Origin of the sequence: Edaphobacter modestus (genome assembly GCF_004217555.1) — a bacterium.
Taxonomy (GTDB): domain Bacteria; phylum Acidobacteriota; class Terriglobia; order Terriglobales; family Acidobacteriaceae; genus Edaphobacter; species Edaphobacter modestus.
On record NZ_SHKW01000003.1, the window covers coordinates 173,015 to 228,186 of the forward strand.

General features: G+C 55.7%; 51 protein-coding genes and 1 tRNA gene (1 of these 52 cut by a window edge). 44 read left to right on the forward strand and 8 right to left on the reverse strand.

Going from position 1 to position 55,172, the window contains the following annotated elements; translation table 11 throughout:
* The 6 genes from poxB to fumC all read left to right on the forward strand — a co-directional run.
* Window positions 1-712, forward strand: partial view of a ubiquinone-dependent pyruvate dehydrogenase gene (gene poxB, locus BDD14_RS28630; RefSeq protein ID WP_130424584.1) — the end only. 1,013 nt of this gene lie to the left of the window's left edge; the window shows 712 of its 1,725 coding nt (coding positions 1,014-1,725); the start codon falls outside the window, past its left edge; the stop codon is at window positions 710-712.
* A 35-nt stretch (window positions 713-747) separates the two neighbouring features.
* Window positions 748-2,442: an NAD-dependent malic enzyme gene (locus tag BDD14_RS28635; protein ID WP_242618357.1), complete on the forward strand. Its 1,695-nt coding sequence runs from the start codon at window positions 748-750 to the stop codon at window positions 2,440-2,442.
* 13 nt (window positions 2,443-2,455) lie between these two features.
* Window positions 2,456-2,593 carry a hypothetical protein gene (locus BDD14_RS32150; RefSeq protein ID WP_165420372.1) on the forward strand — a complete coding sequence of 46 codons (138 nt, stop codon included), beginning with the start codon at window positions 2,456-2,458 and terminating at the stop codon, window positions 2,591-2,593.
* A 262-nt stretch (window positions 2,594-2,855) separates the two neighbouring features.
* A complete protein-coding gene (locus tag BDD14_RS28640; RefSeq protein WP_165420373.1) occupies window positions 2,856-4,184 on the forward strand; it encodes an alginate export family protein in 1,329 nt (442 codons plus the stop codon).
* A gap of 38 nt (window positions 4,185-4,222) precedes the next feature.
* Window positions 4,223-5,782, forward strand: a complete 1,560-nt coding sequence (locus BDD14_RS28645; protein WP_130424588.1) for an anion permease — start codon at window positions 4,223-4,225, stop codon at window positions 5,780-5,782.
* A gap of 21 nt (window positions 5,783-5,803) precedes the next feature.
* Complete coding sequence (gene fumC, locus BDD14_RS28650) at window positions 5,804-7,228, forward strand: class II fumarate hydratase (protein WP_130424590.1); 1,425 nt, start codon at window positions 5,804-5,806, stop codon at window positions 7,226-7,228.
* A 774-nt stretch (window positions 7,229-8,002) separates the two neighbouring features.
* Here fumC and BDD14_RS28655 read toward each other — a convergent pair.
* From BDD14_RS28655 to BDD14_RS28670, 4 genes are all read right to left on the reverse strand, one after another.
* The gene (locus BDD14_RS28655) at window positions 8,003-8,245 is read right to left on the reverse strand and encodes a non-oxidative hydroxyarylic acid decarboxylases subunit D (RefSeq protein WP_130424592.1); all 243 of its coding nucleotides are present in this window, start codon (window positions 8,243-8,245) and stop codon (window positions 8,003-8,005) included.
* A 27-nt stretch (window positions 8,246-8,272) separates the two neighbouring features.
* On the reverse strand, window positions 8,273-9,685 hold the full coding sequence (locus BDD14_RS28660) for a non-oxidative hydroxyarylic acid decarboxylases subunit C (RefSeq protein ID WP_130424594.1): 1,413 nt from the start codon (window positions 9,683-9,685) through the stop codon (window positions 8,273-8,275).
* Between the two features lie 54 nt (window positions 9,686-9,739).
* Window positions 9,740-10,147, reverse strand: a complete 408-nt coding sequence (locus tag BDD14_RS28665; RefSeq protein WP_130424596.1) for an SRPBCC family protein — start codon at window positions 10,145-10,147, stop codon at window positions 9,740-9,742.
* Between the two features lie 775 nt (window positions 10,148-10,922).
* Window positions 10,923-11,552, reverse strand: coding sequence for a TetR/AcrR family transcriptional regulator (locus BDD14_RS28670; RefSeq protein WP_242618358.1), 630 nt, complete (start codon window positions 11,550-11,552; stop codon window positions 10,923-10,925).
* Between the two features lie 66 nt (window positions 11,553-11,618).
* On the opposite strand from BDD14_RS28670, the gene BDD14_RS28680 reads away from it, so the two are divergent.
* The 14 genes from BDD14_RS28680 to BDD14_RS28750 all read left to right on the forward strand — a co-directional run bounded on the left by BDD14_RS28680 (window position 11,619) and on the right by BDD14_RS28750 (window position 31,160).
* Complete coding sequence (locus BDD14_RS28680; RefSeq protein ID WP_165420374.1) at window positions 11,619-13,154, forward strand: PAS domain-containing sensor histidine kinase; 1,536 nt, start codon at window positions 11,619-11,621, stop codon at window positions 13,152-13,154.
* Between the two features lie 143 nt (window positions 13,155-13,297).
* Window positions 13,298-13,867, forward strand: coding sequence for a hydrolase (locus BDD14_RS28685; RefSeq protein WP_035352679.1), 570 nt, complete (start codon window positions 13,298-13,300; stop codon window positions 13,865-13,867).
* A gap of 75 nt (window positions 13,868-13,942) precedes the next feature.
* Window positions 13,943-15,355 (forward strand): MFS transporter, encoded by a 1,413-nt coding sequence (locus tag BDD14_RS28690; protein ID WP_130424604.1) that lies wholly within the window; start codon window positions 13,943-13,945, stop codon window positions 15,353-15,355.
* A gap of 192 nt (window positions 15,356-15,547) precedes the next feature.
* Window positions 15,548-18,931 (forward strand): sensor histidine kinase, encoded by a 3,384-nt coding sequence (locus tag BDD14_RS28695; RefSeq protein WP_165420375.1) that lies wholly within the window; start codon window positions 15,548-15,550, stop codon window positions 18,929-18,931.
* 1,431 nt (window positions 18,932-20,362) lie between these two features.
* Window positions 20,363-23,098 carry a sigma 54-interacting transcriptional regulator gene (locus BDD14_RS28705; RefSeq protein ID WP_165420376.1) on the forward strand — a complete coding sequence of 912 codons (2,736 nt, stop codon included), beginning with the start codon at window positions 20,363-20,365 and terminating at the stop codon, window positions 23,096-23,098.
* A 204-nt stretch (window positions 23,099-23,302) separates the two neighbouring features.
* Window positions 23,303-23,920: an isochorismatase family protein gene (locus BDD14_RS28710; protein ID WP_130424610.1), complete on the forward strand. Its 618-nt coding sequence runs from the start codon at window positions 23,303-23,305 to the stop codon at window positions 23,918-23,920.
* 280 nt (window positions 23,921-24,200) lie between these two features.
* Window positions 24,201-25,049 (forward strand): tryptophan 2,3-dioxygenase, encoded by an 849-nt coding sequence (locus BDD14_RS28715; RefSeq protein WP_130424612.1) that lies wholly within the window; start codon window positions 24,201-24,203, stop codon window positions 25,047-25,049.
* Window positions 25,050-25,157: 108 nt separating this feature from the next.
* Window positions 25,158-26,768, forward strand: coding sequence for a pyrroloquinoline quinone-dependent dehydrogenase (locus tag BDD14_RS28720; protein WP_130424614.1), 1,611 nt, complete (start codon window positions 25,158-25,160; stop codon window positions 26,766-26,768).
* Between the two features lie 182 nt (window positions 26,769-26,950).
* On the forward strand, window positions 26,951-27,214 hold the full coding sequence (locus BDD14_RS28730) for an alpha/beta hydrolase (RefSeq protein WP_165420377.1): 264 nt from the start codon (window positions 26,951-26,953) through the stop codon (window positions 27,212-27,214).
* Between the two features lie 22 nt (window positions 27,215-27,236).
* Window positions 27,237-27,626 carry an alpha/beta hydrolase family protein gene (locus tag BDD14_RS28735; RefSeq protein ID WP_130424618.1) on the forward strand — a complete coding sequence of 130 codons (390 nt, stop codon included), beginning with the start codon at window positions 27,237-27,239 and terminating at the stop codon, window positions 27,624-27,626.
* A gap of 218 nt (window positions 27,627-27,844) precedes the next feature.
* Window positions 27,845-29,191, forward strand: coding sequence for an alginate export family protein (locus BDD14_RS28740; RefSeq protein ID WP_165420378.1), 1,347 nt, complete (start codon window positions 27,845-27,847; stop codon window positions 29,189-29,191).
* Between the two features lie 97 nt (window positions 29,192-29,288).
* The gene (locus BDD14_RS35085) at window positions 29,289-29,543 is read left to right on the forward strand and encodes an AAA-type ATPase lid domain-containing protein (protein WP_479724028.1); all 255 of its coding nucleotides are present in this window, start codon (window positions 29,289-29,291) and stop codon (window positions 29,541-29,543) included.
* Between the two features lie 241 nt (window positions 29,544-29,784).
* A complete protein-coding gene (locus tag BDD14_RS28745) occupies window positions 29,785-30,198 on the forward strand; it encodes an alpha/beta hydrolase family protein (RefSeq protein ID WP_130424622.1) in 414 nt (137 codons plus the stop codon).
* Between the two features lie 203 nt (window positions 30,199-30,401).
* Window positions 30,402-31,160 (forward strand): sensor histidine kinase, encoded by a 759-nt coding sequence (locus BDD14_RS28750; RefSeq protein WP_130424624.1) that lies wholly within the window; start codon window positions 30,402-30,404, stop codon window positions 31,158-31,160.
* 427 nt (window positions 31,161-31,587) lie between these two features.
* Here the strand turns inward: BDD14_RS28750 and BDD14_RS28755 are convergent, their stop codons facing one another.
* On the reverse strand, window positions 31,588-32,382 hold the full coding sequence (locus BDD14_RS28755; protein ID WP_242618364.1) for a transposase: 795 nt from the start codon (window positions 32,380-32,382) through the stop codon (window positions 31,588-31,590).
* Complete coding sequence (locus BDD14_RS32655; RefSeq protein ID WP_207231927.1) at window positions 32,382-32,684, reverse strand: hypothetical protein; 303 nt, start codon at window positions 32,682-32,684, stop codon at window positions 32,382-32,384. Before BDD14_RS32655 ends, BDD14_RS28755 begins: the two co-directional genes overlap by 1 nt.
* A gap of 306 nt (window positions 32,685-32,990) precedes the next feature.
* On the opposite strand from BDD14_RS32655, the gene BDD14_RS28760 reads away from it, so the two are divergent.
* The 12 genes from BDD14_RS28760 (at window position 32,991) to BDD14_RS28815 (ending at window position 44,082) form a co-directional block, all read left to right on the forward strand.
* Window positions 32,991-33,203, forward strand: coding sequence for a hypothetical protein (locus tag BDD14_RS28760; RefSeq protein WP_130424626.1), 213 nt, complete (start codon window positions 32,991-32,993; stop codon window positions 33,201-33,203).
* A 188-nt stretch (window positions 33,204-33,391) separates the two neighbouring features.
* Complete coding sequence (locus BDD14_RS28765) at window positions 33,392-33,694, forward strand: hypothetical protein (protein WP_130424628.1); 303 nt, start codon at window positions 33,392-33,394, stop codon at window positions 33,692-33,694.
* Between the two features lie 241 nt (window positions 33,695-33,935).
* Window positions 33,936-35,297 (forward strand): NAD-dependent succinate-semialdehyde dehydrogenase, encoded by a 1,362-nt coding sequence (locus BDD14_RS28770; protein ID WP_130424630.1) that lies wholly within the window; start codon window positions 33,936-33,938, stop codon window positions 35,295-35,297.
* Between the two features lie 119 nt (window positions 35,298-35,416).
* Window positions 35,417-36,340, forward strand: a complete 924-nt coding sequence (locus tag BDD14_RS28775; protein WP_130424632.1) for an SDR family NAD(P)-dependent oxidoreductase — start codon at window positions 35,417-35,419, stop codon at window positions 36,338-36,340.
* A 233-nt stretch (window positions 36,341-36,573) separates the two neighbouring features.
* The gene (locus BDD14_RS28780) at window positions 36,574-37,698 is read left to right on the forward strand and encodes an NAD(P)-dependent alcohol dehydrogenase (protein ID WP_130424635.1); all 1,125 of its coding nucleotides are present in this window, start codon (window positions 36,574-36,576) and stop codon (window positions 37,696-37,698) included.
* 108 nt (window positions 37,699-37,806) lie between these two features.
* Window positions 37,807-38,274, forward strand: a complete 468-nt coding sequence (locus tag BDD14_RS28785) for a carboxymuconolactone decarboxylase family protein (protein ID WP_130424637.1) — start codon at window positions 37,807-37,809, stop codon at window positions 38,272-38,274.
* 1 nt (window position 38,275) lies between these two features.
* Window positions 38,276-38,665, forward strand: a complete 390-nt coding sequence (locus tag BDD14_RS28790) for a cupin domain-containing protein (protein WP_242618365.1) — start codon at window positions 38,276-38,278, stop codon at window positions 38,663-38,665.
* 129 nt (window positions 38,666-38,794) lie between these two features.
* Window positions 38,795-39,271, forward strand: coding sequence for a MauE/DoxX family redox-associated membrane protein (locus tag BDD14_RS28795; protein WP_242618360.1), 477 nt, complete (start codon window positions 38,795-38,797; stop codon window positions 39,269-39,271).
* Window positions 39,268-39,708 (forward strand): DoxX family protein, encoded by a 441-nt coding sequence (locus BDD14_RS28800; protein WP_130424642.1) that lies wholly within the window; start codon window positions 39,268-39,270, stop codon window positions 39,706-39,708. The genes BDD14_RS28795 and BDD14_RS28800 overlap by 4 nt, the downstream gene beginning before the upstream one ends.
* Before the next feature lie 91 nt (window positions 39,709-39,799).
* A complete protein-coding gene (locus BDD14_RS28805; protein ID WP_165420379.1) occupies window positions 39,800-41,116 on the forward strand; it encodes a TolC family protein in 1,317 nt (438 codons plus the stop codon).
* 64 nt (window positions 41,117-41,180) lie between these two features.
* Complete coding sequence (locus BDD14_RS28810) at window positions 41,181-42,386, forward strand: HlyD family secretion protein (RefSeq protein ID WP_165420380.1); 1,206 nt, start codon at window positions 41,181-41,183, stop codon at window positions 42,384-42,386.
* On the forward strand, window positions 42,376-44,082 hold the full coding sequence (locus BDD14_RS28815; protein ID WP_165420381.1) for an MFS transporter: 1,707 nt from the start codon (window positions 42,376-42,378) through the stop codon (window positions 44,080-44,082). Before BDD14_RS28810 ends, BDD14_RS28815 begins: the two co-directional genes overlap by 11 nt.
* A gap of 168 nt (window positions 44,083-44,250) precedes the next feature.
* Here BDD14_RS28815 and BDD14_RS32155 read toward each other — a convergent pair.
* Window positions 44,251-44,369 (reverse strand) — tRNA-Ser (locus tag BDD14_RS32155).
* Window positions 44,370-44,821: 452 nt separating this feature from the next.
* Here BDD14_RS32155 and BDD14_RS28820 point away from each other — a divergent pair.
* The 6 genes from BDD14_RS28820 to BDD14_RS28845 all read left to right on the forward strand — a co-directional run bounded on the left by BDD14_RS28820 (window position 44,822) and on the right by BDD14_RS28845 (window position 48,675).
* On the forward strand, window positions 44,822-45,931 hold the full coding sequence (locus BDD14_RS28820; protein WP_165420382.1) for a tyrosine-type recombinase/integrase: 1,110 nt from the start codon (window positions 44,822-44,824) through the stop codon (window positions 45,929-45,931).
* A gap of 92 nt (window positions 45,932-46,023) precedes the next feature.
* Window positions 46,024-46,257: a helix-turn-helix transcriptional regulator gene (locus tag BDD14_RS32660; protein WP_207231822.1), complete on the forward strand. Its 234-nt coding sequence runs from the start codon at window positions 46,024-46,026 to the stop codon at window positions 46,255-46,257.
* A gap of 190 nt (window positions 46,258-46,447) precedes the next feature.
* Window positions 46,448-46,729 (forward strand): hypothetical protein, encoded by a 282-nt coding sequence (locus BDD14_RS28830; RefSeq protein ID WP_130422210.1) that lies wholly within the window; start codon window positions 46,448-46,450, stop codon window positions 46,727-46,729.
* Window positions 46,722-47,642, forward strand: a complete 921-nt coding sequence (locus BDD14_RS28835; protein ID WP_130422212.1) for an AAA family ATPase — start codon at window positions 46,722-46,724, stop codon at window positions 47,640-47,642. The genes BDD14_RS28830 and BDD14_RS28835 overlap by 8 nt, the downstream gene beginning before the upstream one ends.
* Window positions 47,639-48,124 (forward strand): lytic transglycosylase domain-containing protein, encoded by a 486-nt coding sequence (locus BDD14_RS28840; protein ID WP_130424652.1) that lies wholly within the window; start codon window positions 47,639-47,641, stop codon window positions 48,122-48,124. The genes BDD14_RS28835 and BDD14_RS28840 overlap by 4 nt, the downstream gene beginning before the upstream one ends.
* Complete coding sequence (locus tag BDD14_RS28845) at window positions 48,121-48,675, forward strand: hypothetical protein (RefSeq protein WP_130422216.1); 555 nt, start codon at window positions 48,121-48,123, stop codon at window positions 48,673-48,675. Before BDD14_RS28840 ends, BDD14_RS28845 begins: the two co-directional genes overlap by 4 nt.
* Window positions 48,676-49,004: 329 nt before the next feature.
* On the opposite strand, the gene BDD14_RS32160 is transcribed toward BDD14_RS28845, so the two are convergent.
* A complete protein-coding gene (locus BDD14_RS32160; protein WP_165420231.1) occupies window positions 49,005-49,172 on the reverse strand; it encodes a hypothetical protein in 168 nt (55 codons plus the stop codon).
* Window positions 49,173-50,208: 1,036 nt separating this feature from the next.
* Between BDD14_RS32160 and BDD14_RS28850 the strand changes: the two genes are divergently transcribed.
* Genes BDD14_RS28850 through BDD14_RS28875 form a run of 6 tightly spaced genes read left to right on the forward strand, consistent with a single transcriptional unit; the run spans window position 50,209 to window position 55,065 of the window.
* Window positions 50,209-50,607, forward strand: a complete 399-nt coding sequence (locus BDD14_RS28850; protein ID WP_130424654.1) for a hypothetical protein — start codon at window positions 50,209-50,211, stop codon at window positions 50,605-50,607.
* Between the two features lie 9 nt (window positions 50,608-50,616).
* Window positions 50,617-51,066, forward strand: a complete 450-nt coding sequence (locus BDD14_RS28855; RefSeq protein ID WP_130424656.1) for a hypothetical protein — start codon at window positions 50,617-50,619, stop codon at window positions 51,064-51,066.
* 10 nt (window positions 51,067-51,076) lie between these two features.
* Window positions 51,077-51,418 carry a hypothetical protein gene (locus BDD14_RS28860; protein WP_130424658.1) on the forward strand — a complete coding sequence of 114 codons (342 nt, stop codon included), beginning with the start codon at window positions 51,077-51,079 and terminating at the stop codon, window positions 51,416-51,418.
* A gap of 4 nt (window positions 51,419-51,422) precedes the next feature.
* A complete protein-coding gene (locus BDD14_RS28865) occupies window positions 51,423-51,626 on the forward strand; it encodes a hypothetical protein (protein ID WP_130424660.1) in 204 nt (67 codons plus the stop codon).
* On the forward strand, window positions 51,617-54,268 hold the full coding sequence (locus tag BDD14_RS28870; protein ID WP_130424662.1) for a TraG/VirB4 family ATPase: 2,652 nt from the start codon (window positions 51,617-51,619) through the stop codon (window positions 54,266-54,268). The genes BDD14_RS28865 and BDD14_RS28870 overlap by 10 nt, the downstream gene beginning before the upstream one ends.
* On the forward strand, window positions 54,265-55,065 hold the full coding sequence (locus BDD14_RS28875) for a hypothetical protein (protein WP_130424664.1): 801 nt from the start codon (window positions 54,265-54,267) through the stop codon (window positions 55,063-55,065). The genes BDD14_RS28870 and BDD14_RS28875 overlap by 4 nt, the downstream gene beginning before the upstream one ends.
* The last annotated feature ends 107 nt before the right edge of the window (window positions 55,066-55,172 follow it).

The window sequence follows — 55,172 nt, forward strand, 5'->3', positions numbered from 1 at the left end:
CTATCGCAAAGTGCGAACGGACCTGGACGACCTGGCCACACCCAATTCCGGCAAGAAGCCAATCCATCCTCAATATGTAGCCCGCGTACTTAATCAACTCTCGACCGACGACGCGATCTTCACTTGCGATGTGGGAACACCAACGGTCTGGGCTGCACGTTATCTCAGGATGAATGGCAAACGGAGACTCCTGGGTTCGTTTACACACGGATCCATGGCTAACGCATTACCGCAAGCCATCGGCGCACAGATGAGCCATCCCGGGCGGCAGGTGATCTCCATGTCGGGTGATGGCGGTTTCGCAATGCTCATGGGAGATCTGCTCACACTTAAACAGCACAACTTGCCTGTGAAGTTGATTATATTCAGGAACGATTCGCTGGCTTTTGTCGAACTGGAGATGAAGGCTGCGGGCATCCTGGACTACGGAACAGATTTATATAATCCGGACTTCGCAAAGATTGCAGAGGGCGCAGGTCTTCTCGGTCTGCGAGCGGAAACTCCCGACCAGGTAGAACCTATGATCGCGCAAGCGCTCAAGCACGACGGCCCGGCGCTGGTCGAGGTCCTGGTTTCGCGGCAGGAACTCTCCATGCCTCCAACCATCACCTACGAACAAGCGAAAGGCTTCAGCCTCTTCATGATGAAAGCAGTTCTCAGCGGACGCGGTGACGAAATCGTCGACCTCGCGCGAGTCAATCTATTTCGCTAACAACAACTAATTGAAAGGAAGCGAAGGATACGTATATGGCTACCACCCTACCCAGCACATCAGCGAGTCGGTCAGATATTCCGACAGGAATGGATCTCCTTAATCGGCAAGGTCTGAACAAAGGCACCGCATTCACCGAGGAGGAGCGCATAAAACTTGGCCTGCTAGGGCTTCTTCCGCCACAGGTAGAAACACTTGATGAGCAGGTCGTTCGTTCTTACGAGGCTTTCCAGAAAAAGGATAATGATCTCGAGCGGCATATTTATTTGCGCGCTCTGCAGGACACCAACGAGGTTCTCTTTTACAGACTCCTGGTGGATCACATCGAAGAAATGACACCGCTGGTTTACACGCCAACGGTCGCGACAGCAATTGAACAATTTAGCCACATCTATCGCCGGCCTCGCGGACTATTCATTCCATATCCTTTGCGCGACTCAATCCCGCAGCTGCTTCGGAATCGCCCTAATAAAGATGTCGATGTAATCGTAGTTACCGATGGCGAACGCATTCTGGGCATCGGTGATCAGGGCGCAGGCGGGCTTGGTATCTCGATTGGCAAGCTCTCGCTCTACACGACCATTGGTGGTGTTCGCCCGGAACGAACCTTACCGATCGTCTTGGATGTAGGCACTAATAACAAGGAACGACTGAATGATCCTGAGTACCTCGGCTGGCGTCACGAACGGATTACTGGCCAGGAGTATTTCGATTTCGTAGATCAGTTCGTTCAGGCGGTGAAGCAGGAGTTTCCTGAGACATGCCTGCAATGGGAAGACTTTGCAACTCCACATGCCCGGCCGATCCTCCAGCGTTATCGCGACCAGTTGCTGACTTTCAACGATGACATCCAGGTAACAGCGGTGGTCGTTCTCGGAGCTATTCTAGGTGCGGTCAACGTGACTGGAAAGAGTTTGAGCGAGCAACAGATCGTCATGCTCGGGGCAGGTGGGACCGGAATCGGTGTCGCTGATGGCCTACGTGCGGCAATGATCAGCGAAGGACTAAGCGACGAAGAGGCCCGCAGCCGCTTCTGGATTGTCGACAAAGATGGCCTCTTACATTCCGGCCGAAATGATCTGAGCGCGGAACAGCGTGTCTATACCCAGCCGGAGAGCAACATTGCCGGATGGCCCCGGAGTTCCAACGGACAGATTGGCCTGGCCGATGTGATCGGAAAACTCAATGCAACAATCCTGATCGGTTTCTCCACGGTTGGTGGTGCTTTTTCGGAACCAATTGTTCGCGAGATGGCGCGAAAGGTCGAGCGTCCTATTATCTTGCCGCTCTCGAATCCCACTTCAAAATCCGAAGCAACGGCAGAGGATCTTATTCGTTGGACCGATGGTCGCGCCCTGGTTGCGTCGGGTTCTCCGTTTGCACCTGTCACCCACAATGGGCGGACGATTACCATCGCGCAATGCAACAACGTTCATGTTTTTCCAGCAATGGGACTTGCCCTTGTTGCTTCCCGGGCTCGCCGGGTCACCGACGCAATGATGCAGGCCGCCGCTCGCGCGCTTGCCGCGAATTCTCCCGCACTCAAAGATCCTTCCGCGTCCCTGCTTTCTCCCCTGAAAGACAGCAGGCGAGTCGCCAGGGATATTGCGTTCGCGGTTGGCATTGAGGCTCAAAAACAGGGCCTAGCTCCGAAGACTACCGAAGACGAACTGCGCCAGCGCGTGTTGAAGGCGCAGTGGACACCTACTTATCCAAAGTTTTCTGAATGAGGAGAGGACTTCGATGAATCGCTATTTCAAACAGTTTTCGGTTTCATCCTTTGCGACCGCTTCGGGTTTTCTCCTAGCAGTGATCGTGGTGGTGACTGCCCCATTGCTCGCATCCACCGCGAACTTTGCAGTTCCCGACAACTGCGGATAGGAAATAGTGATCCGCATCACCGGCCGCTGAATCAGCCTTCGGCCTTGCGCTATATCGCATCAGCAAGGCCATAGCTGAATTAATAGAGGGTACGGTTTTCTCAAAAAATCTGAGAGGAGAGTAGGTTGCCATGCGTGCAGTTCTGAATTTATCGTCGCCAAGTCTAGCGAGAACCGCTCGCTGTCTTAGCCTACTCATGCTCTTCGCGACTGGCTCTGCTTGGGCGCAAACGACTACGGACCCTACACCCGTTTGCGCCAAGGTGTCCTCAAATTTTCCGGCGCTGACCTACGACGAGGACAACCGGTACCTGAGCAATCCTGACTGCCGGACCGAACTCTTTGACCGACTGAAGTTCATCCCGTTACGGCACGAAGATGAAAACTACTATCTGTCGTTCGGCGTTGTCAGTCGCGACCGAGGGGAATATTTCAGCGAGAACACCTGGGGAAGCGGTCCGGAGGGGAACGCTTACCTCATGCAGCGCTACTACGGCCACCTGGATCTGCACCTCCGCGATCGGTTTCGCTTGTTCGGTGAGATTGGGAGCAGTCTCGAGACGGGCAGGAACGGCGGGCCGCGCTCGGGGATTGACGAAGACAAACTGGACATTCATCAGGCTTTCGTCGATCTCGGGATCTGGAAACGGGAAAAGGATTCCGTGTCATTGCGTGTAGGCCGTCAGGAAATGGCGCTCGGATCGTCGAATCTTGTCGCCACACGCGACGGGCGCAACATACGACGGAGTTTCGACGGATTTCGGCTGACGGCAGATGTGGCGCGTTGGACAGTAGATGGGTTCGCTTTGCGGCAAAGCGAGGCGGATCAGGATCTCTTCGATGATTCACTCGATCACAACACGAGTTTCTGGGGAATCTACGGTGTACATGCTTTTCCGGTCCTGCCGGGGGGGCACGTCGATCTCTACTACATGGGGCAGGACAACAAGCTCGACAAGTACGTAAAGGGTTCGGGCCGCGAGCAGCGGGAAACGATTGGAACTCGTTTCTGGGGAGCCACTCCACACTGGGACTACAACGATGAGTTTATCTATCAGTTCGGCCGGTTCGCGGCTGGCGATATCAGTGCGTGGTCGGTTTCGACGCAAACAGGTTACAGGTTCGACTCGATTCCATGGAAGCCGCGGTTGGGCTTCAAGATGGATGCCTTCAGCGGAGACGGGAATCGTAAAGGCAAGACCCTTGGCACATTCAATGCCTTGTACGAAGCGGGGCCCTACTTCAGCTACGCGGAGCTCTTCGGAAAACGCGACCTGATTGATATACAGCCGTCGCTCCGATTGAATCCGATTAAGAAGCTGACGCTCACGCCAAACGCCGCCTTCTACTGGCGCGAGAGCGATCAGGACGGACTCTACGCGGTTGCTTCCGGGGCAATTGTTGTTGCTGGAACAAATAGCACCGCCCGCTACATCGGAAGCCACGCTGCATTGCAAGCAAAGTGGGATGCGAATCGACACGCCACGTTCTTCACAGAGTATATGCATTTCTTTACGGGCGATTTTCTGAAGCAATCCACGGCAGGAAAGAACATCAATTATTGGACCGGCTGGCTCGAAATCCGATATTGAACGCAACCAGATCAAGTTCAATTTCTAAGGGGAACCGTATGGGAACAGAAGTTTCAACCACGATTGTGGGAAGTGCCAATCAGGCTCCTTCGTCCAAAGATACTGTCGCAACACCGAGCGGACGACCCGAAGCAAAGGCGACGATTTCTATATGGAAAGCCATAGCGCCTATTGCCATCACGGTCGTTCTCGCTTTGTTGCCTGTGCCTTCGGGGCTCGCTCCTCATGGTTGGTACTTCTTTTCCATTTTTGTTGGCGTAATCGTTGGCCTCGTTCTCGAACCATTGCCCGGCGCAGCCATCGCAGTGATCGGTATAACGCTGGTGACGGTGCTTGCACGTTTCGCGTTGTTTAGTCCGCAACAGTTAGCGGAGTCGGGCTTTCGTCCGGCAAGCGCTGCCCTCGCCTGGGCGCTGTCGGGCTATAGCAATTCCACGGTGTGGCTCATATTTGGAGCTTTCATACTCGCACTAGCCTATTCGAATACAGGACTGGGCCACCGCATTGCTCTTGTCATCATCAAGCGCATGGGCAAGAGCACTCTCCTCCTGGGTTACGGGATAGCATTGGCCGATACGATCTTGGCGCCATTCATACCATCACCCGCTGCGCGCAGCGGAGGAATCATTTACCCCATCGTGAACGATCTCGCACTTGACTACGGTTCGAAGCCAAACGATCCCACTTCGCGCCGGGTCGGATCCTATCTCATGTGGGTCGCCATCATGACCACATGCGTGACAAGTTCACTTTTTCTTACAGGCGCCTCCTTTAATTTGCTGGCTGCTGGATTTGTCGAAAAACTTGCGCACGTTGAGCTCCGATGGACGGATTGGTTTATCACTGTCGCGCCCGCCATAATCCCGCTTCTCGTTCTCGTCCCCGTGTTGACTTACTGGCTTTACCCGCCGGAAGTGAAGAAGAACGAAGAAGTCTCAAAGTGGGCGGCGACGCAACTTGAAAAGATCGGACCACTCTCGCGAAACGAAATGATTTTGGCGGCCATTGTCGTCCTCTCGCTTGTGTTGTGGGTTGCAGGGGGCACATACGTCGGCGCCGCGACCGTTGCAGGGATTGCCGTCTCCCTGCTGCTGATCACGCGGGTTTTGAGCTGGAATGACATCGCGGGGCACAAGCGTGCCTGGACGACGTTCGCCTGGCTCGGCGCATTAATCTCTCTTTGCGATGGGCTCAACCGCGTCGGCTTCGTGAAGTGGTTCGCCGATGGCATTGCATTGCACATGCGCGGACTCTCCCCTCACTTCGCAATGATTATTTTGCTCGTCTTGTTTTTCGTGGCGCATTACCTGTTTGCCAGCGTGGACGCGTACACGACTGCGCTGCTGCCAGTGATCCTGTTGACCGGCGCTGCCATCCCGGGCATTCCCATAAAGCAATTCGCGTTACTGCTATGCATGGAGCTGGGGATCATGGGAGTCATCACCCCGTTCGCGGATGCGGCCAGCCCGATCTACGCCAATAGCGGATACCTACCCTCCAAGGACTACTGGCGCTTAGGAACGATTTTCGGAGCAATCTTTCTCATCGTGTCGCTCGCAATTGGTGTGCCCTGGGCGTCGCTGCTCTGGGGGAAATAAATTTCAGGAGGGTCAAAAAATATGACTGTTACAACCGTCAATCAGTTTCGTGTCGAAGAGGATGCCTTAGGAAACGTGCAGGTTCCGGGGGAGCATCTGTGGGGTGCCCAAACCCAGCGTTCTCACATGAACTTCCCCATTGGCGTGGAACGCTTTCGTTGGGGCCGACCGGTCCTTCGAGCCCTTGGCATTCTGAAAAAGTGTGCAGCCTTGGCCAACGGGGAATTGGGCCAGCTTCCTAAGGAGAAAGTCGACCTGATCGTCCGTGCTGCGCAGGAAGTGATCGACGGCCGATGGGATGATGAGTTTCCGCTGGTTGTCTTCCAGACCGGGTCTGGCACACAGACCAACATGAACGCCAATGAGGTGATTGCCAATCGTGCGATCGAAATTGCCGGCGGCGTCGTTGGCTCTAAGAAACCAATTCATCCCAACGATGATGTAAATCATAGTCAGTCCTCGAACGATACGTTTCCCACGGCAATGCACATTGCGACTGTGGCGACAATCGAGGACAAGTTGTTTCCGACCCTCAGCAGCCTGCGCAATGTACTCGAAGAGAAATCGCAACACTATAGCGATGTTGTTATGGTTGGGCGGACGCATCTTCAGGACGCAACGCCGCTCACCCTCGGCCAATTGATCTCCGGCTGGGTAGCGCAAATCGATCAGGCAATCGATAGCATTCGCCAATCTCTCCCGGGTGTATATGCGCTGGCTATCGGAGGCACAGCAGTAGGCACGGGACTCAATGCTGATCCTCATTTCGGTGAAGTGGCTGCGCGGCGGATCGCGGAAGAAACCGGGCATCCATTTGTCTCAGCGCCCAACAAATTTGCGGCACTCTCGGCGCACGACGGAATGGTCAGTGTGAGCGGAGCACTCCGCACGCTTGCCGGGGCGTTGATGAAGATCGCGAATGATGTGCGATGGTATGCATGCGGTCCGCGTGCCGGGTTCGGTGAACTCAATATCCCCGGAAACGAACCTGGGTCCTCCATTATGCCGGGGAAAATTAATCCCACCCAATGTGAAGCGCTGACGATGGTTGCTGTTCAGGTGTTTGGCAATGATCACGCGGTGGCGTTCGCAGGTTCGCAGGGCAACTTCCAACTGAATGTATATAAGCCGGTCATGCTGCACAACGTTCTCACCTCGATCGAACTTCTTGCCGATGCCTCGCGTTCCTTCTGTGATCGCTGTGCCATCGGAATCGAGCCGAACGAAAAACGCATCAAGGAGCACCTCGACAATTCCCTGATGCTGGTAACAGCTCTCAACCCATACATTGGATACGAGAAGGCGGCGAAGATCTCACTGACTGCGTACCACGAAGATCTCAGCTTGCGTGAGGCTGCGTTGAAGCTCGGATTCTTAACCGCGGAGCAGTTTGATTCATGGGTACGTCCGCAGGATATGACTCATCCGCTGACCGGAAATTCGTGAGTGAAAGGTGAAACGCGGGTCTAACGCAATGTCGAGATGGTTGAAACGGCACTTGCTCCTCGTGTGTATTGCTATGCAGTTGCCACCGGAAGCCGGCCAGAACTAGTTCCGTCTTCGGTATAGGACAGCAGTCGATCATTTTCAATCAAGTAATCCGCTCCCAAGGCCGGGTCTGTCCATGGACGGAAGTCTTTTCGTAATGTGGTTTGGGTCATGACTGCGATTGCGCTCGCCATCTCGTCACCAGTCGGTCGTGCGCCGACCATCAGAAAGGTTCATCAAAACCTGGCGCCGATCCGGATCGTCTTCGATCTCAGCTTTCTCAAAGACTTCCGGTAGATGGTTCCGAAGAGATTCAGCATCCGATAGGCTCTTGAGCCCCGTCGCAAACGCGGCGAACTTGTGGTGGCCGAAGTAACTGTGAGGCGCCCCAGTCGCAAGAAATCAGATAGTCATAGCTGATCCGGATTCCGACCTTGTCGTCAGCATCCACGATGACCTGCCCGTTAGTAGCGCCTAGAGCCACTGCTCGTCAACGAACAGGCGGGAGGTGTGGCTGCGGGTGATTTTCCACTCGCCATCGACCTAGCGATAGTCCTGACGGATGTGGCCGTAGCCGTTGAAGATGCAGTACCGGGTCTTCACGAGATCGTGAAGTCGCCCCACCGACGATTACTAGCGGATGCTCTACGTGCCTGCAAATACCGGCGCTTATTCCAATCCAGCTCACTCCAGGTTGGCCGAAGTGAGCTGGAATTGGCAGCCCCCTTCCACTCAGCGATCCGGGTGGGCGATGGCCGGCATCACGGGAATGTCTTTGAGTTTTTCGAGCTTCACCTTGAAGCGTGTGGGGTACTGCTTCGGGTCAGTAATCGTCTTCGGCTCAGTCGACCGCCAGGTAAACAGGCAGTCGTCACATCCGTAGAGCGTCCATACGCCTGCAACAGGAGACTCGAATCGAACCCCTGTCGAGGTAGACTCACATCGTGGGCAAATCAGAGTGCTTTTATATGTCATAATGATTCCTCTTAGTCTTTGCTAACGTCAGGCGTGCTTCATCAAAGCCTGCAGCTTCGGCAACCAGTCCTTTGCTTCCAGCGGATCCATGACCTGCATAGAGTATTCGCCATGCTTTTCAGGCGGCGCCGGGGTCGTGGCATCGATGATCATCTTGTGGGTGATCCCAGGAGGCTCCGAACCCGGATCAAGAGGCAAAACTGATAGGTCCGGTATGACGACTGTGTCGTATTTCGGATTGACCTTGGTCGATATCGCCCACATAACTTGAGGCAGGTTAAATGGATCGACGAAGTCATCAACGACAATGACGACCTTTGCATAACCCAAACCATGGGGCGTTGTCAGGACGGACATGCCGACCGCCTTGCCGAAGCCACCAACCCGCATCTTCGTAGAAACGATGACGATAAGGCCATGCGTATAAAGCGCATTGACCGCTTGTATCTCCGGAAATTTCTCCTTGAGCTGTACATAAAGCGGCGGGCAGGTATTGAGGAACATGTAGTCGATCTCGGTCCAAGGCATGCCGATCGACGTATATTCATAGATCGGATCCTTGCGATGCCAGACTTTGGTGATTTCGACCGATACCATGTTTCGCAGCCCGGACAGGTGACCCGTAAATTCACCGTAGGGACCGTCAGGTTCGCGGACTCCAGGAATGACATGGCCTTCGAGGATATACTCGGCACCCCAAGGAGCCTGGAGACCATTTTCGAGCGTTACCACTGGATAAGGCTCCTCGTGCAGGGCACTCGCCATCTGAAACTCATACTGACCGTACTGCAGAGGCATGGATGCGACGATGCTAAGTACTGGATCGTTGCCCACGGCGATCACGATGGGGAGCGGCTTATTCTCACGTTCTGCAGCCTGAAAATGGAGCGCGATATCGTGCTCAGGCACAAACTGTGCACTCAACCGGTTCGGGCCTTTCACCTGCAACCGATACATGCCGACATTCCGCTCATCGGGATGATCTGGATGACGCGAAATGACCGAGGCTTTGTTGATATAGAGGCCGCCGTCGCCAGGATTGAGCCTGAAATGCGGCATTAACTCATAAAGATTGATGTTTTCCGTGATTTGAACTTCCTGCCACGGTGCTGTCTTCCGCTCCTCGACAACCCCTTTGGAAAAGTTCTGATAACGGCGGCAGAACTCATGGAACTGCGCCTTGGGCGGCGTATCTTTCGGCAGGCCCATCATGAGAGCCATATTGGGCCACGAGCCATGCACGTTAATGGCAAGCTGCGCCTTCCCGTATCCCTTGATATTGTCGAAAATCAATGCCGGTGCGGTCTCTCCGAGACCCTTGTTAGCAGCCGAAGCGGCCGCTCCAATATCCGGTTCAGGTAAGACTGGCTCGCTGATTCGTAAAAGCTGATTGTTTTCGGCGAGGAGTTTCAGAAAACTTCGAAGATCTTTGTAGGCCACGTTAGGTTACCTCCTGTGAAAATGGGTTTGCTGATTGCATTATTCGTTTCGCGCTCAGCGTTTTCCGGTTTCCAGATACGAACGCAACCGGGTCAGCGCTTCGCCCCAATAGGTGTTGCAGAGCGGTAGATGCGGGTCATTGTCATGCCATCCTACATCGCTCAGTTCGACAAGGGTTTTGCTATCGGTTTCATTAGAGAAGGTGATGGTCAAGGTCTTCCCGGCGGACGAACCAGGACCTTCGACGCAGGTCTGTACGATCTTACGGCCGGGATCGAGCTCATCCGTCCGCCAGCCGAAGTGCAGACCGGGGTGTCGTTCTATGGTGAGCGTCTTGCCGACACGGACCTCACCCTGAACGCGGCCCAGCTGCCAGCCGGCTAATCCGGCGATGTCAGTGAATGCGTGGTAGGCTGCGTCACGAGAGGCCCCAACTCTGATTGCATGTCGAAGTGTTGTCATAACATTCTCCTTTGTTCGAAAAGTGGCGCTACTTTACCTCTGCGAATTCGTGATTGGTGACATTACCGGCTTTCATTCCTTCCCAACGACGGGCAGCGGAGTGATCGAGCCCAAACTGATCGAGGATACGGACCGCCAGGTGATCGACGGTTCCGGGCGCCCGTTGGATGCGAGGTCGGTTTCCTTCCGTCCGAGATCCAATGAGTTCAACGTAGCCCCATAATCGAGGACACCCTCGACTTTATGAATAAGACAATATGCCACTGGGCACCCTTGATCTATTACATGTTTATGTAGAGCATGATGAGCTGATAACGGAGACTTGCGGTTATGAGCGGTTCAAGACAACCGAAGTAAACAGCTATGCGGACCACGAAATTGCTAAGGGCATTTCGCTGCCGAAAATTCTGAGCGGATGCAACCACTGCCACAAGACCCAGAGGCATGAAAGATAGCGAGTTCGGATCTCAGTAGCGTCATATGAACCCGCATAGATTGCTTCCTCAACTGCCCGTTGTGAAACCTTCGTCAGCTATTCTCGCGCTGTTCAATGATCAACCGGTAACCACGCTTTGCGCTGAGGTACGTCCAGACCCGCTGAAAAAGACCCTGAACCGCAGGCTGCCCCTCAGCCATCTTCACGGATCCCGGTAAAAGGGACTTTCCCTGGCGAATTGAACCCATTGCTCGCCAAACTAAATACTTGAGTGGAGAGGGTGCTTCCAAATCGGCCGCGTTGGCAGATCCATCGAAGCATCCGTTTCGCGAGACTGCTTTACCGTTGTCTCTTTTTTGGAGGCCGCTCGTCTTCGGACAAAACGCTTCCCAGATACAGTGTCAGTGCCTTCTTATACTCTGTGATGATCAGAGGTTTCTCTCCTGGGCCTACTTCCGCATAGAGCGTTGTCATGCCTTTGACCATCTGGAGCGTGATATTTGCGGCCACCATGGCTTTCTCATTGGTGAGCGATGGGTCCTTTGCTCGAAAGGCATTCGAAATAGCGACGCGTAAAGCCCTGCGTGCAGCTGGGTCACGGGAAAACCGGATCGGCGCGGTGAGCAACTTCAGATAGGCGGGCCGTTCCCGTAGGAATTCAGTGATGCGTTCGAGGAACGCCTCCGCAAACGCGGTGTGGGACAGTGTCTCTGTCTGTTCCGTCAAGGGCTTCCAATGCGCCTCGATCTTCTTTGCATATTGGTTCAGAAGAGCGAGGGCCATGGATTGCTTGTCTGGGAAATAGTGATAAAGCGTGCCAATCCCGGAACCGCTACGCTCGGCGATAGCAGTCATCGTTGCGGCTTCATAGCCGATCTCTGCGAAGAGTTCCGCTGCAGCATCGAGAAAATTCGCAAGCCGCAGTGTTGCGCGCTCCTGCTGCGGCTTCACCCGGACAGAATTTAACAAAGTCGAGGTCATCCTCGTATTTTATACGCATAAAGTCGAGAGTGTCCTCGCATTCTGGAGGCTACGTTGAACTCATTGAATCTCGAACCGAAGAAAACCGCCCTCAGGGGGAGTGAGCTGCAACTGAATCTTCTCGCCGAGAATCTCCCGGCGGTTCTGTTCAAGGCCGCACCAGACGGGTCGATCGTCTACGTCAATCAAAAAGGGATCGAGTACACGGGAAGAACACTTGAGGATCTGCAGCAGAAGGGTTGGATCGATCTGATCCACCCGGATGATTTTGAGGAAACTTCAAGTCATTGGAATCGATTGCTCACAGAAGGCGTTGAATATGACACCGTCCATCGCTTTATGTGCGCCGACGGGCAATACCGATGGTTTCACACCAGCGTTGCCGCTATCCGCGATGACAACGGAAAGACGATCGCGTTTCACGGAATCATGCTTGATACGACCGCCCAGAAAGCGGCGGAACTTGCTCTCCAACAATCTGAGCAACAGATGCAAAGAATAATGGACGCGGTTCCTTCAATCTTGTTTTCGAACGCGCCTGATGGAAAGCTTACATTCACCAACAGGAAGGCACGTGACTACGTTGGAATGACCCTAGATCAGATCCAAGGCTGGGGATGGGTACAAACCATTCACCCCGAGGAGCGGGAATACGTAGTCGAGGAATTTAAGAAGGCACTTGCAAGTGGGAGCCCCTATGGAGTTGAACATCGATGCCGGCGAGCGGACGGGATTTATCGTTGGTATTTGAGTCGTGCAGAACCCCTGCGTGACGAACGTGGGCAGATTCTGCAGTGGTTTGGGGTCGGCATCGACATCGACGAGCGAAAGCGAGCGGAGGATCATTTACGGGAAACCCGTGTCAAACTGGCGCGAGCATCGCGCATCGCCACCGTAGCTGAGTTGTCCGCATCGATCGCTCACGAACTAAACCAGCCTCTCACTGCTGTAATCGCAAACGCGCAGGCAGCTCGGCGCTGGCTATCAAGCAGTCCAAGTAATTTTAGTGAAGCAATGACTTCCATAGAACGAGTGCTGTGCGATGGGCGCGTTGCCGACAAGAGGATGCAGCACATTCGGGCATTGTTCAAACAGCAACCGCTCAGGAAGAAGCACGCCTGGCCATCGCAGATCATCCGCGAAGCGATACGATTTGTTCATGAAGACGCGAACAGAGCTGAAATTCCCATCGATGTACAAATTGCGGGTGATCTTCCGCCAATCTTAGTCGAACAAATTCAAATTCAGGAAGTATTGATCAACCTGATCTCGAACGGTATCGAGGCGATGGAAAGCAACGCCCGGCCGCCTCACCTCATGATAAGAGCCAGCCTCGTGAACGAAGGGGAGGTTCTGATTGAAGTCATAGACAGTGGACCAGGCCTGAAGGACACTGAGAATATTTTTGACGCCTTCATAACTACTAAAGAGAAGGGGATGGGCATAGGTCTGGCCGTGTCCCGATCCATTATTGAAGGGCACGACGGGCAATTATGGGCTGAGAACAATCCAGACTATGGAGCCAAGTTCAGCGTTACTCTTCCCGTCGCAGATAGGCGGCGCGCGACGAGTGCGTGCCTCGAGAGCTGACCAACAGTTGAGCGCCGAGATCTCCTTGGTTCGGCGATTGCAGTCATCGTTGCAGCTTCCCCCGTACAGAATTTGACAAAGTCGAGGGCATTCTCGTATTTTTAAAATGAAAGTCGAGGGTAGCCTCGACTTATGGAGCTACGTTGAACTCATTGAATCTCGACTCAAAAAAAACCGCTCTCGTCATCATCGACCTGCAGAATGCTATCGTCGGCATGAATACTGCGCCCCATCCCGCCGCTCAGATCGTTGAAAACTCAAAGAAACTCGCCGAAGCCTTCCGCGCCAACGGCGCACCGGTTGTATATGTTCGCGTCGACCTGAACGATTTGCTAAAGTTTCCAGTCGACGAGCCGCACAACATGGGTGATAAGCCAATACCCGCTGTAGCCTCGGAGATCGCCGCTTCCGCGGGTTTCCAACCCAACGACATCCTCATCACGAAGCGCCACTGGGGCGCCTTTGCCGGTACAGACCTTGAGCAACAGCTCAAGAGCCGCGGCGTCGACACAGTTGTCCTCACCGGCATCTCCAGTAACGTCGGCGTCGAATCCACCGCCCGCCAGGGCACCGGATTCGGCTTCGCCTTTGTGGTTGTCGAAGATGCCTGCTCTGCGCAGGACGCTGATCAGCACCGCTTCGCCTTCGAGAAGACCTTTCCACGTCTGGCGAGGGTAAGGAAGACCGATGAGGTCATCGCCGCCCTTGCTTAAGGTGTCCAGTGAAATCGGAAGGGGGTATGCATCCCTCGTTTCCACCGTCGAATTGATCCGGCGCTTGGAGGCCTCGTGAGTGTTGACCTGGCAACCGGCGTCGAGCAGGCGATGGAAACTTCTTCAAGGCATCCCGCACACTTCGGCTTTCGTTTCGTCACGCCGCTCGCGCTCGGATCGACGCTGAATCCGATCAATTCGACGATGATTTCAACGGCGCTGGTGGCGATCGCAAGGGACTATCACGCGAGCGTCGCTCAGACCGGATGGCTCATCGCGGGCCTCTATCTAACCAGTGCCATTGCCCAGCCCACGATGGGGCGCCTGGCGGATCTGTTTGGCCCGCGCCGGGTTTACCTTTTCTCGCTCTGTGTCGTGACGCTCGCTGGCATCGCCGGCGCGATCGCTTCGTCATTAGGCATGCTGATCGCAGTCCGTGTTCTGCTCGGAATAGGAACCTCGGGGGCCTATCCGTCTGCGATGCGCATTTTCCGCACGCAGGCGGACCGTATTGGTGCGGACCCGCCGCGTGTCGCCATGGGCTTTATGTCGTTTGCCGGGACCGCAACGACAGCCATCGGGCCTGTGCTTGGCGGGGTTCTGACCGGATACTTCGGATGGCACTCGATCTTCACGGTGAACCTTCCCCTCTCGCTGCTCACCATCCTCCTCGTTCTTCTGTGGGTTCCCAAAGATGAGCAACCCGCCGGCAGTTTTGTGCTCCTGCTGGAGGAACTCGATCTGATTGGCATCGCACTCTTCTCGGCCTTCCTGTTGAGCCTGATGCTGTTCCTGATGAGTCTCGACCATCCCATGTGGCTGGTCTTGCCTGTTGCCGCCGTTTTTGGAGTCGTGCTGGTCATTCACTCCTTGCGCCGAAAGCAGCCATTCATCGATGTGCGCATGCTGGTCCGCAACCGCCCTCTGACCATGACTTATCTGCGTATTGCCGCGATCCTGCTGATCGTTTATTGCATTCTGTACGGCTTTGCTCAATGGCTTGAAGCCGGAGCTGGTTTCAGCAGTTCCAAAGCGGGCCTCGTCACACTGCCGATGTCCCTCCTAGCCGTTGTGGCGTCGCTCGCGGGCGCGCGCACCAAGGGAATCCGAACCCCCTTCATCGTGAGCACCGCAGCAGCCCTGATCGGCTGCTTGTGCCTGTTCCTGATCAACCACGAGACACCTGTGTGGATGATCGCTGCGGCCGTCATGCTCTTCGGCCTGCCGACTGGTCTAGCATCCACCGCAACCCAGGCAGCCGTCTATATCCAGGCGCCGGTGGAGGAGATCGGCACAGCCTCCGGTTTGCAACGAACGGCGACTTATATCGGCGCGATTACCTCAACCAGTCTTCTCGGTCTCATGTACGGTCAGCACGCGACCGACCACGGCCTGCATCGTCTCGCCATAGTCATGGGAATGCTGAGCGCAGTTCTTCTCGTCGGAACTATCGTCGACCGAACGCTTCCGCGCGGTCACATCGGCTAATCGCCCGAAATTACATCCGGTCGCCTGATAGAAGATGTATCTATGGGTACTTCGTGGAAAACACACCAACGAGCGCGGTCCTTTGTTCCCGTCGGAGATTGCGAACGCTCAGCACACTCAATCCGTGTCACAGCCTCGCAGCTGTGCTGGCTTGTTGCCTTAATGATCGTTACCTCTGTCAAGTGTCCATCTTTGTTTGGGCAAACACCGCCATCGGCGAACGTGCAGGTGGGTCACGACTCCTGGACATTCAAAGAGGGAGCGCCCTCAGACGTCACGTGTTTAGCACAGACCAATGACGGGTTCCTATGGCTGGGCGGTCCCAACGGACTATTTCGCTTTGATGGAACGCGATTCGAACCATTCACCTCGCCATTTGGCGATCGGCTCCTCTCGACCAACCTGTACTCCTTGTTCGCACCGCCATCTGGTGGCCTCTGGATCGGTTACACGTTCGGAGGCTTCAGTTTCCTGGATAAGGGGCGAGTGACCAATTATGCGAGCGGGATTGGAAGTGTTAACGGTTTTGCCCAGGATCGGGATGGAATCGTATGGGCAGGCGCATCCAGTGGTCTATGGAGATTCGATCATTCGGGGTGGCAGCATATCGGGGTTGAGTGGAACGCTCCGGCCGGACCCGTTGCACAGGTTGGATTTGATTCAGAGGGAATACTGTGGGCTTTGGTGGGCAGTTGGGAGACTCCGAAGGACCTCATTTACCTCCTGCACGGGACCAGACACTTCAAAACAGCTGAGAGAAATCTGTCAGTCGACGGGTTCACCTGGGAGCCGGATCGAACCGTCCTGACCGCGGAGGTAGCCCCACGTGTGTCCGGTTCCGGCGAAGGTTCTTATGAGAGGCTGCCTGCTTACCCGGTCACCTCCAAAGACTCTCAAATGGTTGATCGAAACAACAGTGTTTGGATCTCACCGGCGGATAAGCCCGTCGTGATGCGCCTTCCAAAAGGCAGCCTGCGTAATGTCCAGAACCAAGCGTCCCCAGCTATTTCTGAAACCTACAACATAAACCCTTTTGCGATGGCAGAGTTGGTGGGTCGTGAAGGAAATATCTGGTTTGGAGACACCAAGGGTATACATCGATTCTTCTACACCCCGTTGATCAGACAGGAATTCCCGAAAGAAACATCGGGGAGTTCGAAACTCGCCCTGGTTGCTGATGACAATGGGGCGGTATGGATCAGTTTCGGCAGTCTTGGCAATAGGTTCAAAGCTGACCTTTATCATGTCCTGGGCGGCAAAGCCGAGCGCCGTCTCCCGCAGATGACATCGTCATTCGCCTACCGCGCACCTGACAAGACGTTCTGGTTCTCCGGGGAACATTGTCTTTGGCATCTTGTCGGAGACGATTTCGTTCGCGTGAATCTTCCCCCGGAAATGGTGAACCAATTTGAATTTCTGCAGACGATTACCGGGGATCAACAAGGAAGAATATGGGTCTCCTTCGGCCGCCACGGTTTGTACCGGTTGGCCGATGGCATTTGGACACCTTACGGTGGCCGCGACGACCTCCCAAAGAAAGCTATATTGCTTGAATTTACTGATAGCTTGGGTCGCGTCTGGTTCGGCTATACGAACAGTCAGCTGGCGGTTTTGGATAGCGATCGGGTCCGTCGATTCGGTCCGAGCGATGATCTTCAAGTGGGCAATATCACGGCGATCTATGGACGAGGATCAGAGATTTGGATTGGGGGTGAATTTGGGCTGGAGCAGTTTGACCACGGACGCTTCCACAAGATCGCCGCTGTGGATGACCAATGGCTGCGCGGAATCTCTGGAATCGTGGAAACGCCCGAGGGAGATTTATGGCTCAACGCGATTTCAGGGATCTTCCATATCCGTAAGGCGGAGATCTCCGAAGCTTTGAAAGACTCTGCGTATCGGATCAAGGGCGAGCACTTCGGCATACGCGAGGGACTTTCAGGGCTTGCCACCCAGTTGCGTCCGTTTCCGACCGCCATCGAGGGCTCCGATGGGCGACTCTGGTTCGCGTTGCGCAACGGAGTGGTGTGGCTCGATCCGGCAGCTCACTCTGAAAAACGGACAGTTCCGGCTCCGATCACCATCCAGTCGGTCTCTGCCGACGACAAATTCTACGCGCCCGATCCTCGTCTCTCATTTCCGGCCCACACGTCGAGCGTGCAGATCAGCTACAACGCTGTGAGCCTCTCCGATCCCGAGGCCATCCGATTCCGCTACAAGCTGCAGGAAACAGACAAAGACTGGCACGAAGCGGCGGCGGCCACTCCCGTTACCTACCGCAACCTTCCTCCCGGTTCCTATCATTTCAGCGTTGAGGCGTCAGACACCAACGGCGTCTGGTCCGGCGCACCCGCAAACTTGGCTTTCACCATACGGCCGGCCTTCTACCAGACCACCTGGTTCCGCTTGTTGTACGTGGCTGCGGCTTGGGCATTCCTTTGGGGGCTGCATCAACTCCGAGTGCGACAATTGCGGCGGGAGGAAAGAAAATTTCACGAAGCCTTTGAGACCATTCCGGCGATGGCGTGGATCGGTGGACCCGGTGATACCATTCAATTTTTGAATCGACGCTGGGTTGAATATACCGGGTTGTCGCAGTTGGAAAATCCGAAGGAAAGCAGGAAAGCTGCTATTCATCCCGACGATTTGGATCGAATTGAGCGACGACTGGCCGCGAGCATTGCCAGTGGTGAGCCGGTCGAGGAGGAGATGCGCTTCCGCCGCACCGACGGGGAGTATCGGTGGTTTTTGAGCCGCAACGTGCCGCTGCGGGACAAGCGAGGAAAGGTCGTGAGATGGTACGGTACGGCGACCGACATTCAAGATCGCAAGCGTGCGGAAGAGCTACAGGCGGACCTTGCACACACAAATCGGGTCAGCACGATGGGAGAACTGGTCGCCTCCATCTCGCATGAACTCGCACAGCCCCTTACGGTCACAACCGCGAATGCCAAGGCATCTTTGCGATGGCTTCAGCGCGACCCGCCCGATATGATGGAGGTGCGCAAAGGGACGGAAAGAATCATCGAAGCGGGCACCCTTGCCTCGGAGATTATCAACCGTCTGCGATCGTTGTACAAAAAGTCCTCTCCCAAACGAGAGTTGGTCGCGATAAATGAGGTCATCGGCGAGATGGTCCTGCTGCTGCGGGGCGAAGCCAACGAGAATGCCGTCTCGATTCATACGGACCCTGCCGCCGATCTTCCTAAAATCACGGCGGACCGGGTGCAACTGCAGCAGGTACTGATGAACCTCATGCTCAATGGTATCGAGGCGATGAAGGAGACCGGCGGAGTGCTCACGGTCAAGACGGGACCAGGCGAGTGCGGTCAAGTGCTGATCTCAGTCAGCGACACCGGAGTAGGATTGCCGGCCGGAAGAGCGGACGAGATCTTCAATGCCTTCGTCACGACGAAACCTCAAGGCAGCGGCATGGGGCTGGCGATCAGCCGTTCCATCGTGGAATCGCATGGTGGCCGTTTGTGGGCCACGTCTAACGACGGACGAGGCGCGACGTTTCATTTCACCCTGCCAGCCGCTCCCGCGAAAACAAACCCTCCCGTGGAGGCCGCGTGATTCGGCATTCAGCAGAGTGGGTACGCGGGCCCGGTCATCGAGTGCTTAGAGATTAGTAACGACAAGTCGCCAGTGTCCACATCCAGTCTGCCTGGACAAAAAACCGGCTATCCGGATACAGGTGTTCCTGAGGGCGTAATAGGAGCCATCCGTTCCGCCCGATTTCGTTAGTTTCGCGTCTCCAGTTTGCTGTCACAGCAAAGGTAAACAGGAACGCTTCGTAGCGATGGGCTTGTAGGATGATCTATATATGTAATCTTGACGGTTACATTTTCGGTGCAATAGCGGTACACTCATCAGCTTTTGTTAATTGCCGTAGACTGCTCTAAACTACGGTCACTCAGCTACTTAGGGCTACGCTCAACTACGCTATCATTTCATTGATTATCATAGACTTACAGGGATATCCGGAAACTCAAAATCCGCCGAGGGCAACTTTGTGGGGTTCGGGGGAAGGGAACTGCGGATCTTGAAATTACAAGCTTCTAAATGGTGGTCAGAGACGGGATCGAACCGCCGACGCCGGCCTTTTCAGGGCCCCCTACCAATGGACCTAAGTGGCTTAGAATCAGCGGACGCGATTGATACGAAAGACGTTAGAGGGGCTTCCATTTAGGATCGTTTGGGATCATTTGGGATGGTTTCCTCCCCAGGTTGTTCCCGTATTGTTCCCGAGCGTCAAAACGCTCTCTGGCTCCACTGTCTTCTATCAACCGCTTTATTGGTCGTATACGTATATATGATCCGTTATTTGTCCTGCGGACTGAGCAATATGTTGAGCCAGCGCCAGACACGATTGCGCGGGTAGCGCGCATCTACTACCTAAGCTGGGATGAGATCGCGGCTTTTGACACTTCCCGGTAAGTTTTTTCGAGACAGCGAATTGACCCAATGTTCAGTGCAGGGCCACTTCGATAGAAATCATGTCAGGGCCTAGAATGTGAATCCTATCTGCAACTCGATTCGTCGATTATTCGCAGACTCGGAAAGCTAAAGAGCATCTCCCAGCACACCTCTTGCTCGGCAGTGATGCTGTGCAGTATGCCGCTTTGCCGAGGAAAAGCGGGAATCAGACGACAAGGCATGGCACAACATCAGCGTCTCAACCGACGCGGAGGATGTAAAAGGATTGCCCGATTTGAAGTTCTGAAATTTGTTCTGGCGTGGCTGTGGAGATCTGTGGCCAGCGTTCTAGCTATAGATGTCACGCAATTCCCTTATGACGGGCAACTATCAAACGCAGACGCGCCCGGTCTCCTAAACCGCTTATCAATCAGCGGCGATTCGCCGCTGATTGATAATTTTCTCTATAGGAATATGCTGTCATAAGGTCGCATGGATTACCTCCGGATTGCCCACAATCCGGAAACCATCTCGCCCTGCGACCTCGGAGCGAGATGTCTTACTGCGACGACTTGTAAGGATCCGCGTATGGCCTTCTTGCGGCATGGCTTCGAAGAACCTGGAGATATACAGGACATTCATCTTGTCATCGACACCATCCCTACGTTGGCATGGTCGGCTGGTCCAGACGGCTCCGTAGACTTCGTCAATCAGCGCTGGCTGGCCTATACGGGTCTATCTGCAAAGCAAGCTTTGGGCTCGGGATACGAGGTTGCGATTCATCCAGACGACCTGAACGAACTCGTGGATTACTGGCGACGCGTTGTAGCTTCTGGCCAGCCAGGTGAGATCGAAGGGCGTTGGCGCCGATCCGACGGAGTATACCGCTGGTTTCTGTTTCGTGCGACTCCGTCTTTAGACGAAAACGGCAGAGTTGTGAAATGGTACGGAACAAATACCGATATCGAGGAGCGCAAAAAAGCAGAACAAGTCCTAGCAGTTCAGAATACTCGACTCCAGCTGCTGCTCCAACTGACGAAGCGAGTTACATCGAACCTTGAGCTTCGGGAAGTGCTGCGTTCAATTTCAGCCAACGTTCGAAGCGTCATGCATGCCGATGCCGCGGGTGTTGCATTTTTCGATGAGGTATCGGATAAGAGCCGGATTTATGCGGTCGATTTTCCCGATGCGAAAGGATTCGTCAGGGAAGAGATTGTGGCCACGCCAGGGCTCGCCTTCAAACGAGCTTGGGTAAGCTCTAAACCGGCAATCATCACCGCGAACGATCCCGAGGAACTCGGGCCGGAAATGTATGGATTGGTAGTTGCAGAGGGCTTGAACAGCCACTGCATGATACCGCTGGTGAGTCGTGGTCGGACCGTCGGTGTCCTCATAGTTGCACGCAAGCTCGAGGGTTCGTTTACGCGCGAAGATATCGACTTTCTCAGCGAGGCATCGGGCCAGATAGCCATCGTCATTGAAAATTCCTTGGCCTACGGCGAGATTTTCGAACTGAAAGAGAAACTGGCGCAAGTCGTCGACACCATCCCTACGTTGGCATGGTCCGCTGGTCCAGACGGCTCCGCAGACTTCTTCAATCAGCGCTGGCTGGACTATACGGGTCTATCTGCAAAGCAAGCTTTGGGCTCGGGATGGGAGGTTGCGATTCATCCAGACGACCTGCCACGAATTCTGGAAACGTTCCGGGAAGCTTTGAATTCTGTAAAGCCGTACGAAGTGGAGGGCCGCTTCCGCCGCTTCGACGGCGAATTTCGCTGGTTTCTCTTTCGCGGTAGCCCTCTGCGCGACCGATCGGGGAAAGTCGCGAAGTGGTACGGAACAAATACCGATCTTGAGGAGCGCAAGCGTGCCGAAGATGCCCTGCGCGCGAGCGAAGCATCCTTGCTCGAGGCCCAACGGCTAACCCGCACCTGCAGTTGGAAACATGAAGTCTTATCAGGGAAGGTGACAGTCTCCGCGGAAGGGCTTGCAATGTATGGCATTGAACCCGAAGATGACGCATCGTCGGTTGATTTCTATCACAGGAGGAAGCATCCCAAAGATCGGCCCGAGGTCGAACAAGCTTACGCGGCGGCTTTGCTTGGAAAAACTGATTTTGAGGCAGATTTTCGGATTGTTCGTCCAGACGGAACCATCAAAAACATCTGCAGTATCGGCCATCCCATCCTAGACGAACGCGGCGACGTCGTGGAATTTGTTGGGGCCTCAATCGACGTCACCGAACACCACCGCGCGCGAGCCGACCTGGAGAAGGCGTTTGAAGAGATTAAGCGTCTGAAAGATCAACTGCACGACGAAAACGTAGTGCTCAGGGAGCAGATCGACGAAGCGTTCATGTTCGAAGAGATTGTCGGCACCTCGTCGGCGTTGCAGGGAGTGCTTTCTCGGCTAATGAAAGTTGCTCCCACCGATTCTAGCGTTCTTGTTATTGGAGAGACTGGAACTGGTAAGGAACTGGTCGCCCGCGCCATCCATAAGCGATCTCGCCGGTCGCAACGCGCCTTTGTGAGCGTGAACTGCGCAGCTCTTACCCCATCGCTGATTTCATCCGAACTCTTTGGCCACGAAAAAGGCGCGTTCACCGGGGCGATGCAGCGCCGCCTCGGTCGATTTGAACTGGCGAACGGAGGAACCATTTTCCTCGACGAAATCGGCGAGGTGCCGCTGGACACCCAGGTTGCACTCCTGAGGGTGTTACAAGAACGTGAATGCGAACGCGTCGGCGGCACGCAACCGGTTAAAATCGATGTCCGCGTCATAGCGGCCACTAATCGCGATCTGGAAGCCGCCATTGCAAACGGGACATTTCGCTCGGACCTCTACTACAGGCTGAACGTATTCCCAATCCAGGTTCCCCCGCTTCGCGAACGGCAAGACGACGTTCTGATGCTGCTGGAACACTTTGTCCATCGATTTGCCCAAAAGATGGGCAAGCACTTTAAGAAGATCGATAAGCGAACGGTCGAACTCTTTCGGTCCTATCCCTGGCCGGGCAATATTCGCGAACTGCAAAATGTTGTTGAGAGGTCGGTCATTGTGAGTTCTGATGGCGTGTTCTGCGTGGATGCCGCTTGGTTGTCCAGGGATTCCCTTCGAGTCAGCTCGCCGCAACAAACTGAGCCCGCAGACACCGATGAGGACGCCAGTCGTGAACGGCACATCATTGAGGAGGCACTCGCTGGCAGTCGAGGGCGAGTGTCTGGCCCGAACGGGGCCGCGGCGAAGCTCCGAGTACCACCTTCGACCCTGGAGCAGCGCATTAAGAAATTAAGGATACGCAAAAGCCACTTCAAACTCAGCTAAGCTTTTTCCGAGGACTGGTAAAATCGCAATTTTCGCCAATTTCACCAAATCCACACACAGCTGTCCGCCCTTCCTCTTCTGTCTTTTCAATCTCTTGCGAATGGCCCACCTCTTGCACCTGGAGTTGCTGAGAGAGACGTTACGTACCGTCTCGAAACCGACGACTGAATTAGGTTCTCGGATCTCAGAAAGGTGTGATCAACAATGGAACGAATAACGAGAGATAACTCAGCAGTATGCCTGATTGACCATCAGGTCGGCCTATTGCTTGGAGTCCGTGATATCACGATCAACGAATTGAAACACAACGTGCTCGGTCTCGCCAAGGCGGCGAAAATTCTCGGGATGCCCATCATCGCGTCTACCACAGCCAAAGATGTCTTGTGGGGGCCGACGTTTCCTGAGCTCGTTGCTGTGCTAGATACAAAAAGGTCTCCCATTATTGAGCGAATGACGATGAACGCATGGGATAACCCGGATTTCGTAAAGGCGGTTGAAGCTACGGGCCGGACGCATCTCTTGTTTGCGGGCGTTACTCTTCAAGTCTGTGCGGCGCTTCCTGCTTACTCGGCTTTGGCCGCCGGCTATAAGTCCTATGTCGTGATCGATGCATCAGGGGTGCTCAGCGCACCCAATCGCCAGGTAGGTATCGCCAGAATTCAACAGGCAGGTGTAATCCCAGTCGACTATTTCTCAATCGTGTGCGAGATCATGGCAACCAACGCTGATCCATACGCCAACGAGGTATATGCGGCGCTCGACCAGGACTTCGCCACCGTGATCGGACAGTTCTCTGAAGCCATGACCGGCAAAACGAAATAGCGAATACGCGACCGCAGACGCGCCAATGGCGTATCCAATAGCTCTGAGCATCGGCTTTCCGGCTTCCCTCGCAAAAGAATTGCCGCAGGCGGCCCGGACTGCCAGTAACGGCCGAGGATAGCTATCCCGTTGCTACAGTTCCTATGCGTCGCAGGGATAGCCTCTTGCCCGCTGGGCCTGCAGATCGTCGGTCATCGAGGACACGACAACGAAGTCATCGAGGCCGCGATTGAGATCGAAAGGTGCAACGCAGAATCAAACAATCTCAAGGACGACAAAGATGAACGAGACAAGAACAAAAGAAAACCAGACCCCGTATAGCGCATGGTTGCAGACCGAAATTCTACACACGCTTCAGCAAACGGTGAGCGACCATCCCGGCGAGTATGCCTTCATGATCAACGTTCAGGTCCAAGAACTCTATTGGGCGCTGATAGTAAGGGAAATGCAGGCAGCTCAGGCCTGTCTTCGCGAGGACAATCTGGTGGAGGCTCACGAAGCCTTGCTCAGAGTGGTGGATCACCACGAACCCCTGAACGCGACTTGGCGGTCTCTATCTTGGATCACCCCGTCGGACATGATGCCGATTTTGGCGGCGGTCCGAGCTACATACGGTCAAGACACGGCTCTTCAGGGATGGACCTATCGGCACATGGTCTACCTGTTCGGCATCAAGCAAGAACAGCACCTGGAGCATTTCGAGCCGCAACCACATCGATTCGAACAGCTTCAGAAGGCCCTGAACGAGCCCAGCCTGTACGACGATGTGCTGTCGTTCTTATCAAGGAGAGGATTTAAAATTCCCGCGGAAGTGCTTAGGCGCGACCCGTCCAAAACCTATGCTCCCGACCCGCAGGTCGAAAAGGCGTGGGCCGCGGCCTACGAAACCGACCCGCCGGTCAAAATGCTCGGCGAGACCATGGCCGACATCGCCGAGGAATTTACAACCTGGAAGTATCGTCATCTCATGGCGACACGTCGCACAATCGGAAATAGATCGGCGTATTTCGGTACCCCGGCTGTGTCTTGGCTGCTGCCGACGCTGGAAGACATTCCCTTTCCTGAACTCTTTTCGGCCCGCACCTTCATCGGCGACCAACCGCCAGTTTGTCCTCACGCGAAATCATAGTCGTACCGGCAGAGCAAAATCGCGGGCGAAGCTATTTTGAGTTCGCGGAGGTCGCGCGCAGCTCGGATTGAGGGGAGCTGCGGCATGCACAGAACAAGGAGAACATTCATGAAGTCAAAGTCTACTGTTCTTGTCGGACTCGCCGTAGTCCTGGGCGTGTCATACGCGATTGCGTCCCGCCAAGGTGCGGTTAACAAGCCGGACGACAGCGACTGGTTGTACGTCGACCACGACCCGGCGGGAACCCGCTACTCGTACCTTAAGCAGATCAATACGAAGAATGTTTCGCAAATGGCCAAGGTCTGTGTCTACACATTCCCCGATAAAGAGCCATCGCAGACCGCGCCCATCGTGTCTGCGGGCGTCATGTATTTGACGACTGCCCACTACACCGTCGCGGTGGATGGCTCCGACTGCCACGTTGTTTGGACAAGCAAGTGGTCGCCACGCGATAACGAAACGTTCAACACGCACCGCGGCGCAGCACTCGCTGGCGGAAAGATCATTCGCGGCACGGGTGATAGCTTCCTGCTGGCGCTCGATGCAAAAGACGGGCACACGCTTTGGAGCAGGCAGATCGCGAATCCAAAGGAGGGCTACTTCATCAGCATGCCGCCGCTGGTTCACGGCGATCTGGTCTACATCGGACCGGCAGGCGCTGAGTTTGCCTCGAAAGGTTGGGTTGGGGCGTTCCGAATCAGCGATGGATCGCAAGCGTGGCGATTCAACATCGTGCCCGACGATGGCGAGCCTGGCGCAAACACATGGGGGACAGATCCAACAGCGCGCGAACACGGCGGCGGAAATCTCTGGACTCCCATGACCTTTGACGAGGAGAAGAACCTGCTCTACGTCCCCGGCGGAAACGCCGCTCCCGATATTTACGACGAAGGCCGGCCCGGGCCCAACCTGTACACGAACTCGCTGATCGCATTGGATGCCATGACCGGCCACTTGGCGTGGTACCGACAGTTCATCCCGCACGATATGCACGACTATGATGTCACGCACGTTGGCCCAATGTTCAAAGCGAAGATCAGCGGCTCGACAAAGAACGTTGTCGCCAGCACGGGCAAGGACGGAATGTTGCGGCTGTTGGACCGTGATTCGACTGAGATCTTGTACAGTGTTCCGTTCACCAACCGGGTCAACGCTGAAGCCCCTGTCACGACGACTCCTGTGCGTGTTTGCCCCACAAGTCTCGGTGGGCAGGAGTGGAACGGCTCTGCATACGACATCAAACTAAACTTGCTAGTGGCTCCTGCTACTGACTGGTGCGCAGAGTTCAAGAAGGATACGGAGCGCCCGGATCCGGAGAAGGAACACACGCACGGCTGGTACTTTGGCGGTGAAACGAAGCTCGATCCGTGGTCAGCCGCGCGTGGACGACTCACTGCGTTCGATGCTTCCACCGGCAAAGAGAAGTGGCGTTACGATGCCGCGAAACCGCTGGCGGCCGGTGTCACGGCGACCGAAGGCGATCTGATTTTCACCGGTGAATTGACTGGTGACCTACTGGCGTTGGACGCCAGGACCGGCAAGGTACTGCTGCGGAGCGCGCTCGGTGGCCCGGCCGGTGGCGGCGTGGTCACCTACAATGCCCGCGGCGTGCAAAACGTGGCGATCGTCTCGGGCTTTTTGGGGGTATACAACTCGATCGCTCCCGAGATCGGCGGCGGAAATCCCAGCGTCACAATCTTCCGCCTCCCTGGGAAATGAGGTCGCTGGTGCTCGCAACCACCCGAACCGCTTTGAAATAGCGATTCAGAATTCTAAGGAGAACAAGAAACGTGGCAAGTCAACTCATTCGAGACGCTGCCAGGGATCATCTACTCACGCCGAAGAACTTGGCGATTCTGATCATCGATTATTAGCCAGTGCAGGTGAATTCGATTGCCTCCATGGATCGGCAGGGCAACGGACCTCACCCGGTCGTGATGAACATCCACGGCGGCTTCTGGCGCAACGAGTACGATCTCACGCATGCGGGTCACCTGTGCGCAGCGTTGACCGCCAAAGGTGTGGTCACCTGGAATCTGGAATACCGTCGCGTCGGAGATGAAGGCGGCGGCCGGCCCGGAACATTTTCCGACATCACCAACGGCTATCGTTTCATCGCGCAGCTACAGAAACGGTACCACCTCGACGCCGAAACGGTCGTGTGATGGGCCATTCCGCCGGCGCCAGTTGGCACTCTGTCTAGCCGACCACCAGGCGTCGGTCAAGCATGCGATCTCTCTGGCTGGAGTGGTGGACCTGCGACGCGCCTGGGATCTGCACCTGGGCACCAACGCCGTGGTTGAATTTCTGGGTGGTCCACCAGACCAGGTCCCCGAGCATTACTACGAGGCCGATCCGACCCACCTTGAGGTCAAAGCCGAACAGTGGTTATTTCACGGCATGGAAGACGACGTTGTGCCGCCTCGATTCAGCTCGGACGATTGCGACCAGAAGAAACGGAAGAGAGGAAACGTTCACCTGGTCGAAATGGCGAAGGCGGGACACTTCGAGTTGATCGATCCGCGTGCCACCGCCTGGCCTCAAATCGAGCAGACTGTGTTGCGCCTGTTCGCCTGATGCGACGGGACCACGGGCCGCCTTAGACCACCTTCCGCAGAACCAGCGCGGAGTTCTTTGTTGAATGCTGATAGCAAACTTGGTGAAATGCGATGCAAAAAAGTCCGAAGACCTGCTGCGACTTCCGAATCCCAAACAGTGTACTCAGCTTGCTCTGGGTTATAGCTCTATTACTCCCTGCTGCTTTCGGGCAGGCAAATGACTCGCATCAGACAACGGTGGCTGACTTCGAGCGTCCGGTCTATGTACCGCTTGATAGAAGCGAAGAGGATTGGAGTTTTCTGAAGGACCCAGAATTGCGCACAGATCCTTGGGACCCACTAAAGTACGTTGCTTTGCGTAACGCTCCAGGTTGGTACGTTACGCTGGCTGGAGAAGAACGCTCCTTTTATGAACACTATCGCAATTACAACTGGGGTGCCGGCCCGCAAGACGGCAATGGATACTATCTCAATCGTTTTCTTGGCAGCGCTGATTTTCACCTGGGCTCCTCAACACGCTTCTTCTTCGAGCTAAAGAGCGGTCTTGAATTCGGACGGGCTGGTGGCCCGAGGCCAGTTCAAGACGAGGACAAGCTGGATATAAATCAGCTATTCATAGAATTCCACCCGCCGTCACACGGCGATCGTCCGCGCGCAAGCCTCAAGATTGGACGACAAGATCTTCAGTACGGCGAAGGAACCTTGTTGGATGTGCGCGATCTGAATGTGCGTCAATCGTTCGACGGAATCAAACTGATCCTGAGGCCGAAGGACTGGCAGGTAGATCTATTCGCTATGCGCCCGGCGTTAAGCAATCCGGGGCTCTTCGATGATTACCCGGATCATACACAGACGCTTTGGGGTGTTTACGGCACCAGCTCGAAGCACCTGCCCGGATTCATCCGCCAGTTGGATGCCTATTACTTGGGTCTTGATCGAAAAATCGCGCGATTTGCTCGGGGGAGCGAAAGAGATCAACGGCATACCGTAGGGTCTCTGATATACGGGGGGAAGGGCAATTTCTCCTACGTGGGGGAAGTCGATCTTCAATTTGGCAAATTCGGCAGCGGCAACATTCTCGCCTGGAAATATGCCCAGTCTCTCTCTTACTCATTCTCCCATCTCAAATTTCGACCGGTTCCAAGTTTGCTTTTTGGAATTTCAAGCGGAGATACGAATCCCGCTAATCCCGATCTTCAGACTTTCCATCCATTGTTCCCAAAGGGCCTTTATTACGGCTTCATCGATGACAGTGGTTCTCTGAATGCTATCGTTTTGCACGGAAAAATCGCTTTGCAGATTTCAAAGAAAGTCTCGTTAGCCCCAGATATTTTCTTCTTTTGGCGGCAGCGTACGACTGACGGCCTGTACTCTCACCCTGGAGTTCTGTTACGAAGCGGCTTGGCTTCTGGAAAGCAATACGTCGGAGCCCTGCAAGATATTTCGATTACTTGGACAGTTGATCATCACACGACAGTTCAGTTGCTGGGCGCGTACTACGAGGCCGGAGCCTTTCTGCGAGAAACTTCTCCGCCGGGAAGGAATACGGCGTATGTATCTGGAAAAGTGATTTACAGGTTCTGATAGTTCTTGCGGCGAATCGCACGTGGTCCCCTGCCGTCTGCCCAAGGGCTCAGCAATAAAAATCCGGCTACTCCGTTGATTTCAGTTAAAAAGATCGATAAGAACGGTCGAACTATTTCGATCCTATCCCAGGCCGGGCAATATTCGCGAACTGCAAAATGTTGTTGAGAGGTCGGTCATTGTGAGTTCTGATGGCACGTTTTGCGTGGATGCAGCTTGTTTGTCCAGGGATTCCCGTCGAGTCAGCTTGCCGCAACAACCTGAGCCCGCAGACGCCGATGAGGACGCCAGTCGTGAACGGGGCCGCGGCGAGGCTCGGAGTACCACCTTCGACCTTGGAGCACCGCATTAAGAAATTAAGCATTCGTAAAAGCCACTTCAAACTCAGCTAGGCCTTTTCCGAGGACTGGTGAAATCGCAATTTTCGCCAATTTCACCAAATCCACACACAGCTTTCCGCCCTCCCTCTTCTGTCTTTTCAACCTCTTGCGAATGGCCCACCTCTTGCACCTGGAGTTGCTGAGAGAGACATTACCTACCGTCTCGAAACCGACGACTCAAGTATGTTCTCGGATCTCAGAGTTGTGATCAACATGCTCACTAGCATCCAGGATGTGCCGCCTGCGCCGCCGGGCACGCGAATCGCATACAGTCGTGGCGAATTTCAGTTCGGCGAGCTGCGCGTGCCGTCGGGGAGCGGTTTGCATCCAGTGGCCATCGTGATCCATGGCGGCTACTGGCGCGCGCGTTACGACTTGACGGAAACCAGGCATCTCTGCCAAGCGGTAACCCGGCACGGACTGGCGACGTGGAGCCTGGAATCCCGCCGCATTGGAAATCCAGGTGGAGGACGGCCGGGGACGCTCGACGAGGTGCGAACGGGCGCGGCGCGTTTGGAAAAGATTGCAGCGGAGCGATCACTCGATCTGAAACGCGTGGTGGCGACCGGGCACCCGCGGGAGGACACCTGGTGCTTTGGCTGGCGAAACAGAGCGCGATTGCGCTGAGGGGCCTAGTGGCGCTCGCTCCGGTGAAAACGTCCCGACCGCAGCGAAATCGTTCAAGAACTGTGTGGCACGTTCCTGACAGTATCTACCCATGCTCACGAGTCCAAACTCGAACACGGGCGCTCTTGATAGCTTCAGGTCCCAGGCTTGTGAGCGTAAGAAGGCAGGAAGACGGCCTTCACTTGCAAAAAGGAGGATCTGTCATGCGGCGCGATGGATTGTCTCTTGCGTATAGAAGCCCCTATCTCTTTCGTTTGCAGCCAACGTTCGGGGAGATGCGTGCCCGTCTCGAGGAACGCCTAGCTGAGCGTACGCGAATTGCCCAAGACCTACACGGTACCGTGGTGCAAGGCATTGTCAGCGTAGCCATGCAGCTAGATGTTGCAGTGGACCAGTTACCCGCGAATTCGCCCGCTAAGCTGCGATTAAGCCGTGTTCTCGAATTGGTGAGACACGTCATGGAAGAGGGCCGCAACGCGGTTCGAGGACTCCGCTCATCTAATTCAGACTCCGATTCAGACTCCGACGATCTAGGTCAGGCATTTTCCCGAATCCCGCAAGATCTGGGCATCGAAGTGCAAATTGATTTTCGGGTCATTGTGTTCGGTTCGGCCCGAAAACTGCACCCGCTCATTCGCGACGAGGTCTATCACATCGGCCGGGAACTCTTGGTGAATGCATTCCGCCACTCCCGAGCCAGCTGCATCGAAGTCGAGCTTGAGTATGCCCCCAAACGCTTCAGGATGATCGTCTGCGACGACGGTTGCGGGATCGATCCTCAAGTGCTGCGTGCGGGACGCGAGGGACATTGGGGGCTCCCGAGTATGGGCGAACGGGCGGAAAGAATTGGCGCCAGACTCAGAGTTTGGAGCCGCGCCGCGGCTGGAACAGAAGTCGCGCTGTCCGTCCCTAATTCCATCGCCTTCGAATCCCGAATAATCGAGAAATTAGCAGGGTGTTAGGAAAATTCATCGGAAGTCTTCCGGTCGGAAGCGCAGATTGCCACGGCCCTCTCGAGATGGCGTCCGAGTGAACGGGCAACCCTGAAGTAATCCCAAGGTAAGGGTTGCCGACATCCATGTAAGTCATCTGTCAAGGGAAGGCACGGGTGTCCCGGGCACGCTCGCGAGAGCGTGCAAGTCATGCTATCCAGGATGTTCAGTACGCAAAATATGCCTCTCGGCATCGGTTCCTGCACTCGGCAGAACCAGACATCCATTTGCTGTCTCAGGCTCTGAAGAGCCATCACAGAAGATTGAGTTTGTGTTCTCTGCCAGTCCCGAAACAATTCGTAGAGAGCCTCGGGAGGGTGATCTCCTTCGCTCAGTCGGCAATCGGCAGGACCTGGCAGTCTGCGCATTTTGTTCATCCTGTTTCTTTCGGCAACACTTATGCTGCCGCAGTCCTGCGTTCTTCAGCAGGTGTAAAGTCTCTCTGCTGCCGATCCACGGCAAGCAGATACGCGACCATCTTCCGGGCTACGGCAAGTGTCGCCCGATTGCCATTTCCTTTCTGCTTTTCCCGGTCGTAGATCACGGCTAGCTCATGACTCTGTCTCGGAGCCAGTTTCGCAGCTTCTACCAGCACACGCTGGATATGTTTGTTGCGCTGTTTCGACAGCGGCATGCGCATCATCTTGTCCGCCGAGCTTCGTTCGTCTCCGCAGAGTCCGCAATAACTGATCGCGTTCTTGATCGTGCGGAAGCGCGAAACATCGCCGATCTCCAGCGCCCATGTCAGTGCCGTGATCGGACCCACGCCAGGAACCGTTCGGAGCCTCTTGATCCTATCGGCCAGCATCGGATCGCGCTGAAGAGAACTGACCAGAGCGTACTCGGTCTTCTGACAGCGCTCGATCGTCTCCCGACTCAACTTCAGCAGTGGCCGTATGCTCGGATGAACCTCCTCGTGCCCGGAGACCAGTTCACGGAAATAACTCACCTTGTGCAGCCGCTGCTTGTTGTACTCCACTCCTGTCTCCATCAGCAGTCCAGAGACACGGTTCTTCATCTGTACCATCTGCCGCACCAGCAGATGCCGGTACCTCAAGGTGCGCCTTCGATCCCGTATCGCTGCAGGCATCATGTGGCACTCCGGGAGGAAGTCGCAGCGCAGGCAGTCGGCGAGCTTGCTGGCATCGATCCGATCGTTCTTTTTCTTGGCCGCTGCAATGGCTCGCAGCATCACGGGTGAGCCACCTTGATCTGGGTGGCGTGCGGAAGCAGATGATCGTAGATCCAGCCGCTGAAGATCGTCGCTTCCATCGCTACGGTCCAGGGCCGGGGTAGAGTCTTCATCCAACAGTCCAGCTCGCGTCGGGTTGATCCAACCTTGCCTTCCTGTTGTATCCGGCCACTCACGTCCTTCACGCAGTAGCTGATCGTCTTCTTGTGTACGTCCAGTCCGATGTAATACATATGTCCTCGAGGAGCCTCCGTGGTTGTTCTCTGAATCAGCGTCACCGCTGAGTTCAGCCTATGCAACACCACGTGCTCCCCAATGACTTAACATTCAAACAATGCGCCCAGAACACAACGACACAACGAACCCCCAGATTCCGATTCAATGAGCGCATCACCCTGTTCTCAAGAGTTGCCGTATCACTCCAAGAGCGCTATACCTTTCTCGCAACAACTGATGTTGAGTTTAGACGCTGAGCACCGGAAACGGCGAGTCGCGCACCATGGCGTAGGTCAAGTCTCGCATACGGCCATGAGCGCCGGGCTGGATGGCTTCTTCCGATCATCAGCACGTCGGAATCCGACGCCAGAGCGGCTTCAAGCAACGCCTCTTTGACTGAACCCAAATGCAATGCGGACTGGAGTATCCGTACCAACCATCTTCCGGAGATCGGCGATGCGCCGTTTCGCCTGCTGCCTTTCGGCGGAATGGGGATGTTGGAAGCGCTTGCAGGTTGGGTGACGCCTTGGCGTTTGTCACCTTCGACCTTGGAGCACCGCATTAAGAAATTAAGGATTCGTAAAAGCCACTTCAAACTCAGCTAACTGGTGAAATCGCAATTTTCGCCAATTTCACCAAATCCACAGGCAGCTTTCCGCCCTTCCTCTTCGTGTTTTCAGTCTCTTGCGAATGGTCCAACTCTTGCACCTGGAGTTGCTGAGAGAGACGTTACCTACCGTCTCGAAGCCGACGACTCAAGTACGTTCTCGGATCTCAGAAAGGTGTGAACAGCATGCTCACTAGCATCCTGGGCGCACGACTAAGCTGGCACTTTGCCAACGGCTGGGTCTTCGAACCTGCCATCGTCGGGCCCGACATCGTCGACTACACCCTGAAAGAGGGGCCACACGCTGGACGGCATGCCATCCAGCACTTCTACTTCCAGCGGGTAGCTCCGGGAGTCGAGACCAGCGGTCTGGTACGAGGAAAGTGGCGCGCTCGTCCATATTACTTGGTATTTAGAGACACCAACGACGCACCGCTTCGCTGCTCTTCCTGCCTGGCTGGCCGAAGATATGACCGTTTATCGGGGTGACAACCAAGACCCCGCGTTCCTCGAAAAAATCAGAAAGCTTACTTCAACGAAACAGGATTGGCCCCGGCACATCCTGAACGATGAGGGCTATTTCAAGGTGATCTGATCGTCCCCTGTCGGGAGGCTTGGCAAGTCGATCTCTAATTTTTGTGACATCTCCATCGGCAAAGTAAAGGCCGTAATTATTGCTGAACATGCAAACAAAACTGAATATGCCACGGAAAGTGGCAGGGAGCCTTCAATGAACTTCGAATCACGTAATCCGGCGACGGGAGAACTGCTTGGCACTTATCCCGAGCACAACAAGGCAGAGATCGAGGTACGCTTGCAGCGCGCTTGGGACGGCTGGCGGCGCTGGTCCCGCACTCCACTGCAGGAGCGAATTGCCTTCCTCACTCGGCTCGCCGAGCTGCTGGAAGAGCGGGTCGAGACCTATGCCAGCCTAATCACCGCCGAGATGGGCAAGCCGCTGGCGGACTCCATCTTCGAGATCAAGAAATCCGCCTGGGCCGCGCGGCACCTCGCCGAAGCGGGGGAAGCTTATCTCAAGCCACAGCCCATCCCCGGCATACCGGCGCAGATCGTATATGAATCGGTAGGGCCGATCTTCTCCGTTCAGCCGTGGAACGTACCCTTCTGGCAGGTGCTCCGCTTCTTCAACACCACGGCCCTTGTCGGCAATACCGCGATCATCAAGCACGCCGAAACGGTCCAAGGCTGCGCCGAGGCGCTGGAGACCCTGGTGCGCGACGCCGGTGGCCCCGAAGGACTCTATGTCAACCTTACAATCCCGGTTGACGCGTGTGCGGCCGTCATCGCCGATCCGCGTGTGCGGGCCGCCACCGTCACCGGCAGCGTCCGCGCCGGCCGCGCCGTAGCGGAGGAAGCGGCCCGAGTTGGCAAGAGAGTGGTGCTGGAACTCGGCGGTTCCGATCCATTCATCGTTCTGGAGGACGCCGATCTTGCGAAAGCCGTGCAGCTCGGCATAGCGTCGCGCTTCTTCAACAACAGTGAGGGTTGCATTTGCGCCAAGCGCTTTCTGGTGGCGGAGTCTCTGTTCGACGACTTCACCAAGGCGTTTGTCGAACAATCCAAGGCGCTCCCAATGGGCGATCCCATGACGGAAGGCATCAAGCTCGGCCCACTGGCCAGCTCCGGAGCCCGCAAGAACCTCCATCGCCAGGTGCTCGACGCGGTAAAGGCTGGAGCACGCATTCTCACTGGCGGTGAGATCCCCGCCGGCCCCGGCAATTTCTACCCAGCGACTGTGCTTGTTGGGCTGCCGCCCGAGGCGGCGATCGCCAAGGAAGAATTCTTTGGTCCCGTGGCTATGCTCTTCCCCTTCAAGACCGAGGACGAGGCGATTCGCCTCGCCAACATCACTGACTTCGGTCTCAGCGCTGCGGTCTGGAGTCGCGACCTCGTCAGGGCCCGTCGCGTTGCCGGCGAGATCGAGTCTGGAATGGTATTTATCAATGACTTCACCCACACCGATCCCCGCGCACCGTTCGGAGGCTTCAAGGCTTCAGGGTATGGGCGCGAACTGGGCGCTCCCGGCGCACGGGAACTTACCAACCCAAAACTGATCTGGCAGGGTGCCTGAACAACAGTACGCACCGAGTACCAATTGAGACGCTCGACATCGACCCGGTGAATGATCCGTCGCGAGCATTAAGCCGACCAACTGGCAAGGTTCTGAGATGAATAAAAGGAGATCATGACATGGCAACAGAGATACGTTTTGATGGACGCGTCGCAATCGTGACTGGGGCTGGTCGTGCGCTCGGGCGGGCGCACGCGATGCTGCTCGCCGAGCGTGGAGCGAAGGTCGTCGTCAACGACTTCGGCGGCGGGCCGGATGGAGCGGGCGGCGATACCTCGGTGGCGCAGGCCGTCGTTGCCGAGATCGTCGCTCGAGGCGGCGAAGCGGTAGCCAACACGGGCGACGTTTCGAAACAGTTCGACGCCCAGGCCATGGTGGCCGCGGCAATCGACAACTACGGCCGCGTTGACATCGTGATCAACAACGCCGGCATCATGACCGTCAACGACTTCGCGTCGATGTCTCTTGATGCGCTCCGGCGGCAGCTTGAGGTGCATGTCGTCGGAGCCTTCAACGTCACTCAGCAGGCGTGGCCGCATTTCGTCGATCAACAATACGGCCGCGTGGTGATGACCATTTCGACGGGCGTCTTCGGTACGGCCGAGACTGTCCACTACTCCAGCGCGAAGGCCGGCGTGATCGGCCTGACGCGCAGTCTCGCGGTGGCTGGCAAGGATCACGGGATCATGGTGAACGCGCTCTCCCCGAGCGCCTATTCGCGTTTGTTCAGCGATCCTGGGCTGCGCGCGTTTGCCACACCGCCAGCGGGCACAGCGACGGAAGGACGCGGTGAGCCCGAAACAGTGGTGCCCGTCGCCGCGTTCCTGGCCCACGAGTCGTGTCCGGTGACCGGCGAGATGTTCTCATCCACCGGCACCAACGTAGGCCGGATCATCCTCGCCGCAACCCCTGGTCATACACAGGAGAACATGACCCTGGAGGCCATCCGCGACAACTGGGAGGCGATCTACGCTGTCGAGGACCTGGCGTTTCCTGCCAGTACCCGGGAGGCCTTGGATCTGAGGCGCAAGTGGAGCCTTTGAACACCAGCTCTGGGCAGTCTGAGCCTGCCTACGAGGAGGCCCACGTTCTCGGACAATCGGCTAACCGTGCGGATTCGCAGCAGCCATGCCGGAGCGTGCAGCGACAATCGGCGGGCTGCTCAAGATTGCGAGTAGTGCCACTGGAGGTACGGAGGTCCAGCTATACGGCCTTCGGTCGCGTGAAAAGTAGCGTAGGTCGTTACTACAGAATCTCAACTGAGGAGGAAAGTTCGATGAGCAAAAACACAACGCAGATTAAAGCCGCCGTCGTGCGCGAGAAAGGCGGGACTTTTAACATCGAAACCCTAACTTTGGAAGCTCCGCGCCGAGACGAAGTATTGGTCAAGGTCGTCGCCACCGGTTTGTGCCACACAGATATGGTTGCCCGTGACAAGGGCTACCCGGTGCCACAGCCAATCGTGCTTGGCCACGAAGGCGCAGGAATCGTTGAGAGCGTGGGAGCGGATGTTGTCAAAGTCGCGCCCGGCGATTCCGTGGTGCTCACGTTCTTGACATGCGGACGTTGTAAGCCTTGTCGCTTGGGAAGGATGGCACATTGCGAGAAGACGTTCCCGCTCTGCTTCGGTGGAACGCGGTTGGACGGCAGCACTGCTACATTCGACGACCATGGCGAGAAAGTTCACGATCACTTTTTCGGGCAATCATCGTTTGCGACATACGCACTCGCTAATGAACGCAACGTGGTCAAGGTCAGCCGTGACCTACCGCTCGAACTCCTCGGTCCGCTCGGCTGCGGTATTCAGACCGGAGCCGGGGCCGTAATGAATGCGCTGAACGTGAGACCGGGTACAAGTTTCGCTTCCTTCGGCGTGGGCGCAGTTGGATGCTCAGCGATCATGGCAGCACGGGCTGTTGGAGCAACAACCATCGTCGCCATAGACATCGTGCCCTCGCGTCTGGAAATGGCAAAGGAACTTGGCGCGACGCATGCTATTAACAGTAAACAGACAAATCCAGTTGAGGCGATCCGAGATATTACTGGTGGCGGAGTCGACTATTCGCTAGAGGCCTCCGGGGACCCCAAAGCGTTGCATCAGGCGATAGAAGCACTCGGATCTCTCGGCACGTGCGGCATCGTCGGAGCAGAGCCATTAGGTACAGAGGTGAGCTTTGACGTGAACACCCTGATGATACAAGGCAAGGGGATACGCGGCATTCTTGAGGGTGAGAGCGTTCCTGACATTTTTATCCCTCAGCTCATCGAACTGAACGCGCAGGGGCGCTTCCCGTTCGAGAAACTGACGAAGTTTTACAGCCTCGATCAAATCAATCAAGCTGCGCAAGACAGTGAAAAAGGGGACACAATCAAACCCATTATTCGACTATCACCAGCGTGAGCTGATCAGCGAAATGGAGTCGATTCAAAAACACAGGATAGCCTCAATTGCATTGTCCCGACTAACAGATCGCTCCCAGCGGGGAACGCAAAAAGAAAGGAACGCACTATGGAAGCACGCCTTAATGCTCAGCAAGCATCTCCAGCGGCTTACGCGGCCATGGTCGGTTTGGAGATGTTTGTTCGAAAAGCATCCAAACTCGAACCATCGCTTGTCGAACTCGTGAAGATGCGCGCCTCGCAGATCAATGGATGTGCCTACTGTATTGATATGCACTCCAAAGACGCCCGTAGCCAGGGCGAGACGGAACAGCGTCTGTATGCGCTTACCTCATGGCGAGAGACACCATTCTTCACCGCACGAGAGCGCGCGGCTCTAGCATGGACCGAGGCTCTGACCCTAATTACGGAGGGCCATGTGCCGGATGACGTATATGAGTTAGCGAAGCAGAGTTTCTCGGATGAGGAACTCGTGAATCTCACGCTAGCTGTCATCACTATCAACGGTTGGAACCGTCTCGCGATTTCATTTCGATCGGTACCTGGAGCCTACCAGCCAAGAATGCGTAACCGGTGACATCAAAGTGATCAAACTCATACTCATGTTTTCAATTCTTCTGACCGGAACACTGGTGGCTCAAGAAGCAAAGGTAACGCCGCTTCTGTCGAAGGACCTGACAGGAATTCCTGGCAAGGAAGGCCTGATGATTACGGTCGACTACGCACCAGGAGCTACGGACGCGATCCACCGTCACAATGCCCATGTCTTCGTCTACGTTCTTGACGGGTCGGTTGTGATGCAAGTCAGAGGTGGCAGGGAAGTGACGCTTGTCCCAGGCCAAACCTTCTACGAGAGTCCACAGGACGTACACGTCGTAGGTCGCAACGCCAGTAAGACGGAACCCGCGAAGTTCCTTGTTTTCTTTGTGAAGGATAAGGGGGCTCCGTCTCTTATCCCCGCTAAATAGACGTCCGCAACTCAACGAGAATACAAGCAACTTCTCAATGTTCATCGCGGCGTCAGGCCTAAGACGCGATGAACTACTTACCAGCGGCACTTAGAGGCAAGTGTTTGCTTGAAAGGAAGCCTCTTCTCGATGGATGTGGAGCTCGGAATGGACGGAAACTGGAAACTCCTTGATCTGAGTGCGCTTGCTCTAAGACTGGCGCTCGCGACATCATTTCTGTCGGCCGTCGCCGATCGTTTTGGAATATGGGGAAAGTCTGGAGAACCGCATGTGTCGTGGGGCGACTTTGCGCACTTTGTCGTCTATACGGAACGACTGACATCGATTGTGCCGCAGTCTCTGGGGCCCTCAATGGCCTGGATAGCAACTGTTGCTGAAATCGTACTTGCGTTGGCTCTCCTGGTGGGTTGGCAGACGCGCGCAGCGGCGTTTCTAAGCGGTTCGCTGCTGCTGCTTTTTGGGCTAGCGATGGCGTTCGCGCTCGGCATCAAAGCACCGCTCGACTTCTCCGTATTTTCCGCGGCGACAGGTGCTTTCCTTCTGTCCGGGCTAGATCGTTACAAACGTAGCCTCGACGATAGGAAATCGGAGGCAGGCAGTCGATGATCGAGAAAATGCTTCACACAGATCCAGACTACGCCTTGACCTTTCTCAGGATTATTGCTGGACTCATCATTTTTCCATACGGCATGCAGAAACTCTTTGGATGGTTTGGAGGGCCAGGAATCGGCGGCACTCTGAAAGACCTGGATTCTCGCAGGATTCCGAGAAGCATTGCATGGCTGATCATCGTCGGACAGTCTTTTGGAAGCATTGCGCTAGTAGCGGGCTTTCTGGGCAGAATCTCGGCTGGTGGTCTGTTCATAATCTTTACGGGTGCGCTTATAGTGCATTTGCCCGATGGATGGGCAATGAATTGGTTTGGCGAAAAGAGAGGGGAAGGGATTGAGTATTTCGTAATGCTCCTCTCGCTGCTCTTGATAGTCATCGTTAGAGGAAGCGGCGCCATGTCAATCGATCTTTGGCTAACACTTAGGAGTTAATGGGCAATCGGCTTCGAGAAAAGAGAAGGACGTGGGGCCTAAGGAGATTCATATGCGATACCGGCCGCTCTCTGAGTTATCTAGGAGACCTATGAGAGCTCTCGGCTGTCTGCTTCTGGGCTATCTGGGTCTGGCGATCGTATGCAATTGCGCGAGCGCCGAAACGGCAGCTGCCCGGCCGCTGAGCATGAAAGAGGCTGTACAACTGGCCATGCAGCAGAATCCACAACGCCTTATCGCGCGTTTGGCCGTGAACGAGCGACGCGAGGACAAGACCATTGCTCAATCAGCGCTTCTGCCCCAGGTCAACATGGTGGCCGGAGAGAGCGTGAATAGCTACAACAGTCAAAGCCGCGTTGGCGGACCCAATCCAGTGCGTATCGGCCCTTTTCAGGCGGTCGATGCGGGCGGGGAATTTTCCTTGAACGTGTTCAACATGCCACTGATACGCCGCTACCAGGCCAGCCGTGAGGACGTACATACCGCGACCTTTCTAGAAACGACGGAAAGGGAGCAAATTACGGCGCTGATCGTGGCGAGATATCTCGGAATCCTACGCGCGGCGGCCAATCGCGATGCCGCGGCATCACGAGTAGAACTGGCCCAAAGGCTCTATGATCAGGCGCTGCAATTGCAAAAAACAGGCGTCGGCACTGATATTGACACGCTGCGAGCACAGGTCGAACTGCAAAACGAGAAGCAGCGGCTCATTGATGCAACCACCGAGCGGAATACAGAAACCTATGCACTGGCGCAAACCCTGGCGCTTTCCGACGGGCAGGAGCCCGAGCTGACCGACGCCATGGAGTTCTATCACGTCCCGGATTTCGCGCTTGAGGACCTGATGCGACAAGCTCTCCAGGATAGGCCTGAGATGAAGGCTGTGCAGTCAGCCGAACGCGCAGCTTCCCTTCGCACGAAAGCCGCAGGCGAACAGCGATTGCCAAGTTTGCAGTTCTCCAGCTTGTACGACTATCAAGCAAGAAAGTTAGACAGTGGGCTCGGGGCTTATGCCTATTCCTTCTCTCTAGATATGCCATTGTGGACCAGCGGTCGAATCAGCGCCGAGCAGCAGCGGGCAAGGTTACAGCAGGAACAGATCAGTCAAAGCCGTCGCGACCTGGAGAATGCCATTGAACAGCAGGTCAAGACTGCTCTGGATCAGCTGAATGCTGCCAAACAATCTGTGGATGTGGCCGAACTCGGGTTGACGCTGGCTCGGCAGGAAGTTGAGCGAGCGAGAAGGCGCTTCGAGTCCGGTGTGGCCACGAATATTGAAGTCATCACGGCTCAGAGCGACCTCGCCCGTGCTGATGATAATCGTATCCAGGCTTTGTACCGCTTTAATCAAGCGCGGGCTGACCTGGCCAGGAGCAATGGGCATGCGGAGGACACTTATGGCCACTAATCCCGCTACGACAATGGAGCAACCCGCCCTCACCGCGATTGCCAGCCCTCCCGATGGACAGTCCGTGTGGAAGCACTGGAGGCTTCTCCTTGTTCTTTCCCTTGTTTGCGTGGGGTGTGTGGTCGCCACGTTTTTGTTTTTCTCGGGTCGCGTTTCAACCGACGATGCGCAAGTGGACAGCCACATCAGTTCAGTCTCATCGCGTATTTCGGGCCACATCGACCAAATCCAGGTGGATGACAATCAACAGGTCGCGGCAGGCGAATTACTGGCGCGGATTGATCCCCGCGATTACCAGGCGGAGGTCGACCAGGCCACGGCCGCCCTTGAGATGGCCATCGCTCAGGAGCGATCGGCCAACGTGACAGTGCGACTGACAGGTGACACAGTCCGCACCGGGATCGAGAGCGCTGTAGCCGCTGAGTCTGCCTCGGAGTCCGAGCTGGTGCGGTCGCAGAAGTCATTCGAGCAAACAGCAACTGCAACGCTTAATGCCGCCCAGGCTGCCATGGAGGCAAAGCGTGCCGTAAATGTCCGGGCCCAAGCGGACTTAGCGCGGTATCAGCCGTTGCTCGTTTCGGCAGACGTCTCAAAGATGCAGTTTGACGCAGTCCAGGCCTCGGCGCAAGTTGCCGCCAGCGAATTCGCGCTCGCTCAAGAAAAGCTCGCGGAAGCTCAAAAAGCGGTCGATATTGCCCGGGCGCAGACCGACGCCGCCGTGGCCCAGGTGATCAAGTCAAAAGCCATCGTTCGTCAGAGCGAAGCGCTGCGGCAACAAATCGGAGAGCGCGATGCGCAGCATAGATCGTCCGTGGCCGCGGTGGAACACGCTAAAGCCCAACTCGATCTCGCCAAGCTTCAATTGAGCTATTCGGAAATCCGCGCCCCCATCTCTGGCGTCGTGACCCAAAGAAGCGTGCAGCTAGGGGACCAAGTTGCGCCGGGTCAACTGCTGCTTACGATTGTGCCGCTTGATCAGATTTATGTAACGGCCAACTTCAAAGAAACCCAATTGGCCCATATGCACTCCGGACAACGCGCTGTGATAAGGGCCGACATGTACGGCGACCTGCGGTTTGAAGGAACCGTCAATTCAATTTCCGGCGCCGCAGGTTCGCGACAGGCCCTGCTCCCGCCCCAAAATGCGACGGGGAACTTTGTGAAAGTGGTGCAACGCATTCCGGTCAAGATCCTCGTGACGCGAAGCTCTCGCACGGATGCTTTGTTACGCCCTGGTACCAACGTCAAGGCCACCGTTTATGTCCACTGATGACCTGTCACAAACACTGAACCCCGCTATTGTCGCGGAAGGCGAACTGTTCGACAGCGGTATCCGGCGGACCCTGTCACGCCTCACCAAATTGCAGCGATGGATGATCGTCGTCGGCCTAGGCTTGGCAGTCGCTGTTGAAACGGGTACGACGATAGCCATCAACGTAATCCTGCCGGATATGAAAGGCAACGTTGCCGCCAGCCAGGACGAGATCGGTTGGGTTGTCACAGTGTATGGCGCGGCGTTTCTCTGTGTCGTGCCTCTCACCGCCTGGTTTGTGCGCCGGCTAGGAACCCGGAACTACCTGGTGTTGTCACTCCTGCTGTACGGTGGAGGTGCTCTCGGGTGCTGCCTAAGTGAAACCCTGCCGGCCCTTCTAACCGCGCGAGTAGTAATGGGAATTGGAGGAGGGGCGTTCCTTGTCCGGGCGATGAGTGCACTAACTCGCCTACACGCTCCCAAGGAACGCGGCCCGGCTCTATTAGTTTTCGCACTTATCGTCAACTCGTCGCGCGCCCTCATGCCGGTACTGTTTGGTGTCGTTGCGGACAACACCAGATGGAACCTTGCATTTCTCGCGATCGTTCCCCTGACATTGGTGGCCGCGGCGTTGCTCTATAAGGTCATCCCTCGCCGGCTCGAATTCGAGCCCGATCCTCCTCCGATCGACCTGGTTTCGACCGGCCTCATCGTAGCCGGCTTAACGGCATTTCAAGTGGCGATGAGCCGTGGGCAACAGGACATGTGGCTGCAGTCGCGTCTCATCTGTTCGATGATCCTGGTTGCGGCGGTCTGCCTGGCGCTTTTCGTTTGGCGGGACACTCGCCCGGACAACCCTAATCCCGTATTAAACCTCCGCCTACTTTACCGGGAGTCCGCCCTTTCCTCGGGCATCTTATTGGCCGTGATTTTCGGAGTGTTACTCTCAGCTAGCCTGTTCGTCCTCCCCCAATATCTTCGCGGGGTGCAGGATTACAACGCCACCCAGACCGCGCTCTTTTTTTGCGTAGACGCGATCGCAACGTTCGTCGGCCTCGCTTTCGGCGCAAAGTTCGCGCCGAAGCTCTCACCGCAAGTTGTCGTACTGCTAGGGCTCAGCATCTTTGCGATTGCGAATCATCTGCTGACTCTGCAGTTGACACCGGATACGCCGGCTTTGAATCTATATCTGATTGTCGTCCTGCATGGCGCGTCCCTGGGCATGCAGATACCAGCGGTGTCCGGCATGCTGCTCGGCAAGTCAAGCCCTCGCTATCTTCCCTTCGACATGGCCATCTACTACCATTCTCGTGGGGTGGGTAGCGTGTTGGGGGTGAGTGCAACCGTAGCAATGCTGGACATTCGCGAGAGTGTCCATTCCAGCCGTCTGCTGGACGTCGCGGGACGCCTCAATCCCGACATTCACAGATTGCAGGTGGGACTTGGGCACGCCCTGCACGCAAGAGGATTACCCGCGACTACAGCCAATCTTGGTTCCTACGAGATACTCCACGGGTTGGTTACCAGGCAAACCCTGACTCTTGCTTACATCGACATCTTCTGGTGCTTTCAGATCCTGGCATTGGCGGGGATTGTGCTGGTTCTGGTGCTCTGGCCAAATGCCAGGCGTGCCGCGTCCACAGTGGTCAGACGGGTGTTCGTTCTGGCCTTCAACGGCGTCCGGCGCTCTCCTGCAGTCGCGTCATCTCGATGAAGCGCGGTCACCCGATAATCAGGAATCTCTTTTTTAGCAGCCATTCTTGTGTTGCGGGAACAATATGGGAACATCTGTTGATTCAATCTTTTCAACTGCTTACAAGGAAGGAGAAAGAATAGTCTCGCAGAATTACTGCGATACGCTTCGCTAAATTATTGATTCTAATGGTGGCCAGAGACGGGATCGAACCGCCGACGCCGGCCTTTTCAGGGCTGGCTTCGATTTGTAGCGTCTTGTAGAAGCGATCCAAAAGCGATTGAAATGACTGTACCCATTTTTGTGCCCACGCTCTTTCAAAATCAGTCGCAATCAGGCGATATCTATAGCAATGAACAGTCGAGGCGTTGTTCTCTAGTTTGCTCTTGTATAGTGACTTACAGCAAACAATAGCAGGGGAAGGGGAAGGGAATTCGCTGGCTGTTAACCGAAGGGTTGTAGGTTCGAGTCCTACCTCAGGAGCCAATCAAATTAACAACTTAGCTTAGCGGAAGACAGCAAAACGTTGTGAAAATCGGCCAACGGTGGCCACTTTCACCGTCACGCTGTTTCAAAACGGATGCTACCCCATAGCAATCCAGCTCAGTTGCGACCCTCCTGCAGTACCGACTCCAGCCCCAGTCTCACTCCTGCCACCTTGGTTTGGCAGGCTCCTGAATTTGACCGAGTTTTGGCTTCGCCCGAATCTCCAGTCGCGCGCCGCAACACCGGCCCGCTTCACCGAGAACAGGAGCGCAGCATGGCAATTTATCAACGGGGAAAATTTCTTCGCTATCGATTTCGCTTCGCTGGAAAGCAGATCGACGAATCCACCAAGACCACATCCAAAACCATCGCGCGAGAGGCCGAAAGGCAACACCGGCGGGCCCTCGAAGCGGGATACAACAACTTCAAAGAACTTCGGGAAAACCGTGTGCGGGTTCTCCAGGAGATCATCGACGAATATCTGGTCGGCTACCGGCTTCGATACCGTTCGGCTACTTTTGCCGAGTATGCCCTGGGGCATGTGGCTCGTCTCCTCGGAACGAAGCTCGTCGGCGACATCACGGATTCCTCGGTGCTCCACTATCAGGAAGACCGGCTGCGCGAAAAGGCCTCCCCAAAGTCGATCAACGAAGAGGTCCGGTTTCTTCTCAAGATGCTCGGCGACCCGGGCGAACTGATTCGCGCGCAACTCAAGAAGAGCAAGCAGCTCAAGCTGACCGTTCACAAACGGATCGGCAAAGCCTTCGACAGCGAGGAGAGTGAACAGCTCACCGGGAAGGCCAGGAAGTCACGCAGTCCTCATATGTACCCGGCATTCATGCTGGCCCGCAACGGAGGTCTCCGGGACACCGAGATCAAGACCCTTACCTGGGGCCAGATCAACTTCGACAACCGGACGGTCAAGGTAGGAAGGGCAAAGAGCGAAGCCGGAGAAGGACGGGTCGTTCCTCTGAACATCGAAGTCTATGAGGCGCTCGTCGAACACCGCGGATGGTATCGCAAGAGATTCGGTGAAGTCAGAGAGGAGTGGTACATCTTCCCCTGGGGCAGGCCTATGCCTTCTGATCCCACGCGGCACATTACCTCGTTCAAGACCGCATGGAAGACCACGCGCAAGAACGCGAAGGTGACAGGCAGGTGGCACGATAACCGGCACACCCTCATCACGGAGCTTGCTGAAAGTGGCGCCGGCGACGAGACCATCATGGAGATCGCCGGGCACGTCGATCGTCAGATGCTTCGCCATTACAGCCATATCCGGATGAAAGCAAAGCGAGAGGCCCTGGAGGCGGTCGCAGTCAAACGTCGGAGCTCTTCCAGGCTGAGCGCCACGTCGCAACAGGACGCCTCTCCATCGCAATAGCGCACCTATGGGGCGATTTGACCGAGTTCTCATCTCAGGTTAAGTTCTCGGCCAAGTTGCCCCAGGGCCCGCTTAGAAAAGAGGAGGACATCATGGAAACGTTCTTGAACGAAACCCAGCTTTCAGAAATGCTCCAGGTCAGTTTGGCCTGCTTGAGACGGTGGCGGCTCCGCGGAGAAGGCCCAGAGTACGTGAAGGTGGGCCCACTTGTGCGGTATCGCCTTGAAGCAATCATGCGATGGGTGGATGGGTTGCCGACGGGCGGAAACGGTGGGCGACTGAAGCCTGTCGGCCCTCCCCGCAGCCGACTGCACCCGGTGGCGTGATTGCTCTCGTTCCTTCACCGGATCGCGAAGGTGCGAGGAACGTTGCCCTATCGAGACGGTGCGCAGATCCCCTTTTGCCGCTACCGGAGCAGTGGACCCGAGCGGAACTGGCGTTCATCTGCAATCGCAACGGGGAATTTGACCGAGTTTTGGAACCACCTCATGATGGCACCGCATCGAGGAGGTGCATGTGGGAAAGCGGACGACTTGGCTCGGTATTGCAATTTCAGTGACGGCGCTCGATGCGGCCGTGGTCACGTATTACGGCGGCTTGGTCTGGAGAGCATTCGCGGTAGTCATCTGGAGCAAGTTGCTGTTGCTCCTATTGGCTGCCGTATGGGCCACGACACTTCTGCACATCTGGGTTCACTCGTGTTCCCAACTGCGGCAGGCGAAGCGGGAACGTCGGGTAGTGGTGTCGATCCCGGTAAACGATCTTTTGTCTGAGCTGGCGGAGGAGATCGATGTTTGATTCGTTGACTGACCTTTCGAGCAAGCTATCAGCAACGGGCTACTTCATCGATCCCGTGATGGTCCAAGTCGTCTATCTTGCTGCAAAGCTCAGAAAACCGTTATTGCTCGAAGGACCTGCGGGATCGGGCAAAACGCAGCTCGCCCTCTCCGTGGCGGCTGCGGCTGAAACGCATGTGGAGCGCCTCCAGTGTTATCGCGGCGTCAGCGCGGACAAGGCCATTGGACGTTTCGATGAAGGTCTGCAACGTCTCTATATGGAGTTCTCCAAGAGCCAACACGAGAACTGGCAGGCCGTACAGGCGAGTCTGAAGGGACGCGACTTCTTTCGACCCGGTCCGCTGATGCGTGCTCTCGAGTGCGAACGGCCCTGTGTGCTCTTGATCGACGAACTCGACAAAGTGGATGACGGATTCGAAGCGATGCTGTTGGAGATTTTGTCCGCCTGGCAGCTCTCCATCCCAGAATTCGGAACGGTTGGAGCCAGGAGCATTCCATTCGTCGTTCTGACCAGCAACGAAGAGAGACGTCTCGGCGATCCGATCCGCAGGCGCAGTCTCTATGTACGCGTCGAACACCCGACGCCACAACGGGAATCGGAAATCATCGCGAGCCGCACGCCAAACGCCGATGCAGAGTTTCACCGCGAGATGGCTGGCATTGCGCTCTCGTTTCGCAATTATTCGCTCGAAAAACCGCCATCCGTGTCGGAGATGATCGACTTTGCCAATGCCCTACAGTTGCTTGGCGCCGAACATGTGACCGAAGAGCACCGGGACGTCCTGCTGCCGTTCCTGGCTAAGACTGATAAAGACCGTCGCCACCTGCTCCTCCGCGAGGGTTTCAAAAGCCTCCTCGATGACGGTGCTCGCTTCGCCCAAAAGATGGCGCTTGAAGGAGAGCCACGAACATGAAATGGATGCTTCCTTTGCTGCTGTTCCTCCTACTGCCCAACGATTCCAAGGCCGATGTCCCTTCCCCTTTGGCCGAACGATGTGTCCAGCATTATGCGGCTCACTATAGGGTGCCACCTGAGTTGATCGCAGCTTTGATCGACGTCGAATCGCGCTGGAATCCTCGCGCACTGTCGAACAAGGGAGCAATGGGATTGATGCAACTGATGCCCGATACAGCTCGGCGCTACGGTGCTGTCGAGCCTTTCGATGTCGAGCAGAACATCGCGGCCGGCACCCGCTATGTGACCACATTGATGTGGGAGTTCCGAGGTGATCTTCGCCTGGTAGCTGCGGCGTACTACGCGGGTGATCGTTGGATAGGACAAAAGCAACTCAACTACTGCAACCCCGATGTCATTGCTTATGTTGAGGCGGTTCGACGGCAGTACGTGATGCGAAAACAAGCGGCCCCAAGACCATCAAGGAGAGAAACAAGATGAAACTTCGTTGGCTCATTCCCATTGCAGTATTGCTGCCGCTCCGACTCGGAGCTACCGGACCAGCCGTAAGCTCACGTGTTGCCACGATCACGATCAATCTAAATCAGGTGACGGCACTCCATCTCCGACCTGAGTTCGAGTCGACGATTCGCATGCCCGAGGAGATCACTTCTGTCATCCTCGGAAGTCCGAGTTCCTTCAAAGCCGAACACAACGAGGGCGAGCCGCAGTATGTCTACGTCAAACCCATCACAAAAGATCCTGTGCAGTCCAACCTTCTCATCGCAACGAAGTCCGGTCAGCATGTGACGCTGGAGCTTATTAGCGACGGGGCCAGTGCTAACAACGCCAACCAGCCGGTTGACTTTCTGATCGAGTATCGTGTCTCGCGAAGCTTTCTGATCGTCTCCGATGCGACCGTCCCGGTAATGCCGAAGACCGCTGAGAAGCCGGATTCCTCGGGTGCGTCGCCACCCCACTCTCCTTCTGTAGTTCCTTCAGCCATCGATCAAGAGTTTGAGCAACAAACCAAACTCAATGCTCCCAAGTAGAACAAGTGGGACGGAAAACAGATCGAGACCTCGATCGGCGACATTCGTCAATGGAGCAACGAGACGGTCGTCTCTTACTCGGTCTACAACAGCTCGGACCAGCCGGTTGAGATCGTCGCTCCACAGATCCAAATCACCGGCCGCAAGACGGAGAAGAAGAAGAAGAAAGAAGGCAAGGGCATCCTCTCCGATCAACTCGAAATCCGCGACTACAAACTCAGCGTGACAAGGCTAGAGCCTGGCGGACGCGCAGACGGTGTGGTCGTGTTCGACCGCCCAAATTTCAAGCAATCGACGGAGAAGTTGTTCCTGCAACTTGCCCAGGCAGATCAGGTCGATCGCCCGATCTTGATCCGTCTTCCATTCACCCCACCCATCGCGGCAGAACGCCCGTAGAGAGGATCGTGCAGAATATGAGCGTCCATGACAACAACAGCAACGGCAGCCGGAGTGTACCCGTCCAGATCGATGAGTCTCCCGACCGAATCGGTGCACAATCTCCTCCGGCGCCGGGACCGAACGAGCCTGAGCCCACTGAGGAGGCCCTAACTCGAGGAACTGGCCATTTTGCGACGCGCGCGGGCATCAACGGGACTCCAGGCATTGGCAAGAACAAGCTCATTCTTCTTGGAGGAGGTCTGGCTGTCGCGGTACTGTTTTTTGTCTTTACCGCGATCGTCGGAAGGTCCCCGAAGAGACAGACCACTGCGAAACCGAATGGCTCGCAGGCAAGTCTTTCGGGGCCGACGCAGCCTAAAGGCAGCGTAACGCCCGTGATGGAAACCGTTCACACTCCAGCTCCCGATAATTCCAGCGGGCAGCTTGGACCGGGAGATATACGACGCACCCGCTCCTCGGACGGCAAAGCCGCAGCTGCGGCAAGCTCTCAGTTTTCGCGGAAGCCTATGGCGGCGAAACCGGCAGCGGCTTCGTCTTTGGGAGGTGTTCCATCCTTCGCTGATACACAACAGAAATGGGAGGAACCTCAGCCTTACGGAGAACCTGCGTCGAGTCCCGCTATCCAGACGCAGCAGCAAAACGCGCTGAAGGAAGCTTCTCTGATCTTTGTTCGCAGTCCGACTCAGAGTCAGTCATCGACGACGCCAAGGCTCAACAGTGATGACGACGATGCGCCAGTATTAGAGATGACACCCGGCATGAGGATACAGGCGAAGCTTGAAACCCAAATCTCGAGTGCTGTCCAGGAACCGGTCGTGGCTGTTGTGGAGTACACATACGCCATTGGAGACAGAATCGTGGTTCCTGCTGGCGCCCGTATCTATGGCAAGCTCGTACCGGCTGATCGAAGCGGGCTTGTCAGCGTGGAGTTTGACGAGATTCGATTGCTGGATGGGAACCGCGATGAGAAGCGAGAAAAGATCGACGCGATAGGACTCGGCCTCGATCTTGGTCCCATCAAAGGAAACGTCTCTGGGAAAAACACCGGCAAGAACTTCTTGGTGCGGGCTGCATCAGGAAGGCATCACCGTTCCTTCGGGGAGCGGATCGGTTGGAACCAGCTGGCTCGCAAGTATGGAGACGGTATTCAAAGCGTTCGTCAATCAGATCGTAGTGGCCAAGCTGGTTCCGGTTCTTGCCGCTTACTTCGTTCTGAAAGCAACCCTAGATGGAGGGGCTGGCGAAAATCCGCTCCCGTCCATCATCGCCGCACTTTTCCTGATGTCGCTCTCTGCCACCATGCAACTCATGCGGGGCTGGAACTCGGGAGGCCAATACGCAACCACGGACATGCTCACGTCACTGTGGAACTACATCGTTGGACAGATCATGCCAGCGGCAGCAGGCCTCGCGTGTGTTGGTGCTGTGATCAACTTCGTCCGGCATAGGCCGTGGACTCGGTTGGTCTTTGCCGCAATTTCATTCCTGAGCGTGAGTGGATTGCTCACACTCTTCCAGGCCATGGCGGCTTAGGAGAAAACGATGAGTCTGAATGGCGCAATCAGGAACCTCGCCTCCTGGGCCGGGAACACCATCATGCCAACGATGGCCGGGATGTTTTTCGCCGGTGCTGTCTACCGCTACAGCAAGAGCGCTCCTTTCGAGAACCTCCTCTACGGCGGTTTCGCTTCGCTTATGTGTTCTGGCATGCTTCGCGCGCTCGAGGGCTTTGTTCAAAACGCTGGCCCCATTAGTCCCGATGGCTTCTGGATGGCGACGATGAGTCTCGTCAATTGGACGGCCAACGTGATCCTGCCCATGTTTGCGCTCACTCAACTCGCGGCGATGGCACTCCATATGGGTGGCGTGGTCTCTGAAATCTATCCAGGCTCGACCTGGATTCGCAAGTTCATCGCGGCTGTGGCCGCGTTGATGGTCTCGGGCATGGTGCGCTTCGCCGAATCGATGGTGACGAAGGCACACGGACTTTGAGGAGAATGCCATGAGTTTGAATATGACGTCTGTTCACCGCAACCTCCATACCAAGGTCACGTTTCTTGGCCTTGAGTTTGAGGATCTGATCTTGGTACTCGCATTGGCAGCTCTCATGAACTTGCTTGCTCACTTCGCCGGAAACAACGCTCGCTTCCTGGGAATGCCGCTCAACATATTCATGGAGTTCGTCGTGCCAGTGCTGGCGGTTCCGTTTTTGATCCTGTTCAAGTACGGGCGCCCGCGGGGGTATCTGACCGATCTTGTGCGGTCATTCTTCTCCCCTCGCGCGTGGTGCGCACTTGAGCGAGATTCGCAACAGGGGGAAGCTTACGTCGTCGAGGAGGAGTAACCGTATGCAGGCTTCGATCAAGACAGAGGCGGATGGAATGGTGAATTGGCGGCTCGATCCAGAGGCAGCTCAGGCTGTCTTCGCCAGTGTGATCTTCGCATCGCGCTTCCACGAAGGGATTGCACCTCTCGCCGTGATGGCGGCAGAGAGATTACATGGCGATGGGGAGTTGCGCGTGTACGGAAGGAGGAAAGAACTATGCCAATGACTCACGCAGAACACGAAAAGAAATTGAAGTCGTCTGCCGTGTGTGAACTGTTGCCTCTGCGAGACCTTCCAAACGGCGATAACGTGATGGTGCGCACCAATGGAGCGTTCGTCGCCGGCTATGAACTGCGGGGTATCCTGGCCTACTTCGCAACCGATACTGACCGAAACCAGACCAAGTCGATGCTGGAAGCGCTATTCCGCAGCGTGCCCGACGTCAGCATGCGCTTGCAATTCCGCTATGAAATATCGGAGCACCTTGGAGATCTGTTGGATAGCTATGTCCAGCAACATCGCAGCGAGCAATCGGAGGTCACGGCACTCGATGCTCACAGGCTCAGGATGTGGATGGAAAAAGAACATAACGGTTTCTTCTTTGAGAACCGTCTCCATGTGTATTTCATCTGGGATCCTCGCATTCACGCCAAGCTGTATCACTCGATGCAACAGAATCGAAAGCTTGGCGGTTTTACGGTGAGCCAGAAGAAAGCAATTCAGCGGACACGCAAGGAGCATGAGACATACCTTGCGGAGTTCGAATCCATTCTCCGGGGTATCGAGGGGTCGATGGAGGGGGCCAATCTCGGTCCCCGGAGACTTTCGACGCAAGACCTATTCGAGGAGCTCAAACATTCACAACATCCGACCCGGCGTGATCGCCGTTCCTTTGTACCTGGTGAGGAGATGCTCGAATATCGCAGCGCGCGAGAACAGGCTACGCAGGCAAGCATCCTGAACGAGACAGAGACATACCTGAACATCGATGGGTACCTCTACTCCGTCATCAGCCTCAAGGAACTCCCGGACGCAACGTTCCCCGGAATGCTCCAGAACTTCTCGACACTTGGGTTTCCAGTGGTCATCACCGGGCAGGTAGTCATTCCCGATCAGGTGAAGGTGCTCAAGAGTTACAAGAAGCGACTCCAGAAGATGACGGCGGCGCAGAAAGACGCGAACGGCAACTTCAAATCCAACCCCGAAGCCGAAGTGGCACAGGCACAACTTATTCAAGTGCAACGCGAGATCATCTCGTCTTCTCTGAAGACTGCGAAGTTGAGTCTCTCCGTTGTGGTCCGCACCTCTCAGCCGGCTGTGACATTTGCTGACCTCGAACGAAGCGAGCGTGACCTCGCCAATCGCACTCAAGAAGTTCTGAATGCATTCACGCATATGAACGGCTCGAAGGCTGTGATGGAGACGATCGCCAAGCGGCGCATCTTCCTCGGTACATTGCCGGGAATGTCCGAGGCGGATAAGCGTGATCAGGACATGTTGACGTCGAACGTTGCGGATCTGGTGCCGGTGGAGATGCCCTGGACCGGCACCCGCAGGAGTCCCCTCATCCTATTCGAAACACCCTACCGCCAGCTCATCCCCTTCTCGATGTTCGATCCTGACCTCTCCGACGCGAATGGCTTACTCATGGCGAAGAGCGGAGGAGGCAAGACGCTCGCAGCGCAACAGATGCTATTAATGGCTGCTCGCGCGAATCCCTTGATCTCCATTCTCGAACGTGGCGACTCCTACCAGCCCCTCGTCGAGTTGATGGGTGGCGAGATGATTGAGATGTCGCTCGATAGCAACCAAACCATCAATCCCTGGGATCTACCACAGGGAGAGACCAAGCCTTCCAATGATCAGATCTCATTCCTGAAGAATCTGACGCGGCACATGCTGGGTGAGAACACTCCTCCGGACCTCGACATCGATCTTCTCGACAGCGTTCTTCTCGAGGCAATCGCCTCCACCTACAAACGCTGCGGCGCGAAGACGTCCAACCCTGTTCCGTTGTATGGGGACCTGGCCGCAGAACTTGCTCACTGGCAGGATCGCGACCGCAATCAGAAGATCAACGCGATGGCCCAAATGGCATCGACCAAACTTCGCGCGTGGGTTGATGATGGACCCTACGCGCGTCTCTCTGACCGACCAACCACTGTCAAACTGGACAACCCGTGGCTCTACTTCAATGTGGAGAAGCTTAAGGACGATCCCCGCCTGGAACGAGCGATGAGCCTTCTCATCGCTCATACGGCGACTTACCGAGCTTCAGGGTTGAGCGGTCGGCCAAGCATCGTTCTACTCGATGAGTGCTGGGCTCTCCTTGAATCACCAATTCTTGCCAGTGTCGTCGTCCAGCTTTTCCGGACAGCCCGGAAGCGCAATGCAAGTGTCTGGGGTATCAGCCAGACGCCAGAGGATTTTGTCGGCACGTCCAATCGGCCCAATGAGCACGGTGCCGGCATTGTCAAAAACGCCACGACGAAGATCATCGGAAAGCAGCCGGGTGATATGACCGCGCTGCGAGAGCACGTCCACCTGAACGAAACAGCGCTCAACCAGATCAAGACCTTTGCCCACCACCCCAAGAAGGGCCACAGCGCGGAGTTCCTCATCGCGATAGGAGAAAAGGCTGAATCTACCCATTCGATTCGGATTGTTCCGAGCGCGGTGGATTACTGGATTACTACCACCTATGCACGGGAACGCGGCTACCGCAAGTGGTGGCTGCACAAGCACCGGCAATTGCCATTAATCGAAGCCTATGAACGGCTAGCAGAGCAGTATCCGCGAGGACTCGCGGAGATCGGACCTCTTTCAGTGGAGTTGTCCGGTGAAATGCAGGAGGCATTGGCGCAATGAACGTAGAAACGAAATCAAGTGAGCAGCTTCTGAATGACGTCCCTTCTATCGGGAGCGAACCGGCCCAAAGGCTTGCCTCTCGGTCCCGATGGAAAAAGCGGTTGGGAATCGCGGCCCTGACCTTGGCGGCCTCGGTTGCACTGCCAACCCTAGGACACGCGCAGTTCCTGACCGTCTTCGACTCTATTTTCAGCTCTATTCAGAGCGACATCGGCAGTTCCTTGAGCTCTGTCAACCAGATCATGCAGCAGGTCACAAAGCTTTACCAGACGACAGTCGCGCCTCTGGCTGCTCTCAATCAAGCTCGCGGATTTGTTGCCAATTCGATCTCTAGCTTTCGTAACTCAATGAACCAGACATTCAACACACCGTTCACGAGTGCGGTTACGCCCGGTGCGCAACAGTTCGAGTCCATTTTGCATAGTCGGCTGTCCACCCAGATCCCTTCACTTCAGACGAGCTTCACCACGAACTACGGGACGATTCCCCAGGCTAATACTGCATTGCCGCAGGATCGCGTGATGATGGACATGGACGATGCTTTAGGTCAACAGAATTTGAAGACCACGCTTATCGCGGATCAAGGTGAAGATCTCATCCTGCAGACCGCAAACCAGATGGAAAACCAGGTTGCGGTGAGCACGCCGGGCTCGAATCCATACCTCACTGCACAGGCACAAGTCGCGAACCTCCGTTGCCAGGCCTACATGCAGATGATGATTGCGGCAGAGCTGCGCCAGGATGCCGGCCGTATCGCTCACGGACAATGTTCTCGTGAATGCGCAGAACCACTATGACCGGTGCATTGAACAGCATCATCACTGGGCGCTGACCAGATAAGGAGAGCCGCCATGACAGACCCAAAGAGAAGTCCCGAAAAGTTCGCAGGCCATTCTTCTGGTGG

Bases quoted from the DNA above. Each gene is read 5' to 3' on its own strand.
- BDD14_RS28635 (WP_242618357.1), top strand. From the start codon at position 748: ATGGCTACCACCCTACCCAGCACATCAGCGAGTCGGTCAGATATTCCG.
- BDD14_RS32150 (WP_165420372.1), top strand. From the start codon at position 2,456: ATGAATCGCTATTTCAAACAGTTTTCGGTTTCATCCTTTGCGACCGCT.
- BDD14_RS28645 (WP_130424588.1), top strand. From the start codon at position 4,223: ATGGGAACAGAAGTTTCAACCACGATTGTGGGAAGTGCCAATCAGGCT.
- fumC (WP_130424590.1), top strand. From the start codon at position 5,804: ATGACTGTTACAACCGTCAATCAGTTTCGTGTCGAAGAGGATGCCTTA.
- BDD14_RS28655 (WP_130424592.1), bottom strand. From the start codon at position 8,245: ATGACATATAAAAGCACTCTGATTTGCCCACGATGTGAGTCTACCTCG.
- BDD14_RS28665 (WP_130424596.1), bottom strand. From the start codon at position 10,147: ATGACAACACTTCGACATGCAATCAGAGTTGGGGCCTCTCGTGACGCA.
- BDD14_RS28705 (WP_165420376.1), top strand. From the start codon at position 20,363: ATGGCCTTCTTGCGGCATGGCTTCGAAGAACCTGGAGATATACAGGAC.
- BDD14_RS28710 (WP_130424610.1), top strand. From the start codon at position 23,303: ATGGAACGAATAACGAGAGATAACTCAGCAGTATGCCTGATTGACCAT.
- BDD14_RS28715 (WP_130424612.1), top strand. From the start codon at position 24,201: ATGAACGAGACAAGAACAAAAGAAAACCAGACCCCGTATAGCGCATGG.
- BDD14_RS28720 (WP_130424614.1), top strand. From the start codon at position 25,158: ATGAAGTCAAAGTCTACTGTTCTTGTCGGACTCGCCGTAGTCCTGGGC.
- BDD14_RS28730 (WP_165420377.1), top strand. From the start codon at position 26,951: ATGGATCGGCAGGGCAACGGACCTCACCCGGTCGTGATGAACATCCAC.
- BDD14_RS28745 (WP_130424622.1), top strand. From the start codon at position 29,785: ATGCTCACTAGCATCCAGGATGTGCCGCCTGCGCCGCCGGGCACGCGA.
- BDD14_RS28750 (WP_130424624.1), top strand. From the start codon at position 30,402: ATGCGGCGCGATGGATTGTCTCTTGCGTATAGAAGCCCCTATCTCTTT.
- BDD14_RS28755 (WP_242618364.1), bottom strand. From the start codon at position 32,382: ATGCTGCGAGCCATTGCAGCGGCCAAGAAAAAGAACGATCGGATCGAT.
- BDD14_RS28765 (WP_130424628.1), top strand. From the start codon at position 33,392: ATGCTCACTAGCATCCTGGGCGCACGACTAAGCTGGCACTTTGCCAAC.
- BDD14_RS28770 (WP_130424630.1), top strand. From the start codon at position 33,936: ATGAACTTCGAATCACGTAATCCGGCGACGGGAGAACTGCTTGGCACT.
- BDD14_RS28775 (WP_130424632.1), top strand. From the start codon at position 35,417: ATGGCAACAGAGATACGTTTTGATGGACGCGTCGCAATCGTGACTGGG.
- BDD14_RS28780 (WP_130424635.1), top strand. From the start codon at position 36,574: ATGAGCAAAAACACAACGCAGATTAAAGCCGCCGTCGTGCGCGAGAAA.
- BDD14_RS28785 (WP_130424637.1), top strand. From the start codon at position 37,807: ATGGAAGCACGCCTTAATGCTCAGCAAGCATCTCCAGCGGCTTACGCG.
- BDD14_RS28795 (WP_242618360.1), top strand. From the start codon at position 38,795: ATGGATGTGGAGCTCGGAATGGACGGAAACTGGAAACTCCTTGATCTG.
- BDD14_RS28800 (WP_130424642.1), top strand. From the start codon at position 39,268: ATGATCGAGAAAATGCTTCACACAGATCCAGACTACGCCTTGACCTTT.
- BDD14_RS28805 (WP_165420379.1), top strand. From the start codon at position 39,800: ATGAGAGCTCTCGGCTGTCTGCTTCTGGGCTATCTGGGTCTGGCGATC.
- BDD14_RS28815 (WP_165420381.1), top strand. From the start codon at position 42,376: ATGTCCACTGATGACCTGTCACAAACACTGAACCCCGCTATTGTCGCG.
- BDD14_RS28820 (WP_165420382.1), top strand. From the start codon at position 44,822: ATGGCAATTTATCAACGGGGAAAATTTCTTCGCTATCGATTTCGCTTC.
- BDD14_RS32660 (WP_207231822.1), top strand. From the start codon at position 46,024: ATGGAAACGTTCTTGAACGAAACCCAGCTTTCAGAAATGCTCCAGGTC.
- BDD14_RS28835 (WP_130422212.1), top strand. From the start codon at position 46,722: ATGTTTGATTCGTTGACTGACCTTTCGAGCAAGCTATCAGCAACGGGC.
- BDD14_RS28840 (WP_130424652.1), top strand. From the start codon at position 47,639: ATGAAATGGATGCTTCCTTTGCTGCTGTTCCTCCTACTGCCCAACGAT.
- BDD14_RS28845 (WP_130422216.1), top strand. From the start codon at position 48,121: ATGAAACTTCGTTGGCTCATTCCCATTGCAGTATTGCTGCCGCTCCGA.
- BDD14_RS28850 (WP_130424654.1), top strand. From the start codon at position 50,209: ATGGAGACGGTATTCAAAGCGTTCGTCAATCAGATCGTAGTGGCCAAG.
- BDD14_RS28855 (WP_130424656.1), top strand. From the start codon at position 50,617: ATGAGTCTGAATGGCGCAATCAGGAACCTCGCCTCCTGGGCCGGGAAC.
- BDD14_RS28860 (WP_130424658.1), top strand. From the start codon at position 51,077: ATGAGTTTGAATATGACGTCTGTTCACCGCAACCTCCATACCAAGGTC.
- BDD14_RS28865 (WP_130424660.1), top strand. From the start codon at position 51,423: ATGCAGGCTTCGATCAAGACAGAGGCGGATGGAATGGTGAATTGGCGG.
- BDD14_RS28870 (WP_130424662.1), top strand. From the start codon at position 51,617: ATGCCAATGACTCACGCAGAACACGAAAAGAAATTGAAGTCGTCTGCC.
- BDD14_RS28875 (WP_130424664.1), top strand. From the start codon at position 54,265: ATGAACGTAGAAACGAAATCAAGTGAGCAGCTTCTGAATGACGTCCCT.